A 57671-nucleotide genomic window follows, 5' to 3' on the forward strand; every position below is an offset into this window, starting at 1 on the left:
TCCGCGTCTACAACCCTATCTTCGTTGTGTCCGCCAGGACATGTGGGTTTTATTTAAATTAAATAGAATAGAATCACCCACTGTGGTTGTCAAATTGAAAGCATCTATTCCCCCTTATCCGGACATAAAGATATTGAATACAAAAACTAAATATTCGGATTTGCCCGGTAACTGTCTGGACAGCACCCCATATTTACCCCAAAAATCAAGCCCTGATTCCAGCAAGCAGCATCCACATTTCCCACTCTCAAAGAATCCCCTTGAATCTTACCCTTCCAGGGCTTACAATATCTGCCATGGGATATATATTTGATTTCAATGATACCAACGCCCACCTGACCTGGTGTGAACAGGCGGGGCAGCAGTATGATTTTCAACTGCAGACGGCGTTAATGATGAAGATGCTCTCTCCGCTGGCAGATAGAAGTATACTGGATATCGGATGCGGCTGGGGCAGGTGTGCCCCTGCATTTATGGCCCATGGCCTGCAGGTAACCGGTGTGGACCCTTCTCCCTATATGCTGGATATGGCCCTGGACCGGTTCGGAACCCGACTGGAACTTCACAGGGCCTTTGGCGAAGGCCTTCCCTTTGAAGACAACTCCTTTAATTACTCTGTCTTCATGACCAGCCTGGAATTCATGGATCGCCCGGCCAAGGCCATTGAAGAGGCCTGCCGGGTGACCCGGGATAAAGTTTTCATCGGGGTATTAAATAAATTTGCTCCTTTAAACATACACCGCCGAATCAAGGGTTTTTTCTGCCATAACACCCTTTCCCATGGGAGATTTTTCGGCATCGGGGAACTTAAAAAAATAATCTTTGCCATCATGGGGCCAGTCCCTGTTTACTGGAACACCACCCAGCAGTTTCCCTTTACCCGGAGTCGCCCGGCAGCCTGGATGGAAAAATCTGCCCTGGTGCAAAAATCTCCATGGGGCACCATGATCGGCATGACCATCATTCCGGTTCCCCGCTTTCGTACCCGGCCCCTGTCACTGAAAATTTCCAGAAAACGGCCCTGTGGCCAAGTGACCGGATTTGCCCGGGGAATCACTACGGAGAAACATGAAAACACTTTTCTATGAAAAATTATCCCATGATCGTGTAAAATGCGGGATGTGCCACCATTTTTGTGTGGTCCAGGCCGGATCCCATGGCAAGTGCAAGGTAAGGGAAAACAGAAATGGTGATCTTTACGCAATTGTCTATCCCTTCATCGTTGCAAGGGCAATTGATCCCATTGAAAAAAAACCATTTTTTCATGTAAAACCCGGCAGCTCAGCATTTTCCATTGCCTCTGCCGGGTGCAACTTTACCTGCAGTTTCTGCCAGAATGCCGATATTTCCCAATACGCATCTCCGGGCAGAAGCGTCAGAACAACTGCCCGGGAGCTGGTAGATCAAGCCGTTAACAACGGTTGTAGCAGCATTGCCTACACCTATACGGAACCCACAGTATATTTTGAGCTTGCCCTGAAAACGGCCATGCTGGCCAAAGAAGACGGCCTTTTAAATCTCTTTGTGACCAACGGCTACATGTCCCCCGAAGTCATTCATGCAGCAGCCCCCTATCTCGACGGGGCAAATGTGGATCTGAAAGCCTTTAATAATAGCTTTTATAAAAACCTGTGCGGCGCCCGGCTCGAACCGGTGAAACAGATCCTGATCCTCATGAAATCCCTTGGCATTCTGGTGGAAGTCACCACCCTTCTCATCCCGGGACACAACGATGATAAGAGTGAAATACATGCCATGGCCACCTTTATTGCAGACAAACTGGGAACAGAAACCCCATGGCACATCAGTCGTTTTTACCCCTGTCACCATATGAACCAGCTCTCCCCCACCCCGGATGCCAGTCTTAAAATGGCCTTCCAGGAAGGGAAAAAAGCGGGTCTGAAACATGTTTACATCGGAAATGCGCCGCACCTTGGCCATGAAGGTACCTTCTGTAATGCCTGCGGTGCCCCACTGATCAAACGCACCGCTTACACGACAGATAACCGCATGACCATTCCGGGAGAATGCCCCCAATGCAGAGCCCCCCTCCATGGCATTTTTTAACTCCAGAACCCAGAACCCAGAACCCAGAACCCAGAACCCAGAACCCAGAACCCAGAACCCAGAACCCCAAAAAATCACATCACCCCTGTTTTAGCCAAGGAAAAAATATCAATGCTTTCAAAAATAAAAGAAAAAATTCTGAGCTATGGCAAAATGATCAAATTCTCCCACACTGTTTTTGCCCTGCCCTTTGCCCTTTCCGCCGTGGTCATGGCTTGGCGTAACCATCCTTCCCGCATGGCGGATCTGTTGTGGATATTCCTTGCCATGGTGGGGGCACGATCCGCCGCCATGGGGTTTAACCGCATCGTTGATGCCCCAATGGACGGTAAAAATCCCCGCACCGCCATCAGAGAAATCCCTTCCGGAAAATTGTCCGGCAAGGAGGCCACCCGCTTTGTGTGGGCATCTGCCGCCCTTTTTATATTTGCAGCGGCTATGCTGGGAACGCTTTGCTTCTGGCTGTCATTTCCGGTGCTTTTCTTTCTGCTTTTTTATTCCTACACCAAACGTTTCACCATGTATTGCCATCTTTATCTTGGATTTGCCATCTCACTTGCCCCCCTGGGGGCCTGGATTGCCGTAACCGGCGCGGTCAGCCCAACACCGATTTTCCTGACGTTGGCCCTGATGACCTACATTGCCGGATTTGATATTCTCTATGCCTGCCAGGACATTGATTTTGACCGGAATCAGGGACTTTTCTCCCTGCCAGCACTTCTGGGCCCCAAAAATGCCATGACCATATCTTCCCTGCTCCACGTGGCCACCATGATTTTCCTGGGGGCCATGGCCATAAGCTTTGACATGCATCCTGTTTTTTTCTTTTTCCTTGGCCTCATCGGTGTTCTGTTAATTATTGAACATCGACTGGTACATCCCGACAACCTGTCCCGCATCCATATTGCCTTTTTTCATATCAACAGCCTGGTATCCGTATTTCTTTTGGCAGGCGTTCTCATGGAGGCCTCTGTTGGTTGAAACATCTGGTCCCATGGACCTACCTGCTCCTGTTGAAAAGATCATCAACAGCCTTGACCATGCCGGATTCAAGGCATTTCTTGTGGGCGGCTGCGTCCGAGATTTTCGTCTGAATAAAAGGCCTGCAGACCATGACATTGTCACCAATTGCCCACCGGACACCCTTAAATCAATATTCCGGAAAGATACCCCCAGGTTGGCCGGTAAAACCTTTCCGGTTTTTCTGATCAACGGGGTGGAGGTTGCCCCCCAACGATGCCCGGAAGAAACCGAGTGTTTCCCCCTGGCAGATCTTGGAGCAAGGGATTTCACCATCAACAGTATGGCCCTTGACCCGATTTCCGGCGATATCATTGATCCCTTCAACGGAGAAAAAGATCTCCGGGAAAAAATCATCCGCTTCACCGGAACCCCCGAACACAGAATCATGGAAGACCCCCTTAGAATGGCCCGGGCCTGCAGGTTCAAGGCAGCTATTAAAGGAGACTTCTTTCCGGAGACGTTCCAGGCCATCAGAAAACACGCCCCATTATTGTCCACGTCCACGGCACCTGAGCGACTGCGCCTTGAAATCATGAAGGCCATGACCCTTGGGAAGCCATCGGTTTTTTTCCAGGCCTTGAGTGACACAGATCTGCTGCAATACATCTTCCCCTGCCTGAATCGGTGCGTGGGACTTGACGGCGGCCCCCACCACGGAGAAACTGTTTTTGAACACTGCCTGATGGTGGGAGATGCCCTTTCCCCCCGGGACCCGTTACTGAGACTTGCCGGATTTCTCCATGATGCCGGTAAGTTTGATGCAGCCCGCCTGGAAAATAACAAATTAAGCTTTAAAAATCATGAAACCATGCAGAAAGCCATTATTCAGGATCTTGAAACTCTCCGTTTCAACACCAAAGAGGTGGATTTCATAAAGGCTATGGTGCGAGTTCACATGCGTCCCCTCACCGAAGAAAGCACTCCCAGGGCCGTGAGACGTCTGCTGGCATTCCTGGCGGCACACGACGTCTCCCACCGGGAATTCATGCGCATGCGCATCGCCGACAAGGCAGCTAACCTTGCCAAACGACCCTACACCCTTTCTGAAATCAAAATCCGACTACAGAAAATCCACGAAGCCCAGGCCCTGCACGGGCACCGGGAATTCACCCGGGCTGGCCTTGCCATCAACGGAAACGAAATCATGACCCTTCTCAACTGTGGACCGGGAACAAACATCGGCAAAATCCTGGATCATCTGTTTGAACAAGTTTTGAAAGATCCGTCTTTGAATAGCCCGGATAAATTAAAATTGCTGGTGCTTGATTTTATGTAAAAAAGCAGGTATTGGATGATAGGTATTGGCATCCGCCCTATGCATTAAAAATTACGGGCTTGGTCATAACCCCTGCCCGTTTGATTCTGTTACCCCTTCAAATACGTCGGCTGACCTATCTTGAAGCCCAACTTCAATAACTGTCCAAAATTTAAAAAAAATGGAGGCGCACATGTCCCATACCGTGACTATTTTTAAACCCTATGAACTCAAGCCAGGACAAAAAATCAGAATCGTCGGCTCCAGACGGCGAGGTGACTGGGAGGTTAAGGAGGTGGGGGAGCTGAAAATGACCCTGCGCTGCCCGGTTTCGGGAAAAGAAATGAAATGGGACCGGTTCTGTTACCTTGCGGAAGAAAAAGAAAATGAACCCTGGCCATTGCAAGAAAAAGAAGGATCTGTGCTGTGAGCAACTCCCAGAAATCTTAAAAAAAAGGGATAATAGCTGTGAACGTAATTCTGGTAATGGCCATGACCCTGGATGGCAAAATCGCACGCCATGCCACCGATCCCGTGGACTGGACCGGATCGGCAGACAAACGCTACTTTGTTCAAATAACCCGCAGGACCGGGGCCATGATCATGGGAAACAACACCTTTAATACCATCGGTCGCCCCCTACCCGACAGACACAACATTGTCATGACCCGCACCCTGAAAGGCAAACAAAACAAAGAGAATCTGCAATTCACCGATCAGTCACCGGCAGACATTCTTAAAGACCTTGAGAAAGCCGGATATAACGAGGTGGCTCTCATTGGCGGTGCCCAGGTAAACTCGGTGTTTGCCCGCCAGGGCCTGATCCATGAGGTGCATCTAACCCTTGCTCCACGGCTGTTTGGCCAAGGGCTGGCACTTTTCAGTCAAGAACTTGATCTAAAATTAAACCTGTTGGGTGTGGATGCCCTTGAGGCGGATGTGGTGCTTTTAAAGTACAGGGTCTGCTGATCTCAGCCTCCTAAAACATACCTCGGCCCCCCGCACCCGCCCGATTATGAGCCCTGGCACAGGTTCTCCCCCCCCTGGCTTATGGCACTTGGGTATGCAGTACCAGAAAGGATTTATCCATGAGAAGCATCGTAATATTTTGTATTTTTTCCATGTTCATTGGCACCATAAGCCCCTGTTGGGCAAGAGAACTTCTCCCTTGCGGAAGCTTTAAAAACGTGTCAGGCGAGGTGTTTGTCCAGCGCCAGGCGAATAAAATAACAGCAGTAACCGGGGACAAAATTTACCCCCTGGACCAGATTCAATCTGGTAAAGATGGCTCCGCCAGCATGATACTGCAGGATGACACCATCATCTGTCTTGGCCCGGACAGCACCATGGACATGACGGAATTTATCTTCAACCCCAGCGTTTATGAATATTCCCTGGTAACCCGTATGCTCAGGGGTACCTTTCTTTTTTTGTCCGGTGTCATCGCAAAAATAGCACCGGACAATGTGAAAATCCAGACCCCAGATGGTACCATTGCCGTTCGCGGCACTCGTTTTCTGGTGGAAGTACACCCCTGACCCCTGTGAATTTTCTTATTTCTCACACAATGGACATCTCTATCGCGGATACAACAAATGATGAAAATGGCATTATACCGTCCCAAACGGCCACCCGTTGGGAGCTTTTGCTGTGGACATTTTCATATATATAAAAAAGGAAAGGTTAAATGAGATCAAAACTTAATTTAACAATATCGGTCCCCCCCCTCCCACAGATATCCCTGACTCCCCGGCCCCGGCAATGGTTTCGACAGTATTGCACATTGCCAATGCTGGCACTGCTGGTTTTCTCTACGGGATGTTCGTGCAACAGAACCACAGTGGTGCTGCTGCCGGATCATGACAACCATGTGGGCAAGGTGGAAATCACAAACCCCCATGGCACCACACAAATTGATCAGGCGGGTTACGGGGTTACCCTGCGCCAGCAATTTACCCCACCACCACCGGTTCCCGTTGAAGAAAAAGAGATAAAAAAACGCTTTGCCACGGTGTTAGATGCAGAACCGTCTCTGCCCGCCACATTTATTCTGGAGTTCAAGTCCGGATCTGATGTTCTCACAGAACCCTCCCTAACCCGCTTTTCTGAAATTATAACCGAAATAAAAAAACGCTCATCCATGGACATCAGCGTATCCGGCCATTCAGACCGGGTGGGCAATGAGGATGCCAATATTGCCCTTTCTTTAAAACGGGCCCAGCGGGTACTTACCCTTCTGGTGGACCAGGGCATTGAGGCCCGCTTTATTCATGCAACTTCCCATGGAGAGGGAAATCCGCTGATTCCCACGGCGGATGATGTTCCTGAACCCAGAAACCGCCGGGTTGAAGTTATTGTAAGATGAAAAGGGAATACCACATGATTGGCACCCGGAAATATCCAGGCTATTCCCGGGGTATGAAAACCATTCTCAAGACAGGCTGTCTGATCACCCTTTTTTTCATGGGTCTTTTTGTGTACCGCCCTGCCTTTGTAACGTTTCTGGACCAAAAGCTCTATGATGTCATGCACCTTTCCCTCAGGGACCGGGGAACCCCCCAGCCCGTTATCGTGGATATTGATGACAAAAGCCTTGAAGCATTTGGTCAATGGCCTTGGTCCCGGGATCTTCTTGCCCGGCTTTGCACCATCATTCTCCAGGGATCGCCCCAGGCCGTGGGCATGGATATTCTGCTGTCGGAGCCGGATAGAACCTCCATTTATCTTGCATTAAAAGCTCTGGAAAAACGTTCAGGCATATCTATTGCCCCACTGCCATCGGCGGACACCATCCTTGATAGTGATCAGATCCTGGCCCAGGTCCTGAAACAGGGCCCCTTTATTCTGGCAAGCAAATTTCTTGGGGAAAAAACCATGGGACAACCTTCGGGCGTGCTGCCCCTTGATACCCGTCTTGTCTCCCCAGTGCCGGAATCAGCCCTGTTCCAGAGGTTTTCTCCATGGAATGGTATGCTCACAGCCCTGCCCCTTTTTATACAGGCAACCAAAGGAAGCGGATTTGTCAATGCCCTGGTTGATAACGACGGAGTCATCCGGCACACCCCTTTTATCACAGGTTACAAGGACAAATTTTACCCCAGTCTATCCCTTGCCACCCTCATGTTGGCCATGGACGTGGACAAAGTGTCTCTTGAAGCAGGCCCCACAGGGCTTATATCCGTTTCCATTAAGGATCTCACCATACCGGTGACTCCCCAGGGAAATTTGCTTTTACATTTTCGTAAAAAAACATCTGCTTTCACAACCCTGTCTGCAGGAGACCTGCTGCTGGGAAAAGCAGACCCTGCGATAATGAAAAACCGGATCGTTTTCATGGGTGCCTCTGCCTCGGGTCTTGGAGATCACCACACCACACCCCTGGAACAATATTTTTTCGGGGTGGGCATCCATGCCACGGCACTGGATAATATCCTGAACAAAAATCTTCTGTACCACCCCTCCTGGGCCATGGGCATGGAGTGGTTCATGATCCTTTTAACCGGGATTTCATGCACGTTCATGCTCATTCACTTAAAGCCATGGCCCTGCACCCTTTCACTTACCGCCATAACAACAGGGCTCTGGTTCATGGAACTGCTTTTTCTGCGTAAAATGCAGATCTTCATTTCAATGACCTACCCGCTGATAACCTTGTTTGTCACCTTCTCTATGTTAACTGTCATCCGGTTCAGAATGGAAGAAAAAAGAATGCTCAGAAGAACAAAGGAAATGGTGGCAGCCCAGAACCTGACCCTCATCGGTATCACTTCCCTTGCAGCCACAAGGGACAAGGAAACCGGGATGCACATCCGCCGCACCGCCATATTTGTGAAAATACTTGCCCAAAGACTGCGTCGATCCCCTGAATTCAGCTCTCTTCTGGATGACCACACCATTGAAGTCATGTTTAAATCCGCCCCCATGCACGACATCGGCAAGGTGGGGGTTCCCGATGCCGTTCTTTTAAAGCCTGGGAAACTGACGGAAGATGAATTCAAGGAAATTCAAAAACACACGGAACACGGCTGGCTGGCCATTGAAGAGGCGGAAAAGGTCTCGGGAATTGACGGAGACACCTCTTTTTTAAAGGTATCCAAAGAGATTATCCGATGCCACCATGAAAAATGGGACGGGTCCGGCTACAACCAGGGGCTAAAGGGGGATGAAATACCGCTGTCCGCCAGAATCATGGCCGTGGCAGATGTATATGATGCCCTGACCTCCAGACGGGTATACAAAGACTCTTTTGACCACACCAAGGCCCGGGATATCATTGTGGAAGGACGGGGATCTCATTTTGACCCCCGGGTGGTGGATGCTTTTCTTGAAGAACTGGAGCAATTTAAAGAGATCGCCATAAAGATGGCCGATAAATAAACGCCAAATCAATACGTGCTGAATCCCTGAACCCTATTTAACTGGTACAAACATCCCCCCCTCCAGCCGATTCCTGCCGTTCTCCTTGGCCTGGTACAGATATTTATCGGCGGTGTCAATGAGGCGATCCGGGGAACAGACATCAACGGCACCGGGATCAAGGCAGGTGACCCCGAAACTTGCCGTGATGGGAATGGTATGCCCCTCGTGGGTGATGACAAGGTCTTCCACGGCCTGACGTAACCGCTCGGTGCAGATGACGGCGGCCTTATAATCGCTTTCCGGCAGTACGATAAGAAATTCCTCACCCCCATACCGGGCCACCCAGTCAAGATCCTGCCTTATGGTCTCCTTAAGGATCTCAACAAAGGCGATGAGTACCTGATCTCCGGCACTGTGCCCCCAGGTATCGTTAACCTTTTTAAAAAGATCAATGTCCGTGAGGATCAGGGAAATGGGGCAGTCATATCGCTGGGTGCGTTTCAACTCCTTGGGCAGATGCTGGGTCATGTAGTTGCGGTTATAACAGCCCGTCAGGGGATCGGTGATGGACAGTTTCCGGATTTTTTCATTGGACTGCTTAAGGGCTTCAATTTTTTCTTTCAGCTGCCGGCTGAGGCGATATCGTTCCAGGTGCACAGTGATACGGGCAAGCAGCTCCTCTTTGGCAAAGGGTTTTACCAGATAATCGGATACCCCTGCCTTGAACACCTTTAAAAGCTCTGACTGATCAGGCATTGCTGTAAGACAGATGATGGGAAGATCCCACCGGTCAAGCTCTTTGCGGATTTTCCGGGACAGCACATCCCCGTTCATGCGGGGCATGAAAAGATCGGTGATCACCACATCAATGTCATCTGCCCGTTTACTGAACACCTCAAACCCTTCCTGTCCGTCTTCGGCCTCAATGACAAGAAGCCCTTCCTGGACCAGGGCATCGGCCACAATTTTTCTGGCAAGGGTATTGTCCTCCACCACCAGGGCCGTCATGCCTTCGGACAGGGAGACCGGCTTTAAAATCCGGTCCACTGCTTCCAGCAGTTCGCCTTTGGCAAAGGGTTTGGGGATAAAATCCGCAGCCCCCACTTCAAATCCTTTTTTACGATCCTCCATGTTGTCCTGGCTGGTAACAAAAACAACGGGCAATCGTCCGTCCTTTTTGTGAATCATCAGGCGTGCATAGTGGGGACTTCGCAGTCGTTTACAGGTGTCCCAGCCATTAAGGCGGGGCATTTCCACATCCAGGGTCATGAGATCCGGGGGCTTTGGTCCGGAAATTTTAACCAGCGCTTCCAGGCCATTGGCGGCTTCCATCACTTCGTATTCCCCGGCTTCAAGTTCTTCACGCAGGGTCATTCGCACCATGGAACTGTCATCCACCACCAGTATCCGCATTGGATCAGCCATCTGTTATCATTCCTTTTTTACTGGTCTTGCAGCGACTCATTGACTTGAAATCGTTTAAAAAAATACATGTTCGTTAAATACCACGTCTGCCATTAACTCGTCAGTGACAGGTTCTCCAATTTGCCGCCCCACAATGTCTTCTGTTAAAGATTTAAAGCATCACATGTGGCATGAAAAAGGAGAATTTGGAACTCATCAGACATCAAGCCTGCTTGTTCAAGCAGCGTTCATAAAATATGGATTGAAGATGTCGTCTGGGTACCAGGGCATCACTTATACCTGACAAGGATTCTGTGGCACCGATAATCAGATACCCGTCCCGGGCCATGATCCGGATAATTTTTTCAAACAAATCTCTGCGGGTTTCCAAATTAAAATAAATTGCCACATTCCGTAATAAAATAATGTCAAACCGCCCCATGAAAGTAAATGGATGAAGCAGGTTCATTTTCCGAAATGACACCATGGCCCGGATCTCATCTTTAACCATCCAGTGGTTGCCCTGGCGGGTAAAATACCTGTCCTGCTGTTTCCGGGGCAAACCGCGTCCCATTTCAAAGCTGGTGAATTTGCCCAGGCTTGCCCTTGCAATGGCTGTTCCTGAAATGTCTGTGCCCAGAAGATATATGTCATAACCGGACATATCCGTCAGCAGATCTTTTAACACCATGGCAATGCTGTATATTTCCTGGCCTGTGGCACAGGCCGCGCTCCAGATGCGGATGGGAACCGGTCCTGTCCGGCCCCGGACCCGGCGTTTGTCGATAAGATCCGGGATCAACTTGTGTTGAAGCAGCTGAAAGGGTTTATCATCCCGGAAGAACAGGGTTTCATTGGTTGAAATATTATCAACAATCTCATGTTCCAGGGCCTTTGTACCATCGGACCGAGCCATATCATGAAGGGCTTTATAGGAAGAAAGGCCGAGGGTTTCCACCATTCCCCCAAGGCGAGTTTCAAAAAGATATGCCTTGGACGGATCAATATCAATGCCCGAAACCCTCCGGAGATAATTTGATAAAAGTACACATTCATCTGAAGTTATTTTTACCATGGGTCATGGCGGCAAAAAGCAATTTTCTCCTCCCGCCAGCATCAATGGGGAGTTCAAAATTTTCTTACCTGCCTACCTCACTGTTTTAAGTATTTCAAAAGACAACCGCTCAAGGGGTGCCACCACATCCACAATCTTCCAGGCAATGGGATTTCTGGCCATACCGAACACTGCGCTGGTTTTTTCATCCTGGGCGATGATAGCTGCCCCTTTTCTGCTCATGATTTTCAAGCCTTCTGCCCCGTCATGGCCCATGCCGGTCATGATGACGCCTGTGGCTGCAGCACCGAAATGTTCTGCCACGGACCGGAACAAATAATCCGCTGAGGGTCTGCATCCGTTTTCCGGTGGATCATCGGTTATGTGAATCACCAGCTGTTTTTCAGGCCCCCGGGCAACCACCTTCATGTGGCGGCCCCCCGGGGCAATATATGCCGTTCCCGGTGCCAGAACATCGCCTTCCAGGGCTTCTTTGACATGGATGGGTGACTGATTGTTCAGACTCTCGGCCAGGGCATGGGTAAATAAAGGTGGCATGTGCTGCACAATGAGAATGGGAATGTCGATGTCAGGGGGAATGGCTGCCAACACCGTTTGAAGGGCTTTGGGGCCACCTGTGGAAACACCAATGCCCACCACCCGGGATTTTTTTCGGCTCCGGCGGGCCATTCCAACAGCAGGAGAAACAAAATCTTTTCTTTCAGATTTCATGGATAAAGACGGTGAGAGGTCCCTAGTGTCAGACCTCTTACCCAGAATGGAGCGAATTTCCAGCATGCGGGCACAGTTGCGAACAATGGGGGCCAGCCCCTGACGGAGCTTTTCTCTGTTTTCCCCATGGCTAGCTTCCCCTGGCTTGATAACAAAATCAAAGGCTCCCCGCTCCAGTGCGTGGATGGTTTTTTTTCCACCTTCTCCGGCAGATGCCGAGACCATAATGACCCCCACCCTGGGAAAACGTCGGGCCATCTCGGTGAGAACCTCCAGCCCATCCATAACGGGCATTTCAATATCAAGCGTTAACAGATCCGGCTTTAATGAAGCCACCTTGGCCAGGGCTGCCCTGCCATTATGGGCAGTGCCCACCACCTCCACTCCGTGCAGTTGCGAAAGCACATCGGAAATCATCATACGATATACCACCGAATCATCCACCACCAGCACCCGAAGATTTTTCCCGACAATCATGACAACACCGCTTCCAGGTCCAGCACCCCGATCAGATGTCCGGCCTGTTTAATAACGCCTTTAAAAAAATTTCCCTGAACTCCCCGAAGGTTTCCCGGGGGGGCATCCATAAGGTTCCAGTCCACGGCAATGGCTTCCCCAATGGCAGTGACCATAAGCCCGATGAGTTCGTCCCTGTAATGAACAATGACATTTCGTCCGGGCACAACAGGCACATTTCCAGCACCGGAAAAAAGCCCCAGTCTTTTTCCAAGGTCAATCACCGTTACAATCTTCCCCCGCAGATTTATAATACCTGCCACATAATCCTGGGCCAGGGGCACCGGGGTGATATCCATAAGTTTGTTCACCTCCTGGATGGTGAGTATATCAATGCCGCAAAGGGCCGTGCCAACGTAAAAGGTGGTCACTGTCCCCATGCGGGGAGGAAGGCTTTTGTCACGCTTGGATTTCATTGTATTTTGCACCGGCCCACTCTTATTTTCAATCTTTCCGCCAGATGACTCAAGGCATCGGCGCTGTCACTGACCTGGGAACTGCTGGTGAAAATTTCATCTGCAGACTGGTTCACCTGGGCAATGTCCCTGGCAATCTCTGCGGCCACAGTGGAACTCTGGGCCACGTTTTCCGTCACCTCGGCCATGCCTTGGGCTGCATGGGTGACATTACCTGCAATTTCCCGGGTGGTCACAGACTGTTCCTCCACGGCAGCGGCAATGGTGGAGACAATATCGTTAACCTGGTTAATCACCTCTGTGATACGTCCAATCTGGGATACAGTGCCATCGGTGGATGCCTGTATGCGGTTGATACGGTTCTTTATTTCATCACTGGCCTGGGCCGCCTGTTTGGCAAGCTCTTTGATTTCATTGGCCACAACGGCAAAGCCCCTACCGGCATCACCGGCCCGGGCCGCCTCTATGGTGGCATTGAGGGCTAAAAGATTGGTCTGCTCGGAAATTTCGGTGATGGATTCCGTCACCTTACCGATTTCCCGGGCCGCAACCCCCAATTGATCAACGGTGGTCGAAGCTTCCCTTGCTTCTGTCACCGCCGTGTGGGTAATGTTTCTTGCCTTTTCAGCACTCTCTGCTATTTCACTGATGGTGGCGGTCATCTGCTCTGACGCCGCTGCCACCATATTCATGTTTATGGACGCCTCTTCGGTGGCTGCCGCCACGGAGGTCATATTGGTGCTCATCTCCTCTGATGCCGCGGCAACGGTATTGGATCTTGTGGAGGTCTGCTCTGCCCCCGTTGACATCTGACTGGATATGGCAGACAGTTGAGTGGAAGAACTGGAAAGGGTGTCAGCACCCTGGGCCAGTTCCTTAAACAAAGAACGAAGCCCTTTTATCATGCTATTCAAGGCATCGGCAAGTACACCTATCTCATCCCGTCTATGGATATCGAGCATCTGGGTGAAATCTCCCCCGGCCATTTTCTCGGCAAATTGGGTGCCCATTTTCAAAGGTCGGGTGATGGATTCAGCAAAGAAAAAAGCAAACAGCACAATTAACACAATGCCCCCTGCGCCGACCATCCCCATGGTTTTCTGCAGACGTACCACCGGTGCCAGGGCTTCGGATTTGTGGACTTGGGCGATGACAGCCCAGGTTGTATTGCCAACCTGCAAAGGAGTATAGGCAGACAGAACCGTGTTGCCATTGTAATTCACACTTATCATCTCCCCGGTTTGTCCTGCCAGCGCTTCCCGCACCGGCTGGGTATCCACCCTGCCTTTTTCAGCTTGGGCAAAGGAGGCAGTGACCGTTCGATTTTCAGTATCCAGAAACGCATCCGAGCGCATGCGCTTATCTGGTCCCACCATAAAAACCTCTCCCAGCCTGCCCATGCCTGTTCGGTCGGACATGATACGGGTGATAGTTCCAATGGAAATCTGCACGGCAAGCACACCAATGATGGTTCCCTCCTCCCGGATGGGGGCGGCCATAAACTGGGCAGGCATGTTTTCATAAGGTTCATAGGGGCGAATATCAGAAACAGCCTCCTTACCCTGCACTGCCATCTGCCACACGGCCTTGAGTGAAGAATCCATGGCCGTCACCCGCTGTCCGAAATCAGCATTCTTGTTCACATTAAATACAATATTTCCCTGGAGCACATCCAGCAAAAAGACATCTGCGTACCCATGGTGTTTCATGTGATACTCAAACAGAGAAAAATAACGGTTATGGGCAGAAATATAAATATCCGGAGCTTCAAAATGCCCACCTTTAAGCCCCCGGAACTGTCCCCCGGAAAACCCCCCCCCTGTTAAAAATCCATTTCGAAAGGATTTGTATGCATCAATGACATAGGGGGTATGGGCCATCATGTCCACATCCCCCAGGCAGCCTGCAAAAAACAATTCCATCTGACTCTTTTTAAGGTTCCGGATACTCTTGTATTGATTAAATGCCTGTTCTGTCAGGGCGTTTACGGCATTGGTGTGTGAAATTCCCCCCAGAACAATAAAAGGAATTACGCCCACGGCAAGCAATGCCATGATAAATTTTGCCTTCAGGCCCACAATACTTTTTCTCATTCCCATTCCCATTCTCCTTCATGATCAAACTATCCGTTACCCTGACCTCGTTGGCCCATATGACGACCGACCTGTGACCAGGTCCAGATCATCGACCGCCGTATATCTGCTTTTTTATACTCTTTAAAAGCATTTCCCTGTCCAGTTTCAATTGATAATCATCCACCCCCACAGCATCCCCCTTTGCCATATTGGCATCATCGGCCAAGGTGGAAAGGGCAATCACCGGCAGATGGGCATAGCGGCGATCTGTCTTGATTTTTTCTGTCAATGCAAATCCGTCCAGGTTTGGCATTTCCAAATCCGTAACCACAAGGGAAAGCTCATCAATATGCTTCTTTATCAGATCCAGTGCAATCTGACCATCTTCGGCTGCAATAACATGATATCCCTCGGCCTCAATGTAGCCTTTAATCTGATTTCTGAAAAAACCGGAATCTTCGGCAATCAATATGGTGGGACCCTGGGGAGAATATGGCATGGGCGCTCTGGTTTCGTCCTGCTGCATCCACCGGGGCTGAAGCAAGTGCATCATTTCAACAATATTGATCACCATGGTGGTATGATCATGAATGGCAACAGATCCCAAAACACCTTGTTTTTTCAATGTTTTTTCATCAATTGCCTTGTCCGTATTAACGGAATCCACAGGTCCTGAACAAAGCAGCCCCACGTCCCTGTCGTTGCATTCAAATACAATAACAATAAAATTCTCCAGTGATGACAGAGGCGCAACCTTGATAACTTCATCCACACTGAAAAGGGGCAGGGTTTTCCCCCGGGACTGCACCACCCGCATCTGTCCGATGGTTTCTATTTCCTTTGAAGCAATTTTTTCTATTCTCACCACCTGATTCAGGGGAACGGCAAACTGCTCCGCTGCTCCGCCCATGAAGATGAGAAGGGAAGATGTTTTTTTATGGGACGCGGATGCCTTGCCCCGGGTCTGGTGCATCAGTCTGGAAATATCTTCTTCTTCCATGGGCAGAACCCCGGCCATCTCGGCAATATTAGCCACATCCAGGATAAGAGAAACGCGACCATCCCCCATGATGGTGGCACCGGCATATGCTTTGCAGTGCTGCAGATGACGTCCCAGTGGTTTTACCACAATCTCTTCGGAATCATGTAGTTCATCCACAATGAGTCCATATTTAAGACTTCCGGTGGACAATACGGTGATATTCAATGCACTTGTAGCCCGGTAGCGCCGGTCTGTGCGATCATTGGGAGGGGTATCCGAAATTGATACCGGATCTGTCGCCGAAGCTGTGCCCGAACCAGTTATTATCAAATCAGTGGACGCTGCGGTCATGGTGGAAATTTTCCCAGAGATTTCATGCCTGGGGGAGCGGCGATCTGCAATATTTTTTCTCTGATCTTTTTTCCGATGACCGGAGATATCGCACACATAGGTGCGGTCCACACCAATGACATCGGTCAGCCGCACCAGAGGAAGCAGAGCTTCGCGTAACCTCATCACCTGGGCATCTCCCACATATTCTATTTTTTCCCGCACCCGGTTGGCCGGAATACGTACCAGTTCTTCCAGGTTCAACTGGGGAATGGCATAGCGTTCCCCCTCTGCCACCACAATCTGGCTGGGAATAATGGCCAGGGTCAGTGGAACCTTGATCATGAAGCGGGTACCGATTCCAGGCTGGGACTCAATGTCCACATGCCCGCCAATGGAACTCATGTTACTTTTAACCACATCCATCCCCACCCCCCGGCCGGACAGGTCGGTGACCTTGGATGCCATGGAGAATCCCGGAAGAAAAACCAGATGAAGCTTCTCCTTGTCCGACATTTCTCGGGCACGTTCCCCTGTGATAATCCCAAGGGAAACAGCTCGATCTGCCAGAAGATTTGCATCCATGCCCCGGCCATCATCGGAAATTTCAATGTTTACTTTTCCCGCCCCATGAAAAGCCCTTAAAAAAATCTGACCTGTGGGCTTTTTTCCCTGGGAAAGACGAATTTCAGGGGTTTCTATTCCATGGTCAATGGCATTCCTGACCAGATGAATCAAAGGGTCCGTTACCGCCTCAAGCAAGGTTTTATCCAGTTCCACCTGTCGACCCCGCATGGTGAGATTTACATCTTTACTCATTTTTCCGGCAAGGTCCCTCACCAGCCGGGGGAACCGGTCAAATACCCTTGACATATGCTGCATTCGGGTGAACATAACCGTCTGCTGCAATTCTGATGTGATCAAATCAATGCGTTGGCCCACAATTTCCGTGGCATGGGTATCCTTGTTTGACAGGGCCTGGAGCAGCTGGTTCCGGCTCAGCACCAGTTCTCCGGCCAAGATCATGAGGTCATCCAGAAGTTTTAAGTCCACCCGAAGGCTGGTTTCAGTCCCCCCCGTTACCTTTACGGGTGTCTGGTCCCGGTCCGCAACCATGCCACCTTCTGGCGATGAAATCAAAGGCCTTGTTTCTTCCGGGCAAGACGACTGATCACTTGATTTCCTAGAAGACAGCGATGAACCTGCCGGTTCCGGATCCGATTCCGGTTCAGATTCCGTTTCCCCGGTGAGCTGGCAGATAAATCGGGCATCCACCTCAAACAGCACCTGGATTTCATCTATGGCCAATACCGATGCAAAAACAATTAAAAAAAAAGGAGCCCCTGCCCCCCTGGTTCCCCGGGGTAAGTATTGACCTTCCACCCGGCTTTGCAGTACGGTTCCATAGGACTCAATTTCTTTTAAAAAAACCTGGAGTGCGGCGTCATAATCCGTTTTTTTATCTGTATTATTTTCAGGGGAAGTCAGGGGTTTTTCGATGAAAAAAATCTCCTGGTTTTCATCCCGGGCCGTTATCAGACACGACGATTTCAGGCAGAAAAGCATTGAGTTATCATCTGCCGTGATCTCTATGCTTTCGGGCATTGTGCCCTGTGTACTTTCAAGTTCGGTTTCTTCGGAAAACATGGAAACCCCGGCCCGGTTATCCGTACCTTTTTCCGCAAAGTCCGTCGCCTTATGACCTGCCTCTTCCATGCCGGACATGTCATTGCCTGACATATCACGGGGAACAGAAGAAGGCTCTCCGGTTATATCCATGGTCAAACGACGTAAGGCACTGATATGCTGTGAGATATCAACCCCCTCACTTTCATCCATGTTATAGATCATATGCTCCAGAGCATCGGATGCCAGGAGCAGAAAATGGATCACTTCAGCGGTGGGTATCAGTTTTCTGCCTCGAATACATCCAAGCACTGTCTCCATTTCATGGGCAAGGGATTTGATTCGGGTCAATCCCAGAAAACCGGACCCACCTTTGATGGAGTGAACCGTTCGAAAAACTTTATTAACCAGTTCTTCATCAATATTTTTTTCCCCTTCTTCCATGCGTAAGAGATCCGTCTCAATGGTGGACAGATGATCCATGGACTCTTCAATAAATATCTGTTTCATCTCATCATCTTTACTGCCCATGCCGCTCCTTAAAAAGCACCTGCTGGTTTGTGTCACTGGTTGATTGCATTGAGTATACAATTTCCTCAGGTTCACACTTATCCGGATAAAGCTTTAAATTCATTTCGTTCCTGCTGATTACCCACCACAGCCACCAGATCCCCTTCTTTTAAAGCATACTCAGCGTTGGGATTGGAATGAAATATTTTTTCACGAAGAATGCCCACAATGGAGGCCCCGGTGCGACTGCGCACGGCCGATTCCTTTATGCTTTTATCAATGAGGGGGCTACCACTGCCCAGGGCCACCCAGGAGATTTCCAGCATGTCTTTTATGTTATCGAGCTTTGTTAACAATTCATGATCTTCATTGGACTGATAAATGGGGCTGTAAAGCTGCCGTCGAACTGCATCTGTGTACTGCTGAATGGCTGTGGCGGGCACTTCCAGATGCAAAAGTGTCTGCCGGGCAATTTCAAGCCCTGCCTCCATTTCCGGCAGTACAACCATATAAACCCCGATGTCATACAATTCCCGGGTCTGTTCCACCCCCTGGGCCCTGGCAATAATCTGCAATGCGGGGTTCAGGTGATGGACATGTTTTACAATGGTGCGGGTGGTAATAGCAAGGGGTGTGGTAATCAGCAGAAGTCTTGCCGCCGGAATCTTTGATATTTCAAGCACGGTGGACTGACTCATGTCCCCATAAATCACGGGAAATTTTGCCTGCTTACATTCCATCATCCGCTGGTGATTAAGCTCTATAATAACAAAGGGAAGATCCAGTTTGGTCAGCACCTGGGCAATGTGCTGTCCCACCCGCCCGCCACCGGCAATAATGACATGATTATTGAGCCCGGTGGGGGGGATATTTTCCGTCTGCAGGGGTTCGTAGTTGAAAACCTTTTTTTTCAGCTTGTAAAAGGGGGCGGCAAGGGCTGAGGCAAAGGGGGTAAACACCATGCTAATAACGGATATGGAAAGAACAAGGGAATAGATATGGTTGTCAATGGACCCGGTTTCAATGCCTACCCGTGCCAATACAAAGGCAAATTCTCCCACCTGGAACAGTCCCAAACCCACGGCCATGGGAATAATATTGATGTAGCCGAACATCCGGGCAAGCCCATGGAAAATCATACCTTTAAAAAGGGAGATAACCAGTACAAGGGAAATGATTTCCCAAGCGTTTTCAAAGAAAAAAAGTGGATCAAGGAGCATGCCCACCGATGTAAAAAACAAAAGCCCGAAAATATCCCTTAAAGGAATAATCTCACTCAGGGCCTGGTGTCCATAATCAGATTCGCTTAAAACCATACCGGCCACAAAGGCACCAAAGGCAAAGGAAAGCCCGAACAGATAGGTGGCATATCCAACGCCAAGACCCATGGCTGTGGTGGAGAGAATAAAAAGCTCCCTTGAATTCCACTTGGCCACATGCATCAAAAGCCAGGGAAGCAATTTTCTGCCAAAGTACAACATCACAAAAAGAAACACGATGGATTTTATGACAGCCACCACCAATAAGGGCAGGCCCGACTTGGGATTGCTCAGCTGGGGCAAAATGATCATCATGGGAATCACCGCCAGATCCTGCACAATGAGCATACCGATCATTACCCGGCTGGAGAGCGTGCCCACAAGTCCCCGGCTCATGAGGGTTTTTAAAGTCACCATGGTACTGGAAAGGGAAATCAAAGCTCCCAGCCACACGGAACCGGCAACGGACCAGCCCAGATATCTGCCAATGCCAAAGCCCACCGCAATGGTCAGAAGGATTTGAATGGGGGTTCCGATGAGGGCAATGTTGCGAACGGGTTTTAATTCTTTCATGGAAAATTCCAGGCCCAGTGCAAACAACAGCAATGCCACTCCGATTTCCGCCAAAAGTTCGATCTCGTGGGTATCGCCAACGGTGATTCCACCGGTATGCGGTCCCACCACAATCCCGGCAAAAATATAACCCAGAATCAAAGGTTGCTTGATTCTCTGGGCAAGCAATGCACCTATCAATGCGGCAACGACTATAATGACAATATCAGCTGCAACTCCCATTTTTTATTTTTCTCCCATGTGTCGTCATTGACATCCGGCCCGTTCAAAATAAGAAACAATCCTTGAGACTTCTAATTGGTTTTCCACAATGAGCGATCGGGGTTTGTCATGACATCTTCCATTTCGAGGAGGGTTCAGGCCCACGTCATTGAGATGAAACCCTTTAATGTCGAGTTGAGGAGCGACCTACGTGGGTTGGCTGCTCCAACTCGTTGTTCAGTGCGCCGCAGGTGCACTGAACAGCAAGCCTATCTGGAATTCGCAAGTGCTCTGCCCCGGGAGGTAAAAGAAATGCCCTGCCCGGATTTTGCGCCGATCATTATGCATTCTGCAATGGGTGAATTCACAGGATTAAGCGACTGCCATTGAACAATGAAATTGGCACCAGAGCCTCCGGACTTGTCTTTTTCTGATATGACATAACGGACGGATTCCAGGGGTTTGAGCACAAGGGGCACCTCCAATGTTTTTTTAAGATGTTTTCCCTGTGTTTCATAATAATCAATTGAAGTTATTTTGATTTCATGATTTAAATCAATATTTCGGATGCTTAACGTAACTGTAAGTAAAAAGGGCCTTTCATTATTCCCGATATAAATGTGGGAATACGCTGGCACATAAATGATTTCTCCCCTGGACAACTGGGGATCTTCCTGGGCACAGGTATGCCAAGGCGACAGAAGGAAAAGTACCAGGCAAACAAAAAAATATTTTTTTTTCATGGATGCGCTCCTTTGCAGGTTCTACACGATGATCGCATTTTTTATATATCCGAGGGTAACATCAAACGCAATGCCGAAAAGCTTATCATGGCATTTAACGGATGAAAAGCACTGTTTAATCAAGCCTCTCATTATACTTCAAAATACGAAAGGAGTATTTTTACATGACCCAGCAGACCATAATCAACAATGCCATGATAATCACCATGGAACCCGGAGAGAGTCCCATGGAAGCGGGCTCCATCCTGATTGAGGACGGGCGCATTGCTGAAATCAGATGCGGCAGCAGTTTTTCTCCCGCCCCCCACCGTCAGATTATTGATGGCACCGAGCACCTTATAATGCCGGGCCTTGTCAACTGCCACACCCATCTCCCCATGTCCCTGTTCCGGGGGTTTGCCGATGATCTTCCCCTGGATATCTGGCTTCAGGAACACATGTTTCCCGCCGAGGCCACCCAGATCAACCCCACCACCGCAGAAAAATGGGCATTGCACTCCTGCCGAGAACTTTTGCTGTCCGGCACCACCTGCTGCTGTGATGGTTATTTTTATGAAGACCATGTGGCAGCAGGTGTTGAACGATCCGGCATTCGCGCAGTACTGGGCCAGGGGGTCATGGATTTTCCCGCCCCGGGGGTGCCGGACCCCCAGGGAAACGTTGCCACGGCCCAGGAGTTCATCAGCAAATGGAAAAACAGAAACCCCAGAATACATCCGTCAATTTTTTGCCATGCGCCTTATACCTGTTCCCATGAAACCCTTAAAAAAGCAAAAAAAACAGCCAGGGAACTTGGTGTTCTCTTTCAAATCCATGTGGCGGAAACCCGCAATGAAATAGATCTTATTTCCTCCAGTAAAAAGAAAACCGGCCAGTCAGTGGTTCAATATCTAAATGGAATAAACATACTCGATGACAATACACTTATGGTACACTGTGTATGGCTGGATGAAAAAGACATCAAGATTGCCGGAAAACGAAAAACAGCATTGGTTCACTGCCCGGCAAGCAATATGAAACTAGCATCGGGCGTGGCCCCTATAACTAAGTTCATGGCGGCGGGCATCCGAATGGGCCTTGGCACAGATGGCTGTGCCAGCAATAACACCCTGGATCTTTTTGCTGAAATGGACATGGCAGCAAAACTGCACAAGGTGGCCAGCAATGACCCCTGTGTTCTAAAGGCTGAAACCGTGGTTGAAATGGCCACCATTGGGGGGGCAAAAACCCTGGGTATGGCCAATGACATCGGTTCCCTTGCCGTGGGTAAACAGGCAGATATTATTGCCATTAATCTGCGTCAACCCCACCTGGTGCCCATGTATGACCCTTTTTCCACCATTGTTTACAATGCCTGGGGATCTGATGTGGCTCTTGTCATGGTGGCCGGAGAAATTCTGGTCCAGGAGGGATGTCTGGTTCCACCCAGATTAAATCGAGTAAAATAAGAAACAGAGCTTTGTACCCTGCTCTCAACAGGCCGCATGCACCAGTTTAATTTTGACACAACAAACAAGGATTTTTTATGAATTTACAGTCCGTTCCCACCCGTGGGAGAACCCTTGATTATGCCGCAGGTGTATATGATATTTTTGAACCCATGTGTCTACTGGGAAAACAGAACCGAATCAACAATCAACTGATCGAACTTCTGGAGATAAAACCATGGCACAAAATTCTGGATATTGGCTGTGGGACAGGTTTTGTAACCAGCAAAATTGCAGACAAGTTGAACGCAGATGCCAAAGGTTTTGCCGTGGGGATTGATGCTGCTGGCATGATGATTGAAGGCGCAAGAAAAAAACGGGGAAGCACAAACTGTCGATTTGAAGTGGCCGCTGCTGAAGATCTGCCGTTTGAAAACAGCTCCTTTGATTCTGTGATATCAACGCTCTTTTTTCATCACATTCAGCTTGATCTAAAAAAAATGGCATTGAGAGAAGCGTTCCGGGTGCTCAAACCGGGAGGTAAACTCATTATTTCGGATATGCATATCCCCACAACCTTCATGGGGGCACTGATCTCACACACCTCCCGCTGGCTTCTGTTCCAACCCCAGATCGGGGAAAATATCCGCGGTGTACTGCCCGGCCTGATGGAGTCAAGCGGTTTTGCTCCCCCCCGGATCATCACCACCTATTTTGGGTACATTGCCGTGTTTTCCACCCAGAAACCTGGACAATAACCCCATGGACATGACTCAACAAGATGACAAAGAAGATAAATCCTCACTGTTTAAAATATTAACAGATGAGCTGCATCAAGCTTTGTCCCTCTATTGGAACATTGCAACTCAAATGTTAGATCAAAGTGGCATCACGGTTCTTCCCCCCGGGGCTGGTTATTTTTCTTTGGAAAAAAATTTCTTTTCAGCACTTTTCCTTTATTCCTATTTCAGGGTGGGAATTCCCACATCCAGAAGAATTTTATATGCAGCGGCAAATCAATGTTTACGGGGAATGGTAACTGGATGTGACAATATCCTTGATAATGAATATAAGAAGACCCTGGAAACAGACCTTCCGGAACAGGCAGCACGATTTCGTTCCATACTGGATATAATGATTTCCGACCGCGTTTTATTTGCAATTCTTCAAAGGGGATATCGTTGCAATGATCTGACCTTTGACCAAATCCAGACAGCAAACTTTGCATCCCTAAGGGCTCTTGTAAAAAGCGGAGCACAGGAAGCCTCGGAAGAGTGCGGGGCAGGAAAAATATTACCCCCTGACGATATCATCAATAAAATTCATCCTTATAAAACAGGAATTCTGTTCCAATCCCCATGGGCACTTCCAGACATCATTGAGCCCCAACATTTAAAAAATATCACCAATATAACCAATATAAAAGAGGCCCTGTTTCACATCGGCATGGGCTGCCAGATTCTCGATGACATGGTAGATATAGCAATGGATTTCCGCATGAACCGCCATAATTATGTGATTTCACTGATTCACCATGGAAACAAGAGGAAAGAACGCACCTCACTTGCTCCAATACTTGGAACCGATCGTACAGCCCTGGAAGAGAAAACGCTTCTTCTTGCATTTCCCCATGCCGGGAAAATTGCAGCAACCACAGCACTGACCTTTCTTTACAATGGAACCCGGGCACTTTTTGCAAAAAAACATGGATTTATGATAGATATATCCATCTCCATGATCATCCAAAGAATAGGTGCTGATAATTTGTTGTTTGAGTTTAAATCATGGCCAAAAAGACCCATGTTCTAAGCAAGCCACCCAAAAAAGGATTCAAGGTCCATGTTTTTCTGGATTAAAACGGCAAGTAATTTTCTCCTTCGCTCATGGCGATCCACCGGGCTTATAACCGTTATGGTGGTAAGTGCGGTATCATCTCTTATCTTCTTGTCATCCCTTGCCATGGGTGTGAATGACACCATGATTAAAAACGCAGTAAGCCTTTTTTCAGGTCATATTTCCGGCATGAATATTCCAGAAAATATCACTGAAAAAAACCTTCTAATCCATGGTGTTGCAGGGGTTCTGAAACGAATATACACTCCGGGCTTCCTTTATCATGGGGACCTCATGGAAATGGTGAGATTGATTTCCGTTAATCCGGATAAAGAGATAAAATTCACCGCCATGGCGAAAAAAATTATTAAGGGAAGATACCTTGAAACCCATAAAAATGAAATTGTACTAAGTCAAACCACGGCAGAACACCTAAACAGTCAACCTGGGGATCACATACGTTTTTCCCCCGCTAAAAATTCAGCTGATGTGGAGCTGATCGTGGCAGGTATATATAAAACCGGAATTGATCAATTTGATCGTGGGGTTTCATTTTGCACCTTGGGGGCAATCCCGATACGATCAATGCCATGGCAAGCAGCCATATTTCTGGACAACGGGGTGGATAAAGATCTCATTGCCGCCAACTACCGACAGAGGCAAATTGAGGATATGGAGTTTAGAACATGGACGGATCTCATGCCGGATCTTGAGCAGCTCATTTCCCTTAACTATCTTTCCATGGGCATAGTCATCATCATGGTATTCATGGTGGTCTCCTTTGGTATCGCATGTGCTTTTTCAATCTTCATTCTACGGGATATAAGGGAGTACGGCATCATGAAGGTCATGGGAATTACCCCCATGGAAACTACTTTTCTTATCTTTTCTGAGGTAATTATCATCAACCTTCTGGCATCATCCATTGGGGTTATGATGGGTACGACGGCTGTAACACTCTTTCAAAACATCGGTATTAACTTGAGCGCCTATACATCACACAATCAATATTTTGTTGTGTCAGGAATTATATTTCCCAGATTGACACCCTTTTCCATATGGCTGCCACCAGCTTCGGCACTTTTATTCAGCATACCGGCGGCACTGTGGCCCACGCTATTTGTCATCAAAAAGAGTCCGGCTGATATTTTAAGGAGCATATGACATCGATGATAAAAGTAACCCGCTTATCAAAAAGCTATCACTCCGGGAGGGGGAAAAGGCAAGTTCTTTGTAAGGTTTCGTTATATGTTGCTCCCGGCGGAACCCTGGCAGTCATGGGAAAATCAGGATCAGGAAAAACCACATTGCTCAACTGTATCGGCGGTCTTGAACAGCCCGACATCGGAATAATAAACTGTCTGGGAGTTGATCTTCATACACTGTCCAGACATGAGCTGTCTTCTTTTCAGCGGAAAAAAATGGGGTTTATATTTCAATCTGCCAATCTTCTCTCCTACCTGACTGTTTTTGAAAATATCGCCTTCCCCCTGGAGTTGAATCATCTGGAGAAAGAAAAACGGGTGGCGGAATTACTTGAAAAGGTGGGGCTGTCTGAAGCAGGAAGTGCCATGCCCCATGAACTTTCAGGGGGCGAAACCCAGAGAATTGCCTTTGCAAGGGCCATTGCCCACCGCCCTGAAATGCTCCTTGCCGATGAGCCCACTGCAAATCTTGACACAGAAACAGGACAGACCCTGGTGGAATGGATGTTCACCATGTGCAAAGAAGAGGGATGCGCCATCATATTGTCCACCCACGACTTTGATCTGATGACGCTTTCTGACAAAACCATAACCCTTTTGGACGGAAAAATTATCCATGAAAACGACAATAAAAAAAATTAAAATATCTCTCTTATTGATATCAGGCTTATCCATCTGTGGATGTTATGGTTATAAGGCTTATTTGGGCTTACATGGCATGTCCATCAGGCATCACCCTGTAATACATGATGGGGTAACCAAGGACAGTCAATGCCTTGTCTGCCATCATCCTGACCATGCACAGGGGACGTCCACTCCCCACCCCGGATTTACAGGGTGCCTGAAATGTCACAATGATGAAATACAAAAATAGTCCCTTCCACCCTATTTGTACATATTCGGCTTGGCATAGTAAATGTTTATGCAGTTTTCCATGTGCCCCATGTTGTGTCCAAACCCAAAAGTGACCTGTATCCTGGATCACCGGGAATCCATACCAGACAACAGGCTTTCAAACAATGGCGTATGAACAGCACCAGACGGTTTTAGATCACTTTTATAAAGTACCATGGATCTTATCATGCACTCTTTAGAAGTATGATTCTGAAAAATCAGGATATCGTTAATCACCGTCCGGCTGTTAACGGCTCCTTTAAAACGTCCAATGGTGAAATGGGGGGAAAACCGACTCTTATCCTTCTTAAGCCCGACATTTACCAGATTGGTTTCAAGTTTTTTTTTAAGCTCTTGAAGTTGATCAACCTGCCCCTTTACCCCTGACCAGATAACCTTTGGTTTTTTCACACCGGGGAAGACTCCCAGTCCCCTGGCTGAAAGGGAAAAGGGCCTGCAACCCACTGCGGTGGAGTCCATGGCCCTGATAATCGCCTTAATGTCATCTTGTTCTGTGTCTCCGAAAAACCTCAAGGTAAGATGCATGGAGGTGCTTTTTATCCATGAGGCTTTAAGGGCGTTGTGTCTAATTTGATTCTGTATTCCACAAAGGAAAACTAGAATCTCTTCCGGTATGGGGATGGCTATAAATGTTCGCATGAAAAACCTGTTTTTATCTAAATCACCGGTTCCTTGTAACGACTGCAGCTGCCTACACGCTGCCTTGTATATCCGGCCAGATTTTGTAACTTGATCATATTCTCTTGGGGGAAACTTACGATTGACGAATTATGACCAAGTGTATTTTTTTATTCCCCTTGGGTGCACTTCATGAAATCCATTAAATTCTGAGCATTCTCAATACATGGAAGCATCTGTTCCATCTCTTCGATTCCTTCATCCAGATCAAAAAGAACCTGGGCCTTTGTTTCTTTATTCCATGCCAGCGGATCTTCTTCTTCGGTGAAATTATCCGGTAATCCCAGTTGGTTTGATAATTTTATGGATTTTTCCATGCAACTATCCGCTTCTGCCTGGGTTGAGGCGTCATTCAGACATTGTCTCATGCTTTTCATCACCTTCAGCATCTTTGGCATCTGCTCTTTTTGCTGCTGCAACGGACCACTACCCTGCTCTGATTGTCCCATCGCCTGCATCATCATGGCAATCTGCTGCTCGTTGCTCATATCAGGATCTGATTCAAGTTCTGACTGCATGGCCCCCATCATGGTCTGAAATTCATCCGGGCTTTCCCCCTGGCCCCCCCCTTGACTGTGACTCAAATAATCAGGAGCATTTTCAATCTCATAGGCTGGCAATTCAAATCGGCTGTCGGGAATTGATGTATTAAAGGTTGCTTTTTCAGCAATAAAGCTGGTTTTCATTCCCATGACATCCATTTCCAGCCGCAGAGGCACCTGCCCTTTGTACAGCCACTGCTTTCCCCCCATAATGCTCCATACTTCACAGGGATAGCCCAGAACCGTGTCCGTTCCTGTTTTCTGCCCACCCATCTGAGTCAGTATCCTGCCACTGTCTTCAGCCATATTTTTACCCGAAGCAAGATATTGGCTTCCAACGGGATCTTTGCCTTTAATTATCTTTTTCCTTTCAAAATCAACCGTGTAAACCGTCACATTATCCACCTTTTTCATGGTGTGTGTGCTGGTCTGTTTATTTACAATTCCGGAAATGGTGGTTGCTGTATCTTCCGTTTCAAGACTGATGGAGCCATGATCCTTGAAATAGAGCGTCTTTTTCCCTTCCGTCTTTGTGACGGTTCCCATCATGTTTCCCCCACCACTCATACGATATTCAATAACCCCGGAGGGTATGGTGTATCGCTTAACAGTATCGGCATGGGCGATTGGGGCTGTAAGTATCACTACTGAAAAAACAGCCAGAATTGTAATAAATTCAATTTGGATCTTCATTTAATGCTTCCTTTTTTTGATAATCAGGCTTATCCATAATTATTAACAATAATATTATCCGTTGAATAGAATATGCACATATATTTGTCAATATTTTACCTTTTGTTTTAGAACCATCGTAAAATTCATGCCTTATTCTCTGCACGCCCCCCGAAGAGATATTTCTGAACCTTGCCGCAAAGGTCAAAAAGCTACGTCTGCAGAAACGTTGGAAAATTTTTTAGATTCTTACCTCTGATTTTCATTTTATTTGGGCAAGAGAGTCAGAAAAACTTTTTGGTTCTGGCTTGTCCAGGTTGTGATTACCGATTTTGATAAATGCCATGGTGTACAGAGCATTCCCCGCGGTCCTTCCTTGTTTTCGGTCAATATATATGCTAACAGTACCCCCATTAACACGGTTCAGGTATGGGCTCAGCCTCATAAATTCACGCCCATGCCGGGTGTACACAAGGCTTTTGCAGCGAGCCTGAAAAATCGCGCCGCTGATCAGCACGTCAGGAACGGAGGAATTCAAAATGGGATGGTGGAGTGGTTTATCTCAATTCTGGCAAGGATTCATATGTGGAGGAATAGCTGTCCCTTTTGCCATTGTTATCATTGAAATAATCATAAAGTTCGGGTTTAAGCGGGCCTGATATTGTATCCACACCGATAACTTTATTAAAACATCTTTGATATGGGGCCAACGGGCTTGGGCATAAGGTGTGCCATGCTGTTCAGTGCCAGCATCTGTTCCATGGACGGTTGAACGTGATGAAAAAAAGCCTTGAATCCCGGACAAAAATTCTTGCCCCTGCCCAGGCACCACTCAAAATTCATCACAAAGATTTCACCGACATCACACCGGATCCACTCGTCATAGATACGAATAAGAAATTGGCCGAATTGATGCGGTTCTACACTCCACGAACAAAATGATCCAATGTTTTTCACATCACCCAGGCATTAAGCGCTTTTTACAGGCATTTCAAGATTTCATTACAGCAATTATTCACCATTTTCCGGGACGGGGATTTACTTGAAAAAGTTAAAAACAGGATCATCACGATGATTGATCAGTGGTTGAAAAAAATAAAACCCGCTTATGCAGTGCAGGCCGCTTTAAGTCGATCTGCAAGGTATTCACTGAGAAACATGATGGCTTCAATATCAAGGTGACCGGTAACCTTCTCGTCAAAGAGAAGCTTGACATCCGCATCAAACCCCTCGCTTTTTTCCCAGAAAAGCAAAGTAACGGCAACAGAAGGAAAAACCTGAAAGGAAAAGGCAATATCGGGGGATTCATACCCCCCCTTCACATCTGTGCCACCACTTTGCAGACACGCACGTTCCAGCTCAATAAGATGGCCGGAAAAGGCCATTTTCAAGGGTTCTTCCACACGATCGCGCATGGAAACGGTTTTGGACACAGTGTTGGGAAACTCCTTGAAACTCTTGAGATTGCCGGTGGGTTTTGCCGCCTGATCTTTGTTCATCATGGCCATATGAATATAGACAAAGGTCTGCTCATTGCGTGTCAGTTCTTTGCCTTGATCGTCTTTTATACCCTTGGGATCAATGTACAGATGTCCGTTGAAATAGGGAAGCACAAGCGTATCTCCTTCGATTTTCCCCCCTGTCCGCTCAGCAATCATTTTCAAATCCCCGGTGGCAATATTATCCTTTGCCAGCTGCAGGGCCTCCGCCGCCATATCCTTTTTCAGCCATTTCCCTTGACGATACTGCTCTTCAAGCTCCTTTTCCGCCCAGTCCAGCACATCTTGAGCAATATAAGGACATCCTTTCAACGGATATTTCTCCGACACCACCATACCGGCAAAGGCAAGGCAGGTCAGAAAACCGCATTCTTTGCAGTTGGTCTTGGGCAAGATTTTTTTATAAAGATCCACAACGGATAAGGCCATAAGGATGCTCCTCTGAAATAATGGTTTTTGGATAATTTATTTGCAATGATACCCCTGCTGGACCAATGGGCCTCAATTGCCTGAACAAACTCCGGGCGTAGCAGTTTTGCCCGTTCCCGAAGCCATTCCCTCTGATCATAGCCAAGGTATATTCTTTCAGATGGGGTGTTGCTGAAACAAGAAGTTTTTAAAAATGATTTCAGATTCTCAAGGGTAAAACGCCCTCTTCCCAAACGGAGAGTCTGGCTGATCTTCATCTGCCGGAACAGATGATTCCGTGAATTGCAGGATAATTTTCATTGTTTTCGGGGTAGCCCTTCTCCCCGGCCCTGTCAAGGGTCAAGATGAACGATCTGCAATCGACCTTGACAGGGCCGGGGAGAAGGGCTTGAGGTGGTGCTACCATGGTTATTTTTCCTTTTTTCTTTCCTTCCCATTCCATGAAAAAGAGATAAAAAGGGGATCTGTTATCTACCTTAAGAAGTACCTGTGCCGGACGCTTGCCCACAACATCGGTACACCTCAAATTTGGCGGACCCAAACGGTCAACAATGCAAGCCTCCACACCAAGATGATTGATGTTGCGATCAAACCCAGCATGCAGGTTTATACCCAATAATGCCAGACCGCAAAGTTAAACACAGTTATGACTCAGCTCCATATTTATCAATGACGCGGTCATATACCAGCAAAATAAAAATGGTACCAAAGGGAACGGTCAGCAGCCAGCCGATGGCCACCAGACTTCCGATCCAGCATAGTCCGATATAAATTAAGGCTGTTATAACATGGGTTTGAAAATCTTGCGTGATAATGTTGATACTGGTTCTAATGGCATCCACCAATCCCAGGGACTGATCCACCATTAACGGCACCATGTACAGACAGAAAAAAGATATGGCCACAGCCAGGATGATGCCGGGAACAAAAAAGAAAAGAAGCCCGAGCCCCACCGCAATCAAGGTAAGAATTCCAAATCCCAGGAGCGGAAAAAAAAGGCGCATCTGGGAAAAAAGATCTTGTATTTTCGGCTCCTGCTGATTCCGGACGAGTCTGAGAATGGCGTGGGTGTATCCTGCAAAAACAACCGGGCCAAGAATACCCAGTGTCAAGGTGCTGACCACTGCCATAAGCAAGGTAATGATGATAAGCATCACCAGATTATCTTTGAGCAGCAGCCATGCGTTTTCAAGGTATAATTTAAAGTCCATGGAACCTCCTTTTTATTTTGGTTTGGCTTGCAGTTTTCAGCCTGTATTTTCAAGGGGTGTCAGTCCCCATCAAAGAGCCTTCCAATGCCACCCAGCACAGACCCTTCTCCTTTGCTGCTTCCCCCGGCAGCTGGCGCATGGGCAAGCACGCGATCGGCCAGGCGTGAAAACGGAAGGCTTTGGAGATAGATGGTTCCGGTGCCGCTGAGGGTGGCCAGGAAAAGCCCTTCACCGCCGAAAAACATGGATTTTAGATTTCCGGCACGTTGGATATCATAATCTATTCCCGGAGTGAACCCAACGATACATCCGGTATCAACCTTAATAGTTTCATTTACGAGCTCTTTTTTCACAATTGTGCCACCGGCATGGACAAAGGCCATGCCATCTCCACACAGACGTTGAAGAATAAACCCTTCTCCACCGAAAAAACCAGCGCCAAGCTTTTTATTAAAGGCGATGGTCACCTGGGTACCAAGAGCCGCACACAAAAAAGCGTCCTTTTGACAGATCAGTTCCCCCCCCATGGTGGCCATGTCCACCGGAATAATTTTACCGGGATAGGGGGCGCTGAAGGCCACTCTTTTTTTACCCATGCCCTGGTTGGTAAAATGGGTCAAGAAAAGGGATTCTCCGGTGATGGCCCTTTTACCGGTGTCCAGAAGTTTGCCGAACAATCCTCTTTCCGGCTGGGAACCGTCGCCCATCTTGGCTTCAAAGGAAATACCTTCCTGCATCCAGTTCATGGCGCCGGCTTCTGCAATGACGGTTTCTCCGGGGTCCAGTTCCACTTCAACCACCTGCATGTCATCTCCGAAAATTTCATAATCCACTTCATGACACTTCATTTTACGCCTCCTTTTTTTGACAACGCGCCTTGGGGTAATTAAAAAAATGTAACAGAAATATTCTCTATCAATTTTAATTTTTTCTGTAAAGAGATTGTTGTCCATAATGTCAAGAAAAACGTTGACATTTTCATTGCTTTTTTTAAATATTACATATTCACCGGGTAGTTAAGAAAACCTCGTCACGTTTATCAGCAACTCAGGACGGCGCCGTTTTACCAGCAGAAAGCTGATAACGGGTCAGAATACCCCGTCAAATCTTAAATTCGCCATATCGTAAAACGACAATGATACTTTGATTTAAAACCGCATGCAATTGATTTCTTATGAGCTTAACCAGCATTAATCATGGGTAAATTAATTTACTTTTTTATGTAAAAATTTAAATATCGCTGTAGTTTTAAAAGGAGAAGCAAATGAAATCTGACGCAAAAAAAAGGTACATAAATTGGAAACGAATGTTTGTTGCTATTATCCTGGGGCTGAGTGTTGGGGCAAATCCAAGTTATGCCCTGTTCAGCGGTAAAGTGGATGCGTATACGGCTGATAATGTAAATATTGATTCTAAAGGGAAAGTAATCCATTCATCCAAACTCTATGTAACTGAAGATGCCATCAGGATAGACGGACTGCCGACTGGCGGTATGCGCAACGGCCCTGAGATGAACTTGACCATGCTGATATTGAAAAATCAGAAAAAAACTTTTTTTTATAATCATGACAAAAAACTGGTGTTTGAGGCCCCTGCTGATGAAAAGGATTATTCGGCAGGCTACAAAGCACTGGGTAATATAGAATCGGAAAAAGTGCTGGGCAAGGAAACCGTGTCTGGATATAAGTGTGTAAAAAAAGAAGTCATTACAAGTTTTAAAACCATGGGCAGCAGCATGAAAAACCGGCTGTTTGTATGGGAAAGTAATAAGTTTGATATCCCTTTGAGAACCATGGATGAAGACGGAGACATTGAAGAAATGCGTAATATCAAGACAGAAAAGCCGTCCAAAAAATTATTCCGTCCCATCTCAGGGTATAAAACAGTCGGCAGCATGATGGCAGTCATGGGTATGGATTTTGGTGCCATGATGGCACAGGATGATGCCCTGGAGGAAGAAGAATCTCAATCCATTCCAAATCCTGCTGCTTCCAGATTGAAAAAGCCTGAAAAAAAGCAGCCGTCCAAACAGCAGAATCTTGAAAATATGGACATCAGCAAACTCATGGAGCAGATGGGCGGTAATATGAGTCCTGAGAAAAAAGAGCAGTTCATGCAGACCATGAACCAGGTCATGAATCGGGTCAATGATACCAAAGAAGGCGTTGGTTCCGCAGACAGAATCTGGCAAATCATCCCCAGAAGACAGGGAGATAAGGTGGGTGCTGAGTTCAAAACCACAAATGTGCTCAATGTCACCATGGGCACCAATGTCCCGCTGGAGTCGATATTTAAATTTTATAAAAACAAGCTGACGGCCAGGGGTTGGAAAGATCAGGGCATGTATCTGCAGAACGGCGAAGGGTCCATGAACATGAGCAAAGGAGAAAAGAGGCTGAGCATTTCCTCGGCAGAGAATCCTGGGATAAAAGAAAATTACAGCCATTTTTACATGATGCAGCTGAACGGACCTGGTATTTAATTTTCATGTCTGCATCAGCCAGGTTTCTGGGGATGTATTCGGGAAAAATAAGTGGGAAGGCACAACAAAAGCAATCTCAAGGCTTCTTTGTGCCGTCCTCCTTATTACCGTCTTGGTGATATCAATTACCCCAAGGTAAAAAATAATGACGACCTGAAGTCACCCGTATCGAATAAAGACCTCCAATACATTTTTCAAAATCCGGATACATTTCATTTAATCAAATAGGCCAGGAAATCAACATTGCTGGCATGGCAGAGTTCCTGCTTCATTTGTGATGAGCGGGGAGGAATCACCCCAAAAGAAATTCTCTTCAATGCTTTATAAACAACTCAACTTTTCCCCACCAAAATCCCACGTCCTCCGGAAATTCAAACCTTCCCTTTTAATAATGATAACAAAAAAAGCTTGAAAAAAAATTCATTTGCTGTAGGTATCTCCAAAGAGAAACATTTCCCAGCGTGAAAAAACATGGTGAAAAGCGCAATTTCTGCCAAAAACATGGGGGAAAATAACCAATCAACCCGGTTGATCGGTGTAATGCTTTTCCTGGAATTCACTCTGTTGAACATATCTGGCTTGAGCAGACCAATTAAAATTCAAGCATTTTGAAACAAGGAGTTATCTTAGTGACACAAACCAACAACAAACGACTAATGCTGGGAAACCAGGCCCTTGCAAGGGGGCTTGTGGAAAACGGCTGCCGCATGGCAACAGCCTATCCCGGCACCCCGGCATCGGAAATACTGACATCTGTGGCTGCATGGAAAAAAGAAGAATCCCTGGATGAAATGCATGTGCAGTGGGGCATCAATGAAAAAGTAGCCTTTGAAATCGCCTATGCCGGCAGCATTGCAGGCCTTCGATGCGCCGTTGCCATGAAACAGGTGGGTCTTAATGTGGCCTCGGACCCTTTCATGAGCGCCGCCTACCTCGGGGTAAAGGGTGGATTCCTCGTTATAAGTGCAGATGATCCCGGCCCCCACTCCTCCCAGACCGAGCAAGACAGCCGTTTTTATGCCATGTCCGCCAAAGTACCGGTGCTGGACCCGGATTCCCCGGAACAGGCAAGGGAAATGGCACGCCTGGGGTTTGAACTTTCCGAAGCCTTTGAAATTCCGGTCATGCTCCGCCCCACCACCCGGGTGTGCCATGCCCGTCAGGATATTTCTCTGGCCCCCATCACCCCCATGGATAAGGCCGCTGAATTTGAAAAAAACCCCGGCAGATGGGCCGCCACTCCCAAGTTTCGATATGCCCTTCACAATCAGCTGGAAGAGAAACTGAAAAAAATTGCGGCCTGGGAACCCACGGCCCCCGTGTGCCTGAACCCATCGGTGCAGTCGGAAAAAGCCATTGTGGTATCCGGAGTATCTGCGGCCCATGCCAGGGATATTATAAAGGAACTCAATCTCTGGGAAACCGTTCGCCTGTATCAGGTGCTCCAGCCCTTTCCACTGCACACGGCCTTTGTGGAACAGCTGCTTGCCGATCACAAAGAAATCCTTGTGCTGGAAGAGACCACCGGGGTCATTGAAATGCAGCTGGCAAGACGGGACAAAGTCAAAGGCAAAAAAAGCGGTGCAGTTTCCGAAACCGGGGAACTCTTGCCGGAAATCATGGAAGGCATTATTGCTGATTTTCTGTCCGTTGAGTCCAAATCCGTCATCATGGAATCTAAACCCGGCAGACGTCCCACCCTGTGCGCCGGATGTCCACACCGGGCAAGCTTTTTCGCCATCAAACGGGCGGCTCCCAAGGGTATTTATACCAGCGACATCGGCTGTTACACATTGGGCATGAACCTTGGTGCCGTGGACACCGTGCTCTGCATGGGGGCCGCCATCAGCCAGGCCGCGGGATTTGCCCATGCCTATACCGATGACAAACGTCCACCCATTGTGGCCACCATGGGGGATTCTACCTTTTTTCATTCCGGTATCCCCCCCCTCATTGATGCTGTGGTTCAAAAAGCCCCATTCCTTCTGGTGATTCTGGACAACCGCACCACGGCCATGACCGGCAATCAGCCCACCCCTGCCACAGGAAAGGGTGTCATGGGAGAACCCACCGTGGCCGTGGACATAGAAAAACTGGTCATGGGATGCGGCATTGAATATTGTGTCACTGCAAATCCCATGGATTACGCAAGCTTTGTGGATCAAATGAAGGCTGCCGTGGCCCATGCAAAGAAACACGGGCCTTGTGTGTTGATTTCCCGGTCTCCCTGTGTGCTGTCTCTTTCGAAACAGCAGATAAAAGAACGATATCAAAAGGTTGAGGTTAATGATAAATGCGATGGATGCGGATATTGCGTCTCCCATTTTGAATGCCCGGCCCTGGTGATGGATGACAAGGCAGAACTGGTACACATTGACACGGCCCTCTGCACCGGCTGCGGGGTATGCGTGAATGTCTGCCCCAAAAAATCCATTGAGCTCAAAATAAGTGAGGCATAAATGAATCATCAAATTGTTATCAGTGGCGTGGGGGGACAGGGAGTTCTTTTTATCACAGGGCTTCTGGCCACGGCGTGCATGGACAAGGGTGCCCATGTGCTCACCTCGGAGACCCACGGCATGGCCCAGCGGGGGGGAACGGTGATCTCCCATCTTAAAATCGGTGAATTTGCAAGCCCCCTGATCCGGCCGGGCAATGCCGATCTTCTGGTTGTGTTAAAATCTGAGAATCTGATCCAACACCAAGGCTTTTTAAAACCCGATGGCATGGCCATTGTAAATTCACCAACCCTTTCCCCATCGGCTGCTGAGCCCTCAAAATCCATGGTTAACACTCTGGATGCGGACCGCCTGGCAGAAAATGCAGACAATCCTGGATCTGTGAATCTTTACATGCTGGGGGCGGCACTGACCGTAACGGATGTATGCCGTATTGATGATTTAAAGCAACAGGTTGAAATACGCCTGAAAGGTAAACCTGGAGCCCTCGTGACAGCAGCGTTGACAGCCCTTGACAAGGGCTTCCATGAAATCAAACAGGCCCGGTAAAAATAATTATTAAGAAGCCGGCAATTGAGCCCCTGGCTGAGGCATTATACCGGTTTCATTATATGTTATGCCCATGACTGGCATGGCAGATATTGACAAGGAAAAAGGTTTAAACATGGGATTCATCCCCGACAATTTAACAGACGAAAATATCAGAGACATTCAGCTTAAAGGACTGAAATGGACGATCAATCACGCCCTTGACAACTCATCCTTTTATCAGAAAAAATACAGGGAATCAGGCATAACCGCCCAGGATATTAACCAGCTGTCTGATCTTGAAAATCTTCCCTTCATTGATAAACATGATCTGCAAAATGACTATCCTCTGCCCTTGAAATCCGTGCCCGATGAGGATGTGGTGAGAATTCACGGCTCTTCAGGCACCACTGGCAAACGAAAGGTGATGTGCTATACGCAAAAGGACATCGATACCTGGGCCAACATGTTTGCCAGATGTTACGAAATATCGGGGATGACCCGAAAAGACCGGGTACACATTGCCGTGGGATATGGGCTGTGGACCGCAGGAGCCGGTTTTCAACTGGGATGCGAGCGGTTCGGAGCCATGGCCGTTCCCCTGGGGCCTGTGAATACGGACATGCACGTGGAGATGCTTGTGGACATGCAGAGCACGGTGTTCTGCTCCACGGCGTCCATGGCTTTGCTCATGGCCGAAGAGGTGAAAAAACGAGGGCTGAAATCCGAAATTGCCCTGAAAAAGATTATCCTCGGTGCAGAGCGTCACAGCGATGCCATGCGGGCCCACATCAGCGAGCTTCTGGGTGTTGAAGAAATCTATGATATTTATGGTCTGACAGAACTATATGGCCCGGGCACCGGTCTTGACTGCGGGTATCACCAGGGAATCCACTACTGGAACGATCTGTTTATCTATGAAATCATTGATCCTGTCACCTTAAAGCCGGTACCCGAAGGCGAAGAAGGCGAGCTTGTGATTACCTCCCTTGAGAAGGAAGGCAGTCCCCTGATCCGGTACCGCACCCATGATATCACCCGACTCATCCCGGGGAAATGTCCTTGTGGATGTTCCTTTCCCCGCCATGGCAGAATCCGGGGCAGAAGTGATGACATGTTTATTTACCGGGCGGTGAATATTTATCCCAGTCAGATTGATATTGTTTTAAGCACCGTGGATAATGTCGGCAGTGAATATCAGATTCACCTGCATCACGAGGAAACGGGCCGGGATCTCATGACCATAAAGGTGGAAAGAGCGCTGGAAGCAGCACCGGAAAGCGATGCGGACATTGCCCGGCTCATTTCAGACAAAATCCGTCGGCGGCTTCTGGTACGATGCGCCGTGGAAATCGTTGATTACCACACCCTCCCCCGGACCCAGAAAAAAAACCAGCGGGTGTTTGACAACCGCAACGGTAACGCAAGAAAGGACTGATCCAGCATCCGTCAGCACCCAAAAACCATTAACCCATCCAAGGGAGAAACCATGAAACACGTATTTGGTAAAATGCTCATCGCATTTTTTGCAATGCTCACCATCATCCCCATAATGCCCGGTAGTGCAGGTGCAGGCACCACAAAGTTAAATTATGCCAACTTTCCACCGGCCCCCACCTTCCCCTGTGTTCAGATGGAACGCTGGAAAACAGAAGTGGAAAAACGCACCGAAGGCAACGTGGCCATCAACACCTTTCCCGGGGGAACCTTATTGGGAGCCAAGGACATGATGGACGGCGTCATTGCAGGCCAGGCCGACATCGGCTGCATCTGCATGGCCTACCAGCCGGGACGCTTTGTCATCACAAATGGCGTAAGCCTGCCCCTTGGCATTCCAGATTCTGAAACCGGCAGTCTGGTGCTGTTTGATCTTTTTCAAAAATATAAACCCGCCGCCTTTGACAAGGTAAAGGTGTTGACGCTTTTCACCACGGCTCCCACCAACATCATGAGCCGACAGCCGGTGAGAAGCCTTGACGACATCAAGGGGATGGATTTGAGGGCTTCGGGGGGCGCTGCGGAAATTCTTAGAAACTGGGGTGCCAACCAGATCGGCATGCCCATGTCCGCAACCCCCGAGGCACTGCAGAAAGGCGTGGTCCAAGGCCTTTTTTCTTCCCTTGAGGTAATGAAGGATCTAAAATTTGCCGAGGATTGCCAGTATGTCACCATGACCAACACTGTGGTGTATCCCTTTGCTGTCATTATGAACAAGGCAAAATGGAATGCCCTGCCCGATGATGTGAAAAAAGTCATGGACGATCTGGCCCGTGAACAGGCCAAATGGACCGGCACCTACATGGATGGCCATGTAAACGACGCCATTGCCTGGTCAAAGGAAACCCACGGGGTGGAGTTTATTACCCTGGATGCTGAAGGTGTAAAAACATGGAATGCCCCCCTGGCTCCCATCACGGAAAAATGGATCACAAAGGCCAATGAAAAAGGGTTCCCGGGAAAAGCCATTGTGGATGACATTTCTGCCTTGATTGCCAGATAAAATCTGACACCGTTTCTTTGGCTGCCCTTGCCGTGGCTCAGGCCTGCGTTGTTCCGATCTTTTACTATTAAATGAAAAAAATTATGAGAAAGAGCGCGACAACGCACCCTGGGTCTACTTGCCTCTCAATTTTTAAAAAGAATTATTATGACTGATTTATTGAAAAAACTCACCCGGATACAGCTGACACTGGCAGGCGGTGTGCTGATCATGATGATCTGCCTCACCTGCGCCAATATCCTGTTCCGGCAGTTCGGCATGCCGGTTAGGGGGACCTTTGAAGTCATGGGATTCATGGGGGCACTTATCTTTGCCCTTTCCTTCGGGTATTCCCATGAAAAAAAAGAGCATATCTATGTGAGCATCCTGTTTGACCTGTTTCCCCCAAAGATACAGCGGGCCGCCCGCAGAATCAACGCACTTCTAACCATCGTGTTTTTTGCCCTGCTCTCGTTTCAGCTGGTAAAAAATGCCCTGAACCTAAAGGCTGTGGAAGAGGTGTCAGAAACTCTGAGAATCGCCTATTACCCGGTTATTCTGGTGCTTGCCTTTGGTGCAGCCTACCTTGTTCTGCTGATTATCCTTGAACTTTTCAAACCATCTGGAGATCCATCTTGAGCCTTGCACTCATCGGTATTACCGGTATTCTGGCACTTCTTTTCATTCTTTTCTTTCTTGGCATGCCCGTGGGATTTTCCATGGCCATTGTGGGATTTGCAGGATTCTGCCACGTCATCAGTATCCAGGCGGGCATGAACATGGCAGGCTCGGTGTTCTGGGATGTATGCTCCAAATATGGGCTGACGGTGATTCCGCTGTTTGTGTTCATGGGGCAGATTGCCTTTTATTCCGGTGTCAACGAACGGCTTTATAAATCCGCTCATACCTGGGTGGGACACATCCGGGGAGGCCTTGCCATGGCAACGGTCATGGCCTGCAGCGCCTTTGCCGCCATCTGCGGCTCCAATACGGCAACAGCCGCCACCATGAGCACTGTGGCTCTGCCGGAAATGAAAAAATATGGCTATGCCCCGGGCCTGAGCACCGGAGCCATTGCCTGCGGGTCCACACTTGGCGTGGTGATCCCCCCAAGTGTGGTGCTGATCATCATCGGTCTTGCCACGGAACAGTCGATTGCCAAGCTTTTTTACGGAGGGATTGGAGCCGGGGTTCTGCTGACGCTGCTTCTAACCTTGTCCATCTCAGTGGTCTGCAGAATGCGCCCGGAATGGGGGCCAGTGGTGGCCAAACGGTCTTTAAAGGATAGAATCAACTCTTTAAGCGGCGGGGCGGAGATGCTGATCTTGTTTCTGCTCATCATGACAGGACTTTATTCAGGCTTTTTCACCCCGGCTGAAGCCGGTGCTGCCGGGTCTTTTTTTGCCCTTGTCATCAGCCTGGTGCGGCGCACCCTTTCCCTTGAAAACTTCATCAAGGCCGTAAAGGACACCCTTCGCATATCCTGCATGGTCATCATGCTGGTGGCCGGGGCCATGATATTTGGCCGGTTCCTTGCCATCACCCGGATTCCCTTTGATCTGGCCGATATTGTGGCAGGGCTTCATCTGCCCGACTGGGGCATCATGCTCATCATCAGCTTGATTTACATTGCAGGCGGTGCCATCATGGACGCTTTGGCCCTTTTATTAATCACCATTCCCATCTTTTTTCCCCTGGCGGTTCAAATGGGATATGATCCGGTGTGGTTTGCCGTCACCATCACGGTAATCACCACATTGGGGGCTGTCACGCCGCCGGTGGGGGCCACTACCTTTGTGGTGGCAGGGGTTGCCTCGGATGTGCCCATGACAGAGGTGTTTAAAGGGGTGGCCCTGTTTCTGCCCGCCTATCTTGTGACCATTGCCCTTCTCATCCTCTTTCCCGGAATTGTTACATGGCTGCCGGGACTTCTGCAATAACACAGGGGAAATATCTCACAGGCTTGACAGTGAGTCCGGCAACGGGATGTGATCACTTCCCCAAATGCCCATACATTTACATGGGATGATCAAGAAAAAATAATCCCCCCATGCACGAAACATGGGGAGATTTGATTTTTATACCCTATATGGCAGAATCACCTGCCGCACCAGAAGCTGAAAAAGAAAGGTCACAATATGTGACTGTCTCCCCAAGCCCAGAATCTTCTATGGCATCTTTACATTATGCAGCCGTTTTAACTTTCTGCAAAAACATGGTGTTGTCCCTCACAACCGGCATGGCCGGCATCAGATCAGCCATCACCGGTATAGGATCTGCGGCCACCGAAGACGGTGCCGATTTTATCTGACGGGTGAGCCACCCGGCCTTGTGGGGTGTCATCAGGGCATAGGGTCTGATCCAGAACAATGCCGTGAAAAAATAGAACCCATAGACAAATGCCCACAGTGAAGAAAAACTGTTGAACTTCCATGCATAGATCCCCGCTGCCAGACTTGAAGAAATAAGAATACCAATAAAGGTATTCACGCCAAAGGTCATGGGGTGCCACAGGATAAATCCCCAGGTGATCAAAAGAAAGATCTGCGCTTTGGTCAAGGCCATCCAACCGGAGATAAGGTTGATTCTGGCACCCAGTTTTGAACCCTCCCGGAAGGGTTTAAAAATAAACCGGGTCATGGCAATGGTTTCCCGGATATTGCTCCTGGCCCATCGAAGATACATCTTGCACAGGTTCACATACTTAACGGGCACCTCCGTGTAAACCCTGGCGTTCTGCTGGAAAAGCACATAATGTCCCTCCCGAAGAATCAAATTGGTCATGGCACGGTCTTCACCAATATTGGCAGGCTGTCCGCAGAAGGTCTGGTTCAGCCATTCCTGCAGAATTTCCATCACCACCCCTCTTCTGTAGGCGGACAAGGCCCCCGGGGTACACATCACGGCTTTGACCATGCTCTGGCTGGCACGGACAAAGTCAAAACTGTACACAAACACCACGTCCAGCATTTTGGGAATAATTCCCTGGTCCATGTTCAAGACTCTGACGTTCCCCGCCACGGCACCCACTTTCTTATCTTTAACAAAGGGGGTTAAAAGGTTTCTCAGGGTATCGGCATCAACGGTGGAATCACTGTCCACGGTGACAAGCACCTCCCCCACACTCTGCTGAAAACCTGCATACAGGGCATGGCGTTTCCCCATATTGCGAGGCTGTTTAATGGTGATCAAGCGGTCTCCCAGGATTTCCTTTGCCTTTTCAATCCACTGCCAGGTATCATCCACACTGCCATCATCCACAGCAATCAGCCGGAGTTTATCCATGGGATAATCACTGGCCGCAAGGCTTTGAAGGGTAAGCAGTACCTGTTTTCCCTCATTATAAGCCGGTACCACCACGGTACATGCCGGAAGTTCCTCATCCGTACCGCAGGGAATGGGCCTGTACATCAGTACCAGAACGATTCGCCACACAAGTTCCGCACATACAAGTACCAGGAACATAAGACACCCCACCATGAACGCTTCTCCCCAGAAAGTTCCTTTCAGGAAACTTGCCATGGAAGGTCCATGAAAACGGGCTGCCAGCATAACGATGGCCACACATAAAAAAACGGCCAGTTTATTTTTTATGTTAAAAAAAAACCCGGAGCCTCTGTTTTTTGAAAAAGAGGAAGGTCCGGGGAAACCGGAGTTGTCTACGTACGTAACGGTTTTGAAAGTGGAATCAGGCTCCTCTTTCAATGATGGGTTCGATTCTAATTGTGATTTTACAAACAATGCCATATTTCCTACCTCAATGTTGCATGTTTATGACAAAAGTTATTTGCAGTCACGGTTATGGATTGCAAATTTTAGGCTTGATCACAACACCGACTGATTTTGACCGTTTGGCATCTCCTCAAATGGCCGGTGTTGTGGTTAAACCCCAAATTTTTACATTACCAACCCGAATATTCACATTTTAAGCCTTAAAAATATTAAATTTTCAATATGCTATGAAAAGAGATCTATATTTTCGAAAGCATTATAGGATCGAAAAAAAGTTTGTCAACAAAAAGTATAAACCGTTAAATTTCGAACACCATATCTGATTTTGTCAAGCAAAATATGATGCTCTTGCAAAAAGACCAATTTCCCATATCACACACAACTTATTGTGCATACATTTAACTTAACCTCACACATAATGTGATAAAGAAAGGAATAAACCGACTTTTCCAAGCTTGCTCACACATAAGGATTGATGACGACATCGCCAATTTTTTTGGGGAAAAGAATAATCTGCTAAAAACCGATGTTCAAATTTTTGTTGGCCAACACCCCGCGCCTGCCCCTCTCCAAAATGCCCCATGCTGTGAGCACGCCCAAAATTGAACATCAAGCAAGAAGATGCGGGGAAATTTAATTCTATGCACACATTGATAATAAAGATATGATGGTGAAAATCAAATTTTCGGTTTGATCACAAGATCGACAACTTTCAACAATTTTATTTACCAGGATATCAATTGGGCATGAGTCAACAAAACGAATGTAAGCGTTGCGGTACCTGCTGTGAAAACGGTGGTCCGGCATTGCACGGCAAGGATCTGTCATTAATAGTAAAAGGATTTTTAACTCTTGATAACCTGATCACCATCCGGAAAGGGGAGCTAGCCCATGATCCGGTCACCAATTCCATTGAACAGGTGAAAGCCGAATTTATAAAAATCAGCGGTTCAAAAGGCTCATGGGCATGTACTTTTTATGATGTCAGCCAGAACGGATGCACCATATATGAGCATCGCCCCATTGCCTGCGGAATTCTTAAATGCTGGGATACAAAAGAAATTCTTGCACTTGCCGGCACGGACCTTCTTTCAAGACATGATATTGTGAAGGAAGGCAGCCCATTGAAAAAAAGACTGATTGAGCATGAGGCGCTGTTTCCTTTAGATAATTTAAAAGCAATTTCCCAGACAATTTCTCGATCTTCCAAGAAAACAATAAAAAAAATTGAACGGATCTGCAACAAGGATATCGCCCATCGCATTCAGTCCGTTGATATATTTCATCTTTCTGTTACGCAGGAGTTGTTTTACTTTGGCCGTCCGATGTTTGAACTGCTCCACCCCATTGGGTTCAGCATCACGGAGACCGCATCCGGCATTAAACTTCGATTCAAGTGAATGCGGATGGGTGGCAAGTTTATATGATAGCCTTCAAGGCAACCTAAGCAGAGCCGCCCCACTCCCCAAACTGGCCCATGTTGTGACCCGGCCCTGCAATTCTTCATTTGAGAATAAAGGTGCCCGAATTCTGGTTTTCAATTTTCATGTTGCTGCCCACCAGATTCTGAACTTCAAAGGGAAACCATAATCGCTGTACCCGGGGCTGCACCGCAAAAAAATTGGTTGCAAAGGCCCCCAGCATTTTGCTGTAAAAGGGACTGGCAGTACCTTGAGTGGCCTCCTCATTGAAATCAATGAGATACCTTACCCGGCCTGTGGCAGTATCTGCCTGATCCATATGGACCGCCATAAAGGGCACCGCTGGTTTTTCATTAAAAACGCTGATCCTGGAAAAATCACACCTGGCATAGTCGCTAAGGTAATCCTGAACTTTTTGCCTTCCCAGCACCTGGTAACGTTTATTGAGCAATGCTCCCCCGGCCACGATGAAATTAAGATTTTTATCCTCTATATAGCTGGCCAGCGTATTTAAAAGGGTCCCTTTTCCCTGGGTTATTTCGTTAATATCTCTTAAATCCAGCATGTTGTTTTTTTCTCCCTAAAAAATATTAAGCGATGGGAGGCATTCCCATTTTCCCGGCTCCACGTTTAATCCCAGATGGGTCAGTCTAACTATGACAAACAAACCATATCGTAACCAAACCGAAAAAATAGGAATACGCCCAGCCTGATCCCACCCCAAACTGGCCCATTTTCTCACCAGGCCTGTGATTCCTGATCAGGTCCGTAATTTTTTAAACATCACATAAGAAGCAATTCCCATCACCCCAATACCCGCCATGAAAAGCAATGGAAAAGAAACAAAGGCATCCTTGAAGACCTGAATCTCCAGCTGTTGGGTGTCCGGGATTGTTTTTTCAAGCCCGGTGCGCTCAAACTTTAAAACCAGGGCATACAAGATACCCAGCATACCATAGGAAATATTGTACACCAATCCCTTGAAACTGAGCACCGTGGCCCGACGTTTGGAATCGGTTTCCCGGTTGATATAATAGCTTGCAAAAAAACCGGTGAAATACATGGCGCAGGATGTCAGAACGGCGGGCACAAGGCCGTAATAAGGCCAGAAAAAATTCATGCCCCACAATCCGAAAAAAGCCAGCAGCGTCGTAACCACCAGGGCCGTATGATGGCTTTTGTTTTCAGCAATGGCAAGGGCCACCCGGGGAATCACCATACCAAGCAGGGCCAGCAGTGATCCAATGATTCCGAAAAGGGATTCCGGGATATCCACCAGGCGATAATATTGACTGGACAAGGTGATGGTCATGCGGATAACGCCGTCAAACACCATGCCAAACAGCATCACCGACAGCACAAAGGGATTTTTCAGAATCCATCCCCCGGCCATGAAGGTGGCAACAAAGGCTTTTTTAAGATTTTGTATCCAGGTATGAACAGGCACGGAGGCATCTGCCTTTAACGGAGCCGGAGACAACACCCCTTTATTTCCGGATGAAGGTTTTTTTTCTCCATTGCGCCCCTGTCTATCCGGGGAATCGGATGCTTCCTCGTTTAATGGATCATTAAAACAAATCTCCTCCATGCCAAGGGTCGACCACAAGGCAAAAAGGGACATGACAAAGGTAAGGTAAAGGGGAAACCGCATGGTTATTTCCTGGGACAAATGCACATCAACCCCCACCATGCGGCAGAGACTTTCCATCAGGTTCGGGTCATACACGGCACCCCCGATGGTCATGGCAAAGATAAATCCCACGGCCCGGTACCGCATCATATGATCAAGCACCCTGCCCCACTGGGATTCCATGTTCCGGGCCTTGAGGGAATCATAGGCAATGGCTTCATCTGCACCGCTTGCGGCAGCTTCAGCAACCCCGCTGAGAATGCGATTCACCAGAAAAACAGAAAAGATCAACCCTGGATTCATCCGGGGCACAAAGGCAATGATCCCGATTTCAACCACCATCACGGATGTGGCAAATACCAGGAGTCGTTTCCGACCAATGATATCAGCAAGTGCCCCCGAGGGCACCTCCAGAAGTACAATGGTGGCGGCCCAGGCCGCATTTAAAACGGCAAACTGCGCCACGCTCAACCCAAAATCAAGGAATAGAATTGTAAATACCGGATAATAAAATCTTGAGTTGAACAGCACACGAAACGCAATAAATCGCCTGATATTTGAAATTGCAAAAGGAGAGGGTTTCTTTTTCCTTAAGAGCGAAATCACGGGAATTTTTATCCTTTTATTTCGGCCACGGACAAAACGGGGCTACAAAATCCGATTGGTACCGGTGGCGATGTTGTAGCAGTAATCCCCCATTTTCTCGTAATAGGAGATCAGGGCCACAAACAGAACACCGGTGTCAACGGAACAGCTGCTGGCCTGGAGTCGAGCGATGTGGGTGGCCCGCATTTTTTCCCGCATCTGGTCAATGAGATCTTCCTGGGCCAGGGCTTTTTGGTAAAAACCCTCTGTTTTTTCATTCATTTCACGGATAACAAATCCCAGAAAATGATCCACCTCATCGGAAATGGCCACCAGATCCTTGATGGCCTCCTCACTGAACTTAAATCCGCTTTCATACATTTTCTCAAGGGTTCTGGAGACGTTTTCCATGGAATCGCCCAGTCGTTCAATGTTATTAGTGATACGTATCATCTCCGAAATTTCAATGGATTCAGGCTGGTTGATTTCACCCTGGGAGATGGTGATGAGATATTTGATGATCACCTTCTGAAATGAATCCAGATGCTCCTCAATAACTTCACGCTCCCCAAGAATATCATCATCCCTGACTTTTAGACAGGTGGAGGTCTTTCTAAGACTCATGTGGGCAAAGTCTGCCATGCGAATGATTTCCGATTTTACCCTTGCAAGGGCGGCAATGGGGGAATCCATGAAACGCTTATCAAATTCCGGCAGCTGATACCGTTCCTTGGGAGCTCTTCCCCGGGGGGAGAGAAAAACCGTCAACTGCACCAGCCGGGGCAGAAAAATCAAAAAAATAACCGCATTGATGACATTAAAAAGGGTATGCCCGTTGGCAATGTACCGGGCGGCATTGATATACTCGCCATCCACCAAAAGATCCACCGGGCCAGCACCGATTTTCAAGGACATCACTTCCACCGAACTTGCAAACATGGGAAAGATAAGCAAAATAATGCCCACCCCCACCACATTAAAAATCGTGTGGGCATTGGCGGTCTGGTGGGCCTGGAGATTTTTTGAGCCAATGGTGGCAAGCTGGGCTGTGATGGTGGTACCGATATTTTCCCCAAGGACCAGGGCAAGGGCAGTGGGAAAGGTAAGAAGTCCAGATGTGGCAAGGGTCATGGTAAGCCCCACCGTGGCCGAAGAAGACTGCACCATAACAGTGAGCAATGCCCCCATGGCAACGCACAGCAGAATCCCCCCCATGCTCTCCGTGGAAAAAGTAGTGAAAAAAGAGATGAACTGCGGATCTGTTTTAATGGGGGCCAGCCCCTGTTTCATGACGGTCATGCCGTAAAACAGCAGACCAAACCCCAGTATGATGTCACCAACATGGCGATAGGTACGTTGCTTGGAAAAATATTTCAGCCCCACACCCAGGGCAATGGCTGGAAGGGCCACCTTGGTCAGCTTAAAGGCAATCATCTGCCCTGTGATGGTGGTACCCACATTTGCCCCTATGACGACCCCCACGGCATTTTCCAGGGACATGATACCTGCACTGACAAAGCCGATGAGCATCACCGTGGTGGCTGATGAAGATTGAACCATGGCCGTGACCCCGGCTCCGGTTAGACACCCAAGGAACCGGTTGGAGGATATGGCTTCAAGGATGGATCTGATCTTCTGCCCGGCAGCAGCCTGCAGTCCTTCGGTCATCATCTTCATGCCAAGTATAAAAAGCCCCAGTCCACCAAGGGTTTGAAAAATAATTCCTGTTATATTCAAAGTATACTCCCCGTGTATTCATACATACATCGTTGACTCAGTATCCAGAAAGATGCTGAGATTTTGCATTCTTTACAAAAAAAAACAATATAAGGCCGCCGGGGCTCTGTTATGGGCAATCCGGTGCTTTAACCCCAATTTATTCTACCATGGGGTATATATGTCAAATGCCGGGGTATTTCAATAAAATTAAGGCATTTTTTGGGCTTGTTTGAACCCCACTGTCACTGGGAAAGGATCATAACCTGTCAATCCCTGTCAAGGGTTTGGAAATGATAATAGAATCCTTTTTTATCCATGAGTGCTGCATGGTCTCCATATTCGATGATCTGCCCGGCTTTTAATACCATGATGCTATCGGCGGTCATGGCAGATCTCAATCTATGGGCAATGGTTATTGAGGTACGGTTTTCCTTTAACTTTTCCGTGGCAATCCGGATCTTTTCTTCGGATTCTGTGTCCACATAGGAGGTGGCCTCATCAAAGATGATCAGGTCCGGCTGGCGGGCAAAGGCCCGGGCAATGGAAATTAACTGACGTTCACCACTGGAAATGGATGCTCCTCCCTGGGAAATATGGGTATCAAGCCCCCGTGGCATCTGATTGACAATGGTGCTCACATGGGATCTTTCCAGAATGGCATCTAGTGCCTCCGGGTCCATGACTGTGCCGGGGGGAACAATGTTGTCCCGAATGGTGCCGGAAAAAAGATAGGGGTCCTGGGTAACCAGGGCGATTTTTTCCCGCAGGGCCGGGGTGGCATAGTCATCTATGTCTTTACCGTTGATTTTAATATGCCCGCGGCTCCTGGGATAAAATTTTACAATGAGATTAATCAGGGAGGTTTTCCCGGAGCCCGTGGGCCCAAGGATGGCCAGGGACTGGCCAGCCTTTATTTCAAAGGACACATTTTTCAAAATTTCTTCACCCGGAGTATAGGCAAATCCCACATCCTGGAACCGAAGGGATTCAAGTCTGTCAAGGGAAAGGCTTCCCCCGATGTGATCCACCTGTTTATCCAGAATCTGGGTAATACGCTCCCCGGAGGAGAGGGCATTCTGCAGAATATTGTGTTTTTCCGAAAGATCCCGCACCGGCCGGAAAAACATCTTGGTGTAGGAAATAAAGGCAACCAGGGTTCCGAGGGTCAGGGCATCGGACACAGCTCGTCCTCCGCCATAAAAAATCACAATGGCAAGGGCAAGGGAACTCAACATGTCAATCACGGGCATGAACAGCCCGAATATCTTCACTTGGTTGACACCGGCAAGGAAATTTTCATGGTTGACCTCCCGGAATTGTTCCATCATATGTTTCTGCCGGGAAAACAGTTGAATCACCCTTATACCACCGGTGGATTCTGAAAAAAGGGCATTGATTTCAGCGACATTTACCCGGAGACGTCTAAAGACCTCCCGGGATTGTTGGGAAAAAAACCAGGTGGTGAGCACCACAAGGGGCAAAATAAAAAAAAGTGCCAGGGACAGTTTTACATCCATGGCCACCACAATGATGACAATGCCTGTGAGCGTGAAAAGGTCCTTCATCACAAAGGTGATAACCGTGGTGAACATCTCCTGCATGTTCTGGATATCGTTGGTCACCCGGGTGGCAAGTTTTCCCACGGTGTTTTTGGTGAAAAATGAAACAGGGAGGGCCTGGATGTGGGAAAAGACCTTGACGCGCAGATCGTGCATCATGCGCTGTCCGGCAAGCTCCATCACCATGATCTGCACAAAGCTGAACACAAACCTGGCCAGGGCCACCCCGAACAGAATAATCCCACCCCAGAAGGCCCCCATGAGATACCGGGATTTATCTGTCTGTGCCATGGAAGGCAGAATATAATCATCCACCACCGAGCGGGTCACAAAAGGCACCACAATGTCCAGAAGAGAAAGCAGCACCATGAGCAGGACAGACGCAAAGATCATGGACCTGTTCCGGGTGAGAAGGGGCACAAAACGCCCCAGAAGACGAATGTCCTTTTGTTCCTGCAGCCGCTCCTCCGGATGTCCACCTATATCAAATTTCATGAGTCACTCCTTACAAGGGCCGCTTCGGTCTCCTGCATCTGCCAGGAACGGGCGTAATATCCGTTTTGATCAATGAGCTGCAGGTGGGTACCCTGTTCCACCACCCGGCCCTGGTCCAGCACCACCACCTGATCTGCATTTTTGAAAATGGAAAACCGATGGGAAATAATCACAATTGTTTTTTTACCTGACATGTCATCAATGATTTTAATGATATCCGAGGCTGTGCCCATGTCCACCTGGCTCACCGGATCATCCAGAATTAAAATGGGGGCGTCCTTTAAAAATGCCCGGGCCAGGGCGATGCGCTGTTTCTGCCCACCGGAAAGCATCACCCCTTTTTCTCCGATGAGGGTGTCAAGGCCCATGGGAAACCCTTCTATGGTTTTTGTAAGGCCTGCCATGGCAAGGGCCTTTTCTATTTTTTCATCACCGGCATGGGGGTCTCCGAACAGAAGGTTAGCCTTGATGGTGCCGGAAAATAGAAAGGGTTCCTGGGGCATGAAGGATATGGATTGCCGCAAAATTTTAAGGGATATCTGGCCGATGTCCATGCCATCAATTAAAATTTTGCCGCCATGGGGATCATAAACCCTGGGGATAAGGGTTGCCAAAGTGGTTTTTCCACTTCCCGGAGGGCCGGCAATGCCAAGCACCATGCCCGGTTTTACATTGAAACTTACCTGGTCCAGCACCTTTTTATCAAAGGAAAAAGAAACCCTGTTCAGCATGATTTCACCATGGATATGTGAGGGATTAAACACCTCTCCTTCCTTTACCGTTTCCCCGGGAACATCTAAAATGACATTCACACGGTCAATGGATGCCTTGCCCCGCTGGATCAGGTTGGCCACCCAACCCACAGCCATCACCGGCCAGGTCAAAAGGTTTAAATAACTGATAAAGGCCACAAAATCACCGGTGGAAATATCGGCAAGAATTACCCTTCGTCCGCCAGCCCCAAGGATGATGGCAAGGCTGACATTGGTCAGAAAAATTACCAGGGGAAAGATAATCCCCCTGAGTTTCACAAGCTTCATGTTGCTTGTGATGTAGGCCTGGGATTCCTCTGTTATACCTGCCACCTCTGTGGCCTCCCGGTTAAAGGCCTTGATAATGCGTATGCCTGCAAACCGTTCCCGGGTGGATTCCATGAGATTCGAAAAGGATTCCTGGACCTCCCGGTAGGCCAGAAAGAGTTTTTTGCTCAATATTTTGGTAAAAAGTGCAATAAAAGGCATGGGCACAAGGGCCAGAAGGGTGAGCTCAAGGTTAATGTATGCCATAAAAAAAATGGCGGCACATCCAAGTACAATGGTGTCGGTCAATCCCACAATTCCCATGCCCAGCGCCATACGAATATTGGCCATGTCATTGGTAGCATGGGCCATGATATCCCCGGAGGTGGTGGTGTCAAAGAACCGGGCGGGCAGAGTCTGTATATGATCAAACAACTGCCCCCTTATCCCCTCTTCCATGCGCCGGGACGTTCCCATGATCAGATACCGCCAACTGAACCGGAACACACCAATGGCAAGGGCGGACCCGGCAATGTACAGACCGTACTTAAACAATCCCCCCCGGGCAACGGTGTGCAATGTAATGTCATCAATGGCCCATTTAATAATCCGGGGAATAAAAAGCTGAAGCAGATCAACAATCAAAAGAGAAATCAGGCCAGCAATGATATGGAAGCGACGTTCCATGAGATAGGGTTTCAGCAACTGGAATTGTTTCACATTTACCTCTTTTGGGGTTAACAGCGTTTATTGGGTATCACCGGCCGCCATCTGGTGCAGTTTTGTTTCCAGAAGACTTCGAAACGCCCTGACAGCAATTTCCCGTTTTTTGGATTTTTTGTCCATCATGGCCTCTAAATACACCCGGCATATTTTTTTATCGTGGGAATTCCAGCGGGCGGTATGGCCTTTTTTCAGTCGACTTGCCATTTCCACACCGTCCCAGGTATCCATATCCCTGCGCCCGTGGGCCCAGTTAATCACACTGCCATAATAAATCAAGGCCCGATCCAGCAATACATGGAGAAACGGCAGAGTTCCCGGGGGGCCTACCTGGACCTGATCCCTTCCCAGTCGTACCCCCTTAAATGAGATATCTGCCATGCGTCGTCCACTAAGAGCAGCGGATCCCGCCCCGAGAATCCCCCCGATGGTGGAAAAAATGCCAAAGGTAAGACCGGCGGCCGCCACATCCAGGGCCGCACCGGCCGCACCGCCTGCCACCCCGGCGGCCAGGACCACCTCCCCTGGTTTCAAACCCAGAAACTGCCAGGTTTTTCGGCTGAACAAATTCTCATGGATAATGCTGTCCGGGGGAAGGGTGAGATTGAAAATATTGTGCTTAAAACATTTACGGATGCGAGCATGGGCTTTTTTCTCCATGGCCTCGCTCTTCTGCCGATGGGTCTGTGAAAGTTTCATGGAGGTTTCTTCGGCATTGCCGCCGGGTTTTATACTGGCCGTCAGAGTGAAGGTGAGCATCTCTTCAAGCATCTGCAAGATAATGTCCGCCGTCTGGGATACCCGCTGGTTCCACTCTTTTTTAAACACCTCAATTACAAAATTAAGAGCAGGCTGCCAGTCCTGATCCACCCGCTTCAGGCTCTCCAGAAGCTCCAGGCGCTCGGCATAGGTGGCATGGTGGGCATTGAACTGTCGAATGGCATTAAATTGCCGTCGGAACTCGGTTTTCCAAACATCAAGATACTGGGTATCGCTATCCTTGGCGTTGATGATGGCCATGCGGGGACGAGCCGTCAAGCGGAGGATCTCCATTTCCATGCGGTCCACCTTGCGCAACGGCCGAGAACCATCCACCACATAAATAATACCGGCCCCCCTTGCAATGGGACTTAACAGCTCGCATTCATCCATGAAATCAAGGTCATCTTTATGGGCCTCAATAAAGGCATCCACAATGCCATGGCCCGGTCCCTTATACCGTTGCATCCATGCCAGGGTCTGCCGGGGATTCTGAAATCCCGGGGTATCCACAAACCGGATAATCTCCTTTCCATCAACCACCACCGGAAAGGTCTGGCACACAGTGGTTTCACCGGGATAGGGACCTATACGCACCGTGTCGTCCTCACTTAAGGTGGACACCACAGAGGATTTCCCCTCATTGGGATGACCGATGATGGCAAATTCCGGTACCCCTTGATTCATCATGATAATACCTCCAGGGTTTCAATGCGCAGCCAGGGATCTCCCAGGGCATCAATTTTTTTATGCCACACGGACAGATCCATGGCACCGGGGAGGGTAAACACGGTGTGTACCGTTGGTTTTCCCACCAGGGCCACCACAAGATCCATGCCATCACCGAGATCTCTGCGAAGGGATTTTAAAAAAAACAGGGTCTCTTTTATGGGGGGCTGCCAGGCTTCCAGGACCCATACAACGGATGAAAGCACGCCGGGATTTTCTTCTTGGCGATGGTCAAGAGCCCCTTCAGAGGACAAAGCATGTGCGGTTTCTTTGCCAGGCATGGGGGCGTTCCGCTCCGTCATGTCACGGGGGGCATGACAGATGGCCCGTATCATTTTCAATTCTGCATCGGCATCCTCACCCACGATCAGATGCTTCACCAGGGATGTTCCACAATGCAGAAACACCTGCCGGGCCAGCTCATCCAGATCCAGGGTATCGGCCAAATCCTCTGAAATCAGAACCAGAGCGCCACGGGTCTGATGCAGTCTATGGGAAAATGAACCCGAGGGGGGGGCAGAAGAAGCGGAAGGGGGATGGCGAACTCCCTCGTCTGGAATAGGGTCTGGGGTCTGTTTTTTTGGCGATTTCGGTTTCCGTTTTATTTTTGGTTCTAATCCTGTAGCGGGAGCCCCCTGTTTTTCTTTTTCTTTGGGCAGGGGAGATTGATTCAATGGTAAAATGGAATCCAACCCATGGGAAGGATTCTTATCTCGCCCACAGGGAACAGTGCCCTTATGGGCCGCTTCAGCCCCCCTCTTTTTATGGGTGGAAGTTTCCCTGGCTGGTGCAAAAACCCGTGAAGGCGCAATGGATGCATCAATGGAAAAAAAGGGCGTAGTCATTCGAGATAGAAGGCGCTGGCAGGATGCATGGTCAAAACTAAGGGCCGCAATGCTTTGTTTTTTCATCCACTGCCCCACACCCACCAGGACAAGGCGGGGGAGAAAGCCATAAAAGAACACACAAAGGCACAGAAAAGGCCACCAGGAAATAAGATCTGCAGTTGTCAGATGATAGATGCCATCCTTTAAGATCATGCGGCTGCCAGAGATCTGTTCCATGGTGGGCACTCCAACACCCGCGGGAAACATCCAGGACCAGGGCAAAGCCACCACAGAAACCAGCCCATGGACAAGTTCCGGCCCCACCTTGAGGGTGGACTGCCACCCAAAGGCTGTATCCGAAAACACCACTCGGGTAAGGGTGGTGACAAGTACGCCAGTATTAAAACCAAGGGCAAACACCTGCCCCAGGATAAACAGAGGCCATAGAAAAAGAGAGCCATAAATCCGGTGCTTTGCCCTGACAAGACCCAGTGCCGAAATCATGGCATCCTGGTGCCCCCGGTGAATATGTGTTAAGGATTTTTCTTTGATTTTTCCCACAAGGGTGTGGGCAAACACGCCGAACAGGTTCTGCAGTATAGGCATTCTGGAAGAGGAGCCATTGGTTCCAGCCATTAAAAACCCTGCCATGGATAAAAAAAGCAGTATCAGCTGACCCAGCAATGTCAGGGAAAGATAATAGGAAATATTTAGGGGACGGGAACCGGCGTAGGAAAAAAAAGATGCCACCACCGTGATACCCAGAAATACGCCCCCCAGGAAAAAAAGCCAGAGGATAAGAGGAGATGTCTCCCTATAAATGGAACCGGGAAGAAGCTTCTGTTCTTTATGGCCAGCCTCTGCCTGGGAACGCCGCAATTCAAGCCATTTAAGAAGCACTTGTTTACCCGGGGTTAACGTTCTTCCATCCGATTTACCTGGGCCATCCGAGGCCTCCAGTTGCGGCAGAATCTGGTCTAAATAAAATGTTCGATCTCTTTTTCTGAGGGCATCCTGTTCCTGTGTGTTCTGATCCTGTTCCAGAAAATATTCAAGATCCATAATATCTGGAAGGGTCCATTCCATGGATTTACGCGTATGCAGAGGTTTCACCTTATGGTTTAAAGTTCCCAGTTTTCTGAACATTATTCACTCAATGATCAGTTTTTTAGGATTTGCTCATAACATCGGCCAGACGTCATAATCTGGTGGGACAGCGGGATCAGGCTTGCGAAGAGGGGTCAATAACCCAATCCTGATCCACACCAGGGTTGCCTAAGTTGTGAGCAAGTCCAGTTTTATTATGACATGATTGACATGTGTTGTGATCATGTTCCGAATTTACAGGCCGAAACGTTGAGTTATTCATCATTTTCATTTACAATAACGCCTGTACGGAAATTATCAACCAATTTTCAGTTCAAGGGTCATCCTTAGATGATCAAATTTTTTATATTGACATATAGTGGGGAGGTGTCAGGCTTGGTCACAGCATGGGGCACCCGCCACAGTTGGCGGGTCAATGCGTATCAGGAGCATCCTGGAAATTAAATTTTCCGACATCGTATAAAAAAAATACTGACAAATCAGATGAAATCTGAAATACCTGGTACAGGTACGTAACATAACATTCTAAAATCCGTTTTTTTCACAGGCGGTGTGTAATTAGAAAAACAAACAAAACACTCAAAATTCATGGTCTGCCCCCTCCCGGGCATTTTCAGGACAAAAAAATAGTCATCAAGTTTTAAAAAGCGGAAACAGGTGTTTTATGAACGATATTGTGAATATTTCCTACTGGTTGAAAAAAAGTGCACAGACATTTCCCTATAAAAGAGCCGTGGTGGTCCCCCATTCCAGGGATAAAAAAAAACGGATACCATACAGCCACATGACCTTCCTTCAGCTGGACAGGGCCACGGATCAGTTGGCCTATGCCTTTGAAGAAAACGGCATCACCCGGGGTAGCAGAACCATCCTGATGGTCCCCCCTGGCATAGATTTTTTCACCATTACCTTTGCCCTTTTCAAGGTGGGGGCTGTTCCAGTGGTGGTGGACCCGGGAATGGGGATAAAACGCATGCTGTCATGCTTTGAACAGGGAAAGCCCGACGCCTTCATCGGCATTGAAAAGGCCCATTATTTAAGAATATTCAACCCCTGGCGATTCAAAACCGTCAAAACCTGGGTCACCGTGGGAAAACGAAGATTCTGGAGAGGCCTGAGCCTTGATCAGCTGCTGGCCCGGGAAACACAGGCCCCGTTTCCAGCGGCAGAAACCGCGGCCCATGAAACCGCGGCCATCCTCTTTACCACGGGCAGTACTGGACCTGCCAAAGGGGTGGTGTACACCCATGGTAATTTTGATGCCCAGCTGCGGCAGATCAGGGATCATTTCAAAATTGGAGCAGATGAAATTGATCTGCCCACATTTCCACTATTTGCCCTGTTTGACCCGGCCCTTGGCATGACCGCCGTCATTCCCGACATGGACCCCACAAAGCCTGCCCTGGTGAACCCTGAACGCATCATTGAAGCCATTGAAAACCAGGGGGTCACCAACATGTTCGCCTCCCCTGCCCTGCTCAACCGGGTGGGGAAATACGGTAAAGAAATGGGAATACAGCTGCCATCCCTTAAGCGAGTGGTGTCCGCAGGCGCTCCGGTGACCCCGGCAAACATTGAACAATTCTCCACCATGCTCAATGAGGACACTGAGATTCACACCCCCTATGGTGCCACCGAGGCAGTGCCCATCATCTCCATTGGCAGCCATGAAATTCTGACAGAAACCCGCAAATTAAGCGAACAGGGGTTTGGCATGTGCGTGGGGTACCCCATTGGTGACACCCCCGTTGAAATCATCACCATCACCGATGATCCCATTGCACAATGGAATGAGGATCTGAAAGCACAGCCCAGTGAGGTTGGAGAAATTGTGGTAAAAGCACCCCTGGTCACATCCGGGTATTTTAATAACCCCAGAGCC

At 48.4% G+C, this 57671-nt stretch carries 45 protein-coding genes (1 of these 45 running past the window's edge); 23 read left to right on the plus strand and 22 right to left on the minus strand.

The genetic code is table 11. From position 1 onward, the window contains the following. Positions 1–260 precede the first annotated feature (260 nt). The 9 genes from ACYQ2M_RS06855 (at position 261) to ACYQ2M_RS06895 (ending at position 8722) form a co-directional block, all read left to right on the plus strand. A complete protein-coding gene (locus ACYQ2M_RS06855) occupies positions 261–1088 on the plus strand; it encodes a class I SAM-dependent methyltransferase (RefSeq protein WP_459915583.1) in 828 nt (275 codons plus the stop codon). After that, positions 1069–2067: an AmmeMemoRadiSam system radical SAM enzyme gene (gene amrS, locus ACYQ2M_RS06860; RefSeq protein ID WP_459915584.1), complete on the plus strand. Its 999-nt coding sequence runs from the start codon at positions 1069–1071 to the stop codon at positions 2065–2067. Before ACYQ2M_RS06855 ends, amrS begins: the two co-directional genes overlap by 20 nt. Before the next feature lie 111 nt (positions 2068–2178). Further along, positions 2179–3048 (plus strand): UbiA-like polyprenyltransferase, encoded by an 870-nt coding sequence (locus ACYQ2M_RS06865; protein WP_459915585.1) that lies wholly within the window; start codon positions 2179–2181, stop codon positions 3046–3048. Continuing rightward, the gene (locus tag ACYQ2M_RS06870) at positions 3041–4366 is read left to right on the plus strand and encodes a CCA tRNA nucleotidyltransferase (protein WP_459915586.1); all 1326 of its coding nucleotides are present in this window, start codon (positions 3041–3043) and stop codon (positions 4364–4366) included. The genes ACYQ2M_RS06865 and ACYQ2M_RS06870 overlap by 8 nt, the downstream gene beginning before the upstream one ends. Positions 4367–4538: 172 nt before the next feature. Beyond that, the gene (locus tag ACYQ2M_RS06875; RefSeq protein ID WP_459915587.1) at positions 4539–4775 is read left to right on the plus strand and encodes a hypothetical protein; all 237 of its coding nucleotides are present in this window, start codon (positions 4539–4541) and stop codon (positions 4773–4775) included. Between the two features lie 38 nt (positions 4776–4813). After that, a complete protein-coding gene (locus tag ACYQ2M_RS06880; RefSeq protein WP_459915588.1) occupies positions 4814–5314 on the plus strand; it encodes a dihydrofolate reductase family protein in 501 nt (166 codons plus the stop codon). 119 nt (positions 5315–5433) lie between these two features. After that, on the plus strand, positions 5434–5883 hold the full coding sequence (locus ACYQ2M_RS06885) for a FecR family protein (protein WP_459915589.1): 450 nt from the start codon (positions 5434–5436) through the stop codon (positions 5881–5883). Between the two features lie 149 nt (positions 5884–6032). Then, entirely contained in the window at positions 6033–6710 is a 678-nt protein-coding gene (locus ACYQ2M_RS06890) for an OmpA family protein (protein ID WP_459915590.1), read from the plus strand. Between the two features lie 14 nt (positions 6711–6724). Further along, entirely contained in the window at positions 6725–8722 is a 1998-nt protein-coding gene (locus tag ACYQ2M_RS06895) for a CHASE2 domain-containing protein (protein WP_459915591.1), read from the plus strand. A 33-nt stretch (positions 8723–8755) separates the two neighbouring features. Here ACYQ2M_RS06895 and ACYQ2M_RS06900 read toward each other — a convergent pair whose 3' ends face one another. The 8 genes from ACYQ2M_RS06900 to ACYQ2M_RS06935 form a co-directional block, all read right to left on the minus strand. Beyond that, a complete protein-coding gene (locus tag ACYQ2M_RS06900; RefSeq protein ID WP_459915592.1) occupies positions 8756–10129 on the minus strand; it encodes a response regulator in 1374 nt (457 codons plus the stop codon). Positions 10130–10331: 202 nt separating this feature from the next. After that, positions 10332–11183 carry a CheR family methyltransferase gene (locus ACYQ2M_RS06905; protein ID WP_459915593.1) on the minus strand — a complete coding sequence of 284 codons (852 nt, stop codon included), beginning with the start codon at positions 11181–11183 and terminating at the stop codon, positions 10332–10334. Positions 11184–11255: 72 nt separating this feature from the next. Then, on the minus strand, positions 11256–12371 hold the full coding sequence (locus tag ACYQ2M_RS06910) for a protein-glutamate methylesterase/protein-glutamine glutaminase (RefSeq protein WP_459915594.1): 1116 nt from the start codon (positions 12369–12371) through the stop codon (positions 11256–11258). Continuing rightward, positions 12368–12826, minus strand: coding sequence for a chemotaxis protein CheW (locus ACYQ2M_RS06915; protein WP_459915595.1), 459 nt, complete (start codon positions 12824–12826; stop codon positions 12368–12370). Before ACYQ2M_RS06915 ends, ACYQ2M_RS06910 begins: the two co-directional genes overlap by 4 nt. Beyond that, complete coding sequence (locus ACYQ2M_RS06920) at positions 12823–14925, minus strand: methyl-accepting chemotaxis protein (RefSeq protein ID WP_459915596.1); 2103 nt, start codon at positions 14923–14925, stop codon at positions 12823–12825. The genes ACYQ2M_RS06915 and ACYQ2M_RS06920 overlap by 4 nt, the downstream gene beginning before the upstream one ends. An 82-nt stretch (positions 14926–15007) precedes the next feature. Continuing rightward, the gene (locus ACYQ2M_RS06925) at positions 15008–18370 is read right to left on the minus strand and encodes a hybrid sensor histidine kinase/response regulator (RefSeq protein WP_459915597.1); all 3363 of its coding nucleotides are present in this window, start codon (positions 18368–18370) and stop codon (positions 15008–15010) included. A gap of 77 nt (positions 18371–18447) precedes the next feature. Beyond that, on the minus strand, positions 18448–20403 hold the full coding sequence (locus ACYQ2M_RS06930) for a monovalent cation:proton antiporter family protein (RefSeq protein ID WP_459915598.1): 1956 nt from the start codon (positions 20401–20403) through the stop codon (positions 18448–18450). A 248-nt stretch (positions 20404–20651) separates the two neighbouring features. Beyond that, positions 20652–21125 (minus strand): DUF3124 domain-containing protein, encoded by a 474-nt coding sequence (locus ACYQ2M_RS06935; protein ID WP_459915599.1) that lies wholly within the window; start codon positions 21123–21125, stop codon positions 20652–20654. Between the two features lie 164 nt (positions 21126–21289). Between ACYQ2M_RS06935 and ACYQ2M_RS06940 the strand changes: the two genes are divergently transcribed. The 5 genes from ACYQ2M_RS06940 (at position 21290) to ACYQ2M_RS06960 (ending at position 26232) form a co-directional block, all read left to right on the plus strand. Further along, positions 21290–22573, plus strand: coding sequence for an amidohydrolase family protein (locus ACYQ2M_RS06940; RefSeq protein ID WP_459915600.1), 1284 nt, complete (start codon positions 21290–21292; stop codon positions 22571–22573). A gap of 77 nt (positions 22574–22650) precedes the next feature. Further along, positions 22651–23310 carry a class I SAM-dependent methyltransferase gene (locus ACYQ2M_RS06945; protein WP_459915601.1) on the plus strand — a complete coding sequence of 220 codons (660 nt, stop codon included), beginning with the start codon at positions 22651–22653 and terminating at the stop codon, positions 23308–23310. Positions 23311–23314: 4 nt separating this feature from the next. Further along, entirely contained in the window at positions 23315–24361 is a 1047-nt protein-coding gene (locus tag ACYQ2M_RS06950) for a hypothetical protein (RefSeq protein ID WP_459915602.1), read from the plus strand. A gap of 30 nt (positions 24362–24391) precedes the next feature. Continuing rightward, entirely contained in the window at positions 24392–25549 is a 1158-nt protein-coding gene (locus tag ACYQ2M_RS06955) for an ABC transporter permease (RefSeq protein ID WP_459915603.1), read from the plus strand. 5 nt (positions 25550–25554) lie between these two features. Continuing rightward, entirely contained in the window at positions 25555–26232 is a 678-nt protein-coding gene (locus ACYQ2M_RS06960; protein ID WP_459915604.1) for an ABC transporter ATP-binding protein, read from the plus strand. Between the two features lie 67 nt (positions 26233–26299). On the opposite strand, the gene ACYQ2M_RS06965 is transcribed toward ACYQ2M_RS06960, so the two are convergent. The 6 genes from ACYQ2M_RS06965 to ACYQ2M_RS06990 form a co-directional block, all read right to left on the minus strand. After that, positions 26300–26458 (minus strand): hypothetical protein, encoded by a 159-nt coding sequence (locus ACYQ2M_RS06965; protein ID WP_459915605.1) that lies wholly within the window; start codon positions 26456–26458, stop codon positions 26300–26302. 113 nt (positions 26459–26571) lie between these two features. Next, positions 26572–27144 carry an RNA 2',3'-cyclic phosphodiesterase gene (gene thpR, locus ACYQ2M_RS06970; RefSeq protein ID WP_459915606.1) on the minus strand — a complete coding sequence of 191 codons (573 nt, stop codon included), beginning with the start codon at positions 27142–27144 and terminating at the stop codon, positions 26572–26574. Positions 27145–27293: 149 nt separating this feature from the next. Continuing rightward, positions 27294–28418, minus strand: a complete 1125-nt coding sequence (locus tag ACYQ2M_RS06975) for a hypothetical protein (RefSeq protein WP_459915607.1) — start codon at positions 28416–28418, stop codon at positions 27294–27296. Between the two features lie 1085 nt (positions 28419–29503). Then, positions 29504–30325, minus strand: a complete 822-nt coding sequence (locus tag ACYQ2M_RS06980) for a DUF3786 domain-containing protein (RefSeq protein WP_459915608.1) — start codon at positions 30323–30325, stop codon at positions 29504–29506. Positions 30326–30969: 644 nt separating this feature from the next. Continuing rightward, positions 30970–31536: a DUF2189 domain-containing protein gene (locus ACYQ2M_RS06985; protein ID WP_459915609.1), complete on the minus strand. Its 567-nt coding sequence runs from the start codon at positions 31534–31536 to the stop codon at positions 30970–30972. Between the two features lie 59 nt (positions 31537–31595). Next, on the minus strand, positions 31596–32384 hold the full coding sequence (locus ACYQ2M_RS06990; RefSeq protein ID WP_459915610.1) for a TIGR00266 family protein: 789 nt from the start codon (positions 32382–32384) through the stop codon (positions 31596–31598). A gap of 416 nt (positions 32385–32800) precedes the next feature. On the opposite strand from ACYQ2M_RS06990, the gene ACYQ2M_RS06995 reads away from it, so the two are divergent. The 7 genes from ACYQ2M_RS06995 to ACYQ2M_RS07025 all read left to right on the plus strand — a co-directional run bounded on the left by ACYQ2M_RS06995 (position 32801) and on the right by ACYQ2M_RS07025 (position 41424). Further along, a complete protein-coding gene (locus ACYQ2M_RS06995; RefSeq protein ID WP_459915611.1) occupies positions 32801–34018 on the plus strand; it encodes a DUF4412 domain-containing protein in 1218 nt (405 codons plus the stop codon). Positions 34019–34647: 629 nt separating this feature from the next. Next, positions 34648–36477: a thiamine pyrophosphate-dependent enzyme gene (locus tag ACYQ2M_RS07000; protein WP_459915612.1), complete on the plus strand. Its 1830-nt coding sequence runs from the start codon at positions 34648–34650 to the stop codon at positions 36475–36477. Beyond that, positions 36478–37026: a 2-oxoacid:acceptor oxidoreductase family protein gene (locus ACYQ2M_RS07005; RefSeq protein WP_459915613.1), complete on the plus strand. Its 549-nt coding sequence runs from the start codon at positions 36478–36480 to the stop codon at positions 37024–37026. It begins immediately after the preceding gene. 73 nt (positions 37027–37099) lie between these two features. Continuing rightward, positions 37100–38443, plus strand: a complete 1344-nt coding sequence (locus ACYQ2M_RS07010) for a phenylacetate--CoA ligase family protein (protein ID WP_459915614.1) — start codon at positions 37100–37102, stop codon at positions 38441–38443. A gap of 51 nt (positions 38444–38494) precedes the next feature. Further along, a complete protein-coding gene (locus tag ACYQ2M_RS07015) occupies positions 38495–39505 on the plus strand; it encodes a TRAP transporter substrate-binding protein (protein ID WP_459915615.1) in 1011 nt (336 codons plus the stop codon). A gap of 147 nt (positions 39506–39652) precedes the next feature. Beyond that, positions 39653–40123, plus strand: a complete 471-nt coding sequence (locus ACYQ2M_RS07020; protein WP_459915616.1) for a TRAP transporter small permease — start codon at positions 39653–39655, stop codon at positions 40121–40123. Then, positions 40120–41424 carry a TRAP transporter large permease gene (locus ACYQ2M_RS07025; RefSeq protein ID WP_459915617.1) on the plus strand — a complete coding sequence of 435 codons (1305 nt, stop codon included), beginning with the start codon at positions 40120–40122 and terminating at the stop codon, positions 41422–41424. The genes ACYQ2M_RS07020 and ACYQ2M_RS07025 overlap by 4 nt, the downstream gene beginning before the upstream one ends. A gap of 244 nt (positions 41425–41668) precedes the next feature. Here ACYQ2M_RS07025 and ACYQ2M_RS07030 read toward each other — a convergent pair whose 3' ends face one another. Continuing rightward, positions 41669–43006: a glycosyltransferase family 2 protein gene (locus ACYQ2M_RS07030; protein ID WP_459915618.1), complete on the minus strand. Its 1338-nt coding sequence runs from the start codon at positions 43004–43006 to the stop codon at positions 41669–41671. A 956-nt stretch (positions 43007–43962) separates the two neighbouring features. Here ACYQ2M_RS07030 and ACYQ2M_RS07035 point away from each other — a divergent pair. Further along, a complete protein-coding gene (locus tag ACYQ2M_RS07035) occupies positions 43963–44616 on the plus strand; it encodes a YkgJ family cysteine cluster protein (protein WP_459915619.1) in 654 nt (217 codons plus the stop codon). Between the two features lie 103 nt (positions 44617–44719). On the opposite strand, the gene ACYQ2M_RS07040 is transcribed toward ACYQ2M_RS07035, so the two are convergent. From ACYQ2M_RS07040 to ACYQ2M_RS07070, 7 genes are all read right to left on the minus strand, one after another. After that, positions 44720–45202: a hypothetical protein gene (locus ACYQ2M_RS07040; protein WP_459915620.1), complete on the minus strand. Its 483-nt coding sequence runs from the start codon at positions 45200–45202 to the stop codon at positions 44720–44722. Positions 45203–45397: 195 nt separating this feature from the next. Then, positions 45398–46873 (minus strand): MFS transporter, encoded by a 1476-nt coding sequence (locus tag ACYQ2M_RS07045; protein ID WP_459915621.1) that lies wholly within the window; start codon positions 46871–46873, stop codon positions 45398–45400. A 42-nt stretch (positions 46874–46915) separates the two neighbouring features. Next, on the minus strand, positions 46916–48589 hold the full coding sequence (locus tag ACYQ2M_RS07050; protein WP_459915622.1) for a Na/Pi cotransporter family protein: 1674 nt from the start codon (positions 48587–48589) through the stop codon (positions 46916–46918). A 248-nt stretch (positions 48590–48837) separates the two neighbouring features. Further along, positions 48838–50625 (minus strand): ABC transporter ATP-binding protein, encoded by a 1788-nt coding sequence (locus ACYQ2M_RS07055; RefSeq protein WP_459915623.1) that lies wholly within the window; start codon positions 50623–50625, stop codon positions 48838–48840. Beyond that, entirely contained in the window at positions 50622–52364 is a 1743-nt protein-coding gene (locus ACYQ2M_RS07060; protein WP_459915624.1) for an ABC transporter ATP-binding protein, read from the minus strand. Before ACYQ2M_RS07060 ends, ACYQ2M_RS07055 begins: the two co-directional genes overlap by 4 nt. A gap of 27 nt (positions 52365–52391) precedes the next feature. Further along, positions 52392–53816 (minus strand): GTPase/DUF3482 domain-containing protein, encoded by a 1425-nt coding sequence (locus ACYQ2M_RS07065; protein WP_459915625.1) that lies wholly within the window; start codon positions 53814–53816, stop codon positions 52392–52394. Beyond that, complete coding sequence (locus tag ACYQ2M_RS07070; protein ID WP_459915626.1) at positions 53813–55828, minus strand: DUF2868 domain-containing protein; 2016 nt, start codon at positions 55826–55828, stop codon at positions 53813–53815. Before ACYQ2M_RS07070 ends, ACYQ2M_RS07065 begins: the two co-directional genes overlap by 4 nt. Before the next feature lie 625 nt (positions 55829–56453). On the opposite strand from ACYQ2M_RS07070, the gene ACYQ2M_RS07075 reads away from it, so the two are divergent. After that, on the plus strand, positions 56454–57671 hold the 5' portion of the coding sequence (locus ACYQ2M_RS07075) for a fatty acid CoA ligase family protein (RefSeq protein ID WP_459915627.1). Its footprint extends 435 nt past the window's final position; the window shows 1218 of its 1653 coding nt (coding positions 1–1218); the start codon lies at positions 56454–56456; the stop codon falls past the right edge of the window.

Source organism: Desulfocicer niacini (assembly GCF_054657595.1).

Excerpts from the sequence above, each read along its gene's own strand:
- amrS (WP_459915584.1), top strand. The coding sequence starts at position 1,069 with ATGAAAACACTTTTCTATGAAAAATTATCCCATGATCGTGTAAAATGC.
- ACYQ2M_RS06865 (WP_459915585.1), top strand. The coding sequence starts at position 2,179 with ATGCTTTCAAAAATAAAAGAAAAAATTCTGAGCTATGGCAAAATGATC.
- ACYQ2M_RS06875 (WP_459915587.1), top strand. The coding sequence starts at position 4,539 with ATGTCCCATACCGTGACTATTTTTAAACCCTATGAACTCAAGCCAGGA.
- ACYQ2M_RS06885 (WP_459915589.1), top strand. The coding sequence starts at position 5,434 with ATGAGAAGCATCGTAATATTTTGTATTTTTTCCATGTTCATTGGCACC.
- ACYQ2M_RS06890 (WP_459915590.1), top strand. The coding sequence starts at position 6,033 with ATGAGATCAAAACTTAATTTAACAATATCGGTCCCCCCCCTCCCACAG.
- ACYQ2M_RS06895 (WP_459915591.1), top strand. The coding sequence starts at position 6,725 with ATGATTGGCACCCGGAAATATCCAGGCTATTCCCGGGGTATGAAAACC.
- ACYQ2M_RS06900 (WP_459915592.1), bottom strand. The coding sequence starts at position 10,129 with ATGGCTGATCCAATGCGGATACTGGTGGTGGATGACAGTTCCATGGTG.
- ACYQ2M_RS06905 (WP_459915593.1), bottom strand. The coding sequence starts at position 11,183 with ATGGTAAAAATAACTTCAGATGAATGTGTACTTTTATCAAATTATCTC.
- ACYQ2M_RS06910 (WP_459915594.1), bottom strand. The coding sequence starts at position 12,371 with ATGATTGTCGGGAAAAATCTTCGGGTGCTGGTGGTGGATGATTCGGTG.
- ACYQ2M_RS06915 (WP_459915595.1), bottom strand. The coding sequence starts at position 12,826 with ATGAAATCCAAGCGTGACAAAAGCCTTCCTCCCCGCATGGGGACAGTG.
- ACYQ2M_RS06920 (WP_459915596.1), bottom strand. The coding sequence starts at position 14,925 with ATGGGAATGAGAAAAAGTATTGTGGGCCTGAAGGCAAAATTTATCATG.
- ACYQ2M_RS06925 (WP_459915597.1), bottom strand. The coding sequence starts at position 18,370 with ATGGGCAGTAAAGATGATGAGATGAAACAGATATTTATTGAAGAGTCC.
- ACYQ2M_RS06930 (WP_459915598.1), bottom strand. The coding sequence starts at position 20,403 with ATGGGAGTTGCAGCTGATATTGTCATTATAGTCGTTGCCGCATTGATA.
- ACYQ2M_RS06935 (WP_459915599.1), bottom strand. The coding sequence starts at position 21,125 with ATGAAAAAAAAATATTTTTTTGTTTGCCTGGTACTTTTCCTTCTGTCG.
- ACYQ2M_RS06940 (WP_459915600.1), top strand. The coding sequence starts at position 21,290 with ATGACCCAGCAGACCATAATCAACAATGCCATGATAATCACCATGGAA.
- ACYQ2M_RS06945 (WP_459915601.1), top strand. The coding sequence starts at position 22,651 with ATGAATTTACAGTCCGTTCCCACCCGTGGGAGAACCCTTGATTATGCC.
- ACYQ2M_RS06950 (WP_459915602.1), top strand. The coding sequence starts at position 23,315 with ATGGACATGACTCAACAAGATGACAAAGAAGATAAATCCTCACTGTTT.
- ACYQ2M_RS06955 (WP_459915603.1), top strand. The coding sequence starts at position 24,392 with ATGTTTTTCTGGATTAAAACGGCAAGTAATTTTCTCCTTCGCTCATGG.
- ACYQ2M_RS06960 (WP_459915604.1), top strand. The coding sequence starts at position 25,555 with ATGATAAAAGTAACCCGCTTATCAAAAAGCTATCACTCCGGGAGGGGG.
- thpR (WP_459915606.1), bottom strand. The coding sequence starts at position 27,144 with ATGCGAACATTTATAGCCATCCCCATACCGGAAGAGATTCTAGTTTTC.
- ACYQ2M_RS06975 (WP_459915607.1), bottom strand. The coding sequence starts at position 28,418 with ATGAAGATCCAAATTGAATTTATTACAATTCTGGCTGTTTTTTCAGTA.
- ACYQ2M_RS06980 (WP_459915608.1), bottom strand. The coding sequence starts at position 30,325 with ATGGCCTTATCCGTTGTGGATCTTTATAAAAAAATCTTGCCCAAGACC.
- ACYQ2M_RS06985 (WP_459915609.1), bottom strand. The coding sequence starts at position 31,536 with ATGGACTTTAAATTATACCTTGAAAACGCATGGCTGCTGCTCAAAGAT.
- ACYQ2M_RS06990 (WP_459915610.1), bottom strand. The coding sequence starts at position 32,384 with ATGAAGTGTCATGAAGTGGATTATGAAATTTTCGGAGATGACATGCAG.
- ACYQ2M_RS06995 (WP_459915611.1), top strand. The coding sequence starts at position 32,801 with ATGAAATCTGACGCAAAAAAAAGGTACATAAATTGGAAACGAATGTTT.
- ACYQ2M_RS07005 (WP_459915613.1), top strand. The coding sequence starts at position 36,478 with ATGAATCATCAAATTGTTATCAGTGGCGTGGGGGGACAGGGAGTTCTT.
- ACYQ2M_RS07010 (WP_459915614.1), top strand. The coding sequence starts at position 37,100 with ATGACTGGCATGGCAGATATTGACAAGGAAAAAGGTTTAAACATGGGA.
- ACYQ2M_RS07015 (WP_459915615.1), top strand. The coding sequence starts at position 38,495 with ATGAAACACGTATTTGGTAAAATGCTCATCGCATTTTTTGCAATGCTC.
- ACYQ2M_RS07020 (WP_459915616.1), top strand. The coding sequence starts at position 39,653 with ATGACTGATTTATTGAAAAAACTCACCCGGATACAGCTGACACTGGCA.
- ACYQ2M_RS07030 (WP_459915618.1), bottom strand. The coding sequence starts at position 43,006 with ATGGCAAGTTTCCTGAAAGGAACTTTCTGGGGAGAAGCGTTCATGGTG.
- ACYQ2M_RS07035 (WP_459915619.1), top strand. The coding sequence starts at position 43,963 with ATGAGTCAACAAAACGAATGTAAGCGTTGCGGTACCTGCTGTGAAAAC.
- ACYQ2M_RS07040 (WP_459915620.1), bottom strand. The coding sequence starts at position 45,202 with ATGCTGGATTTAAGAGATATTAACGAAATAACCCAGGGAAAAGGGACC.
- ACYQ2M_RS07055 (WP_459915623.1), bottom strand. The coding sequence starts at position 50,625 with ATGAAATTTGATATAGGTGGACATCCGGAGGAGCGGCTGCAGGAACAA.
- ACYQ2M_RS07065 (WP_459915625.1), bottom strand. The coding sequence starts at position 53,816 with ATGATGAATCAAGGGGTACCGGAATTTGCCATCATCGGTCATCCCAAT.
- ACYQ2M_RS07070 (WP_459915626.1), bottom strand. The coding sequence starts at position 55,828 with ATGTTCAGAAAACTGGGAACTTTAAACCATAAGGTGAAACCTCTGCAT.